We start from the raw sequence: 55925 nt of genomic DNA, 5'->3' as shown, positions 1-55925 counted from the left end.
CCATGTCTCGCGGTACGCGGCCGTCTGCCGCCCCCCGGCCAGGACCGCCGCCGACATCCGGGCCGCGGCCAAGGAGGCGACGAAGCTCGCGGTGCGGCACGAACCGGTGGACGGCGGCCCGTTCACGGTGGCCGTGGAGTTCGACGCCGAGCACCTGGCGGACGCCGCGACCGTCGTACCGGGCGTGGCCCGCGTCGGCGAGCGCAAGGTGGCCTACACCCACGACACCATGTTCGAGACGATCCGTACCTTCAAGGCGGTCACCACGATCGCCTCGGCCGCCGTGGAGGAGCAGTATGGCTGAGCACCCCGCGAGCGGGCCCGAGGGCACGGACGCGCAGGCACTGGACGAGGTCGTCCGGTTCACCTCCGACCTCATCCGCATCGACACCACCAACCGCGGAGGCGGCGACTGCCAGGAGCGCCCGGCCGCCGAGTACGCCGCAGAGAGGCTCGCCGAGGCCGGGCTCGAGCCCACCCTGCTGGAGCGCACCCCGGGCCGCACCAACGTCGTCGCCCGGATCGCGGGCACCGACCCGTCCGCCGACGCGCTGCTCGTCCACGGTCACCTGGACGTGGTGCCCGCCGAGGCCGCCGACTGGACCGTGCACCCCTTCTCCGGGGAGATCCGCGACGGCGTCGTCTGGGGGCGCGGCGCGGTCGACATGAAGAACATGGACGCGATGATCCTCGCCGTCGCCCGCCTCTGGGCCCGGCAGGGCGTCCGGCCCCGGCGGGACGTGGTCATCGCGTTCACCGCGGACGAGGAGGCCAGCGCCGAGGACGGCTCCGGCTTCCTCGCCGACCGGCACGCCGCCCTGTTCGAGGGCTGCACCGAGGGCGTCAGCGAGTCCGGGGCGTTCACCTTCCACGACGGCGGCGGCCGGCAGATCTACCCGATCGCCGCGGGCGAGCGCGGCACCGGCTGGCTGAAGCTCACCGCGCGCGGCCGGGCCGGACACGGCTCCAAGGTGAACCGGGAGAACGCGGTCACCCGGCTTGCGGCGGCGATCACCCGCATCGGCGAGCACGAGTGGCCGCTGCGGCTGACCCCGACCGTCTCCGCCGCCCTGACCGAACTCGCCGCCCTGTACGGCGTCGACGCCGACCTGAACGACGTCGACACCCTGCTGGCCAAGCTGGGACCGGCCGCCAAGCTGGTCGAGGCCACCGTCCGCAACAGCAGCAACCCGACCATGCTGGACGCCGGGTACAAGCTCAACGTCATCCCGGGCCAGGCCGTCGCCCACGTCGACGGGCGCTTCCTGTACGGCTGCGAGGACGAGTTCCGCGACACCCTGGACCGGCTCACCGGGCCGGACGTGGACTGGGAGTTCGCCCACCGCGAGGTCGCCCTCCAGGCGCCGGTGGACTCGCCGGCGTTCGCGAGGATGCGCGCCGCCGTCGAGGAGTTCGCCCCCGAGGGGCACGTCGTGCCGTACTGCATGTCCGGCGGCACGGACGCCAAGCAGTTCTCGCGGCTCGGCATCACCGGCTACGGGTTCGCGCCGCTGAAGCTGCCCGAGGGCTTCGACTACCAGGCCCTCTTCCACGGCGTCGACGAACGCGTCCCCGTCGAGGCGCTGCACTTCGGTGTCCGCGTCCTCGACCGGTTCCTGCGCACCGCATAGCGCGACACGACACGGCCCGGCGCACGCTCGGCAAGGCCCTGGGGAGAAGGAGATGAGGGAGTCGGTGCAGACTCTGGCGTACGGTTCGTGGCCCTCGCCGATCGACGCGGCGCTCGCCGCCGCGCACGACGGGCGGCCCGACGACGTGGGCTTCGTCGGCGACGAGGTGTGGTGGACCGCGCCCAGGCCCGCCGAGGGCGGCCGGCGCACCCTGGTTCGGCGGCACCCGGACGGCACCGAGGAACCGGTGCTGCCCCCGCCGTGGAACGTGCGCAGCCGCGTCATCGAGTACGGCGGCCGGCCCTGGAGCGCGTTCACCACCCCCACCGGTCCGCTGGTGGTCTTCGTGAACTTCGCCGACCAGCGGCTCTACGCCTACGAGCCGGGCGGCGCCGAGCCGCGCCCGCTGACCCCCGTCTCCCCGGTGGGCGGCGGGCTGCGCTGGGCCGAGCCGCAGGCACGTCCCGAACGGGGCGAGGTGTGGTGCGTGCTGGAGGAGTTCACCGGCGACGGACCGACCGATGTGCGCCGGGTCCTGGCGGCGGTCCCGCTGGACGGCTCGGCGGCCGACGACCGGTCGGCGGTGCGCGAGCTCACCGACGACCGGCACCGGTTCGTCACCGGGCCCCGCGTCTCGCCCGACGGGCGCCGCGCCGCCTGGCTCGCCTGGGACCATCCGCGCATGCCCTGGGACGGCACCGAGCTGCTCGTCGCCGGCATCGGCGCCGACGGCACCTTCCACGACGCCGAGGCCGTCGCCGGCGGCCCCGAGGAGTCCGTCGCCCAGGCCGACTGGGCCCCCGACGGCTCCCTGCTGTACGCCTCGGACCGCACCGGCTGGTGGAACCTGTACCGCGACGGACGCCCCCTGTGCACCCGCGAGGAGGAGTTCGGCGGGCCGCTGTGGAAGCTCGGGCAGCGCTGGTTCGCCCCGCTCGACAACGGCCTGATCGCCGTCGTGCACGGCCGTGGCGCCACCGCCCTCGGCATACTCGACCCGGAGACCGGCGAGGTCGTCGACGCGGCGGGCCCCTGGACCGAGTTCGCGGCCACCCTCGCCGCCCACGGCGAACGCGTGGTGTCCGTCGGTGCCGGCCCGCACAGCGCCTACGAGGTGGTGGAGCTGGACACCCGCACCGGCCGGGCCCGCGTCGTCGGCGCCCCGCACCACGACGCCGTGGACCCCGCCCACTACCCCGAACCGCAGGTCCGCACCTTCACCGGACCCGGTGGACGCGACATCCACGCCCAGGTCCACCCGCCGCACCACCCCGCCCACACCGGCCCCGAGGGCGAGCTGCCGCCGTACGTGATCTGGGCGCACGGCGGACCCACCAGCCGGTCGCCCCTGGTGCTCGACCTGGAGATCGCCTACTTCACCTCGCGGGGCATCGGCGTCGCGGAGGTCAACTACGGCGGCTCGACGGGACACGGCCGGGAGTACCGCAACCGGCTGCGCGAACAGTGGGGCGTCGTCGACGTCGAGGACTGCGCGGCCGTCGCCCTGGCCCTCGCCGACGAGGGCACCGCCGACCCCGCCCGGCTCGCCGTCCGCGGTGGCAGCGCGGGCGGCTGGACCTCCGCCGCGTCGCTCGCCGCCACCGACGTCTACGCCTGCGGCACCGTCATCTACCCGATCCTCGACCTGACCGGCTGGGGCACGGGGGAGACCCACGATTTCGAGTCGCAGTACCTGGAAAGCCTCATCGGCCCCCTCGCCGAGGTGCCGGACCGGTACGCCGAGCGGTCGCCCGCCGAGCACGCCGACCGCGTCACCGCGCCGTTCCTGCTGCTCCAGGGCCTGGACGACCCGATCTGCCCGCCCGTCCAGTGCGAGCGGTTCCTCGACCGCATGGCCGGTCGTGGCGTACCGCACGCCTACATCGCCTTCGAGGGCGAGGGCCACGGCTTCCGCCGGGCGGAGACCATGGTGCGCGCCCTGGAGGCCGAACTCTCCCTCTACGCCCAGGTCTTCGGCTTCGAAGCACCCGGCGTCCCGACCCTGGAGCTGACCGAGTGAAGCCCCTGCTGCGTCCCTCCCGGCTCGGGCCGGGCGCCCGCGTCGCCGTCGTCGCGCCCAGCGGACCGGTGCCCGAGGAGCGCCTCCAGGCCGGCCTCGACGTGCTGCGCGGCTGGAACCTCGACCCCGTCGTCGCCCCGCACGTCCTGGACCGGCATCCCGCCTTCGACTATCTCGCAGGCACCGACGCCGACCGCGCCGCCGACCTCCAGAACGCCTGGTGCGACCCGTCCGTGGACGCCGTCCTGTGCGCCCGCGGCGGGTACGGCGTCCAGCGCATGGCCGACCTGCTCGACTGGGAGGCGATGCGCGCGGCCGGGCCGAAGGTGTTCGTCGGCTTCAGCGACATCACCGCACTGCACGAGGCGTTCGCCCGGCGGCTGGGCCTGGTCACCCTGCACGGCCCGATGGCCGCGGGCGTCGACTTCCTCAAGAACGCGCGGGCCCAGGACCACCTGAAGGCCACCCTGTTCGCCCCGGAGACGGTCCGGGTCATCGCCTCCGGCAGCAGCACGCCCATGGTGCCCGGCCGCGCCCGGGGCGTCACCCTCGGCGGCTGCCTCGCCCTCCTCGCCGCCGAGCTGGGCACCCCGCACGCCCGCCCCCGCGCACGCGGCGGGCTGCTGTGCCTCGAGGACGTGGGGGAGGAGCCGTACCGTATCGACCGCTACCTCACCCAGCTGCTGCGCGCCGGCTGGCTCGACGGCGTCGCCGGGGTGCTGCTCGGGTCCTGGGAGCAGTGCGAGCCCGCCGAGCAGCTGCGCCCGCTGCTGGCCGACCGGCTGGCCGGCCTCGGCGTGCCGGTCGCCCAGGACTTCGGCTTCGGCCACTGCGCGGGCGCCCTCACCGTCCCCTTCGGGGTGAGCGCGGAACTCGACGCCGACGCGGGCACCTTGACGCTGGACGAACCGGCGCTGCGCTGACCGGGCACCCCGTACGGCCGCGTCGTAGAGTGGCGGGATGCCGCACACCGCGTCCCGCCACCTCGCCGAGGGCCCCCGCGTGGGCATACGCCCCTTCACCTACGAGGACGGCGCGGAATTCACCGCCAGGGTCCGCGAGAGCAAGGACCTGCACCACCCGTGGCTCTTCCCGCCGGACAGCGCCCAGGCGTACACCGCCTACGCGTCCCGGCTGATCGAGGACCCGACCAAGGCCGGGTTCCTGGTGTGCGAGAAGGACGGCGGGGCCATCGCCGGCTTCGTCAACATCAACAACATCGTCGGCGGCGGCTTCCTCAGCGGCGCCCTCGGCTACGGCGCCTTCGCACGCGCCGCGGGCCGCGGCCTGATGCGCGAGGGACTGGGCCTCGTCGTGCGGTACGCCTTCGGGCCGCTGCGGCTGCACCGCCTGGAGATCAACGTGCAGCCCGGCAACGCCGCCTCGATCGCGCTGGCCCGCGCCTGCGGTTTCCACCTGGAGGGCTTCTCCCCGAAGATGCTCTACATCGACGGGGCCTGGCGCGACCACCAGCGCTGGGCGATCACCGCCGAGAGCGTGACCTGCGGTTGATCTTCATGGTGTCCAGATCGGTCACCGTCGACTTCAGCTCACCGAAGCCGTAGCCGAGCCCGCGCAGCACCGTCTCCGCCCGGTCCTCGGCGATCGCACCCGCCATCTCCTCGCCGTCCGCCGCGTCCGACACCACGACGAACCGCATCGAGAAGTGCTTCAGCGGCGACGGCTCGTACGACAGCGACCCCTCCTCGGTGAACCGCATGCTCGCCATGCCGTGGTCACCGGCCTCGGCCAGCAGCCGGGCGCGTGCCTCCTCCGTCAGTCCCTCCCAGGTGCCCCGGACGATCACCCGGTAGGTGTGCTGCTCACTCATGTGCCACTCCTTCGTACGGAACGCCGACCGCACGACTCTAGGCGGCCGCCGGCACGGCACCCAGCGAATTGGACGTGAGCCACGTCGCGCGAACGTGACCGGGGAAGCCCCTGTTCACCGCGTCGGTCAGCGGCTTCCATGGGGAACCGTGACGACGATCCGACGTGAGGTACTGACGCTGCCCGCCGCGCCGCTGGGACCCGACAACCCGCTGCCGCCGCTGCGCCCGCTGGACGAGGCCCACCGCATCGACGACCGGGACCGGGCCGGTCTGCCGCGCGACATGGCCCGCCAGGTCGACCACGAGCCGCTGCGCAGCCTGCTCCCGGTACGGGTCAGGGACGGATACGGCCGCGACCGCGCGCCCCGCGCCCTGGAGGCGCTCGTGATCGAGAACGACCGGCTGCGGGCCACCGTCCTGCCGGGACTCGGCGGCCGGATCGCCTCGGCGGGACATGCTGGAGACGGCGCCCGCCACCCCGGACACCGAGTACCACCTCGGCCTCGCCCAGTGGCACGCCGGCGATCTGGCGCAGGCGGTGCGCAGCTGGGAGCGCGGCCTGGAGGGCGCCGTCGAACGCTGGCCGCTGCTGCGCTGCCTCGCGCTGGCCGACCGGGAGGGCGGCCACCCCGAACGGGCCGCCGACCGGTACGCCGACGCCTTCGACGACCTGTGCGCGCGGCGGGACGCCGGGGACTGCCGCGGGACCGACGCCGAGCCGTGGCGGGCGGCGACGGCCGCGCTCGGACGCGAGGCGATCGAGGCGCTGCTCGCGGCCGGACGCACCGGGGACGCCCGTGCCGTGTGGGAGCGGCTGCCCGAAGTCGTCCGCGCCCGCGGCCGGTTCCGGCTGACCGAGGCGCAGCTGCTCTTCGCCGAGGGCCGGCACGCCGAGGCACGGGCCGTCTACGACGAGGACTTCGAGGTCGCCGACCTGCGGGAGGGCGACGAGAGCATCAACCGGCTCTGGGCCCGGCTCACCGACGAGCCGCTGCCGGCCCGCTACGACTTCCGGATGCGGCCGGACGCAGGGTGAGCCGCCCCGGCAGGCCGGGGGTCACTGGGCCCGCCGGTCCACGTACTCGTAGACCACGCCGTCCGGATGACGGGCGATCAGGTTGCGGCCGGCGGGCGTGTGCACCGGGCCCGCGATGATGTCCGCGCCCAGCCCGGCCAGGGCCCGGTGGGCCTCCTCTACGTCCGTCACCGCGATCGTCGCCGCCACCTTGCGCAACACCTCGAGCTCGGACTCGGGTCCGCTCATCAGCAGGAAGCAGCCGACCGCGGCGACCTCGACGCCCCCGCGCTCGAACCGCAGCGCCGGGCCGCCGGCCAGACCCTCGTAGAAGGGGACCGCCTTGTCCAGGTCGTCGACACAGATACGCAGTGTGGCTCCCAGAATGTCCATGCGGAGCAGCCTAGTTGGCCGCCGCCGAGCACGCGGTCCCCATGGACCGCCCGCCCGCGGGTACCCGCAACGGCATGAACCGCATGGATCACTTGGAACACCTGGACAAGCATCTGGTCGACGAACTGGCGCAGGTGGCACGCGAGACCGTGCGCGACGAACTGCGCGAGCAGACGCGGAAGCAGCGCCGCAAGGCCGCGTTCTACGCCGCCTCGGGCGCCGCCGCGCTGTACGCGGGCGCGGCCCTCGCGCTCACCGTGGGCCTGGCCCTCGCCACCGTCCTGCCCGGCTGGGCCGCCGCGCTGATCACGGCCGCCCTCCTGGGCGTCGCAGCCCACCTGCTGCGCGGCGCGGCCCGGCCGCACACCTCCGGGCCGGGCGCGGGAGCGGGTTCCGGCCACCACCACACCGCGGGCGGTCACGCGCCGGCCGCGCCGCCGAACGGACTCGGCGTGCCGTATCCGCCCATGCCGCCGCAGGACCCGCCCGGCCGTGACGCCTGACGGCCCCCGGACCCACGTGGCGCAGCCCCCGGAAACGCGTCCGGGGGCTGCGCCACGTGCGCCGGCGGGGCGGCTCAGGTGCTCTGCTGGAGCTGCGGCAGCACCTTGGTGCGGTAGAAGTCGAAGAAGCCCCGCAGGTCGGGGCCGATCTGGTTGACGTAGACGCGGTCGAACCCGGCGTCGGCGAACTGCTTCAGCTCCGCGACGTGCTCGTCCACGTCGTCCCCGCACACCCGGTTCTCCCGCACCATGTCCTCGGTGACCAGCGTCTGCGCCTGCTCGAAGTGCTTGGGCGAGGGCAGTACCTGGCCCAGCTCGCCCGGCAGCAGTTCGTTGGCCCACAGCCGGTGCACGGTGCGCACGGCCTCGTCCCGGTCGGTGTCGTAGCAGACCTTCGTCCCCCCGCTGACCAGCTTCCCGCCGCCCCCGCCCTTGCGGTACTGCTCCACCATGGAGGCGTCCGGCATCATCGTGATGTAGCCGTCGCCCACCCGGGCCGCCAGCTTGGTCGCCGCCGGGCCGAAGCCGGAGATGTCGATCGGCACCGGCTCCTCGGGGACCGTGTAGAGGCGGGCGTTCTCCACGGTGTAGTGCGTGCCGTGGTGATTGACCTCCTCGCCGGTCAGCAGCCGGCGCATGACGAGGATGGCCTCCTCGAGCATCTCCAGCCGCACGTGCGCGGCCGGCCACGCGTCACCGAAGATGTGCTCGTTGAGCGCCTCACCGGTGCCGACGCCCAGCCGGAAGCGGCCCTGGGTCATCACCGCGCTGGTCGCCGCGGCCTGGGCCACCACCGCCGGGTGGATGCGCAGGGTCGGGCAGGTCACCGCCGTCTCCACGGGCAGGGACACCGCGTCGGACAGCGCGCCGATCACCGACCACACGAAGGGACTCTGTCCCTGCTCGTCGTTCCACGGGTGGTAGTGGTCCGAGATCCACAGCGCCTGGAAGCCGGCCTGCTCCGCCATCCGCGCCTGCTCGATCAGCTGCGCGGGACCGTACTGCTCGGACGAGAGGAAGTATCCGTACTCGGGCATGGGCTGCCTCCAGGACGCGGTGGCGGGTGGGTCCCGGGCCGGGTACCCGGGCACCGGTCCGGAAACCGGCGGGCGGGGCGCCCCGGCCGGACGTTTGGCGGCCCTGCTCAAGGGGACGCGGAAAGCTCGCACGAGGTACGCGACAGCCCGGAGGCGAACCGTGAGCCGACCCCGCATCGTGATCGTCGGTGCAGGCTTCGCCGGGTACCGGACGGCCCGCACCCTGTCCCGGCTCACCCGGCGCCAGGCCGACATCACCCTGCTCAACCCGACCGACTACTTCCTCTACCTGCCCCTCCTGCCCCAGGTCGCCGCCGGTGTCCTGGAGCCGCGCCGGGTCACCGTGTCCCTGTCGGGCACGCTGCCGCACGTGCGCCTGGTCCTCGGTGAGGCCCACGGCATCGACCTCGACGGGCACACCGTGCGCTACACCGGCCCTGAGGGCGAGGAGGGCACGCTGCCCTTCGACCGGCTGGTGCTCGCCGCGGGCAGCGTCAACAAGCTGCTGCCGATCCCCGGCGTCGCCGAGCACGCCCACGGCTTCCGCGGGCTGCCGGAGGCGCTCTACCTGCGCGACCACGTGACCCGGCAGGTGGAGCTGGCCGCCGCGGCCCGAGACCGCGCGGAGTGCGCCGCCCGCTGCACCTTCGTCGTGGTCGGCGCCGGATACACGGGCACCGAGGTCGCCGCGCACGGCCAGATGTACACCGACGCGCAGGTCCGCAAGCACCCGATGCGCACCGGCATGCGGCCGCGCTGGATGCTGCTGGACGTGGCGCCGCGGGTCCTGCCCGAGATGGACGAACGGCTCTCCCGCACCGCCGAGCGGGTGCTGCGGCAGCGGGGCGTCGACGTGCGGATGGGCACCTCCGTGCGGGAGGCCACGCACGACGGGGTCGTGCTGACCGACGGCACGACCGTCGACACCCGCACGCTGGTGTGGTGCGTGGGCGTACGGCCCGACCCGCTCGTGGAGTCCCTGGAGCTGCCCATGGAACGCGGGCGGCTGCTGGTCGACACCCACCTCCAGGTGCCGGGGCGCCCCGAACTGTTCGCGTGCGGCGACGTGGCGGCGGTGCCGGACCTCGACAGGCCCGGCGAGTACACGCCGATGACCGCGCAGCACGCCTGGCGGCACGGCAAGGTCTGCGCCGAGAACGTCGCCGCGTCCCTCGGCCTCGGCGGCGAGCGGCGGCCCTACCGCCATCGTGACCTGGGCTTCGTCGTGGACCTGGGCGGCGCAAAGGCCGCGGCCAACCCGTTCGGCGTCCCGCTGTCCGGCCCGGCGGCGGGCGCGGTGACCCGCGGCTACCACCTCGCGGCGATGCCGGGCAACCGGGTGCGGGTCGCGGCGGACTGGCTGCTGGACGCGGTGCTGCCCCGGCAGGCCGTGCAGCTGGGCCTCGTACGCTCCTGGGCGGTCCCGTTGGAATCGGCCTCCCCCGAACTGGCCCGCGTCCCGGCGGGCGTGGCACCCCGGCAGCAGGAGGACACGACGGCCGGCCCGGGACGCCGCGAGACGCAGGCCCGACCGGCCGCCCCCGACCCCGATCCCGCCAGGAACCGGCCCGGCGGCGAGCCGGCCAAGGACCAGCCCGGCGGCGAGCCGGCGAAGAGTCGTCCCGGCGGTGAGCCTGCGGGGAACCGGTCTGGCGGTGAGCCGGCGAAGGCCCGGCCCGGCGGTGAGCCGGCGAAGAACCAGCCCGGCGGTGAGCCGGCGAAGAACCAGGCCGGCGACGGCCCCGCCACGAGCCGTCCCGAGCCCGCGCGGCCCGAGCCCACGCGGCCCGAACCCGGTCCGCCGCCCAAGCCCGGCCCCAAGGGCGCCCGGGGCAAGCCCGGCGCGGGCGGAGGCCGGGCGAAGCCGGGACCGTCCGGCGTCCGGGCCGAGCCGGGCACGTCGGGCGCCCGCGCCAAGCCGGGACCTTCGGGTGCCCGGGCCAGGCCCCGTCCCGCCGCCGGTGCGTCCGTCCCGAGCCGTTCCGCCCGCGGCCCCGCCGACCCGGGACCCGAACCGCCCGCCGACCAGCCGCCGCCCGGCCCCGGCGTCGCCCCCGGCCCCGTCCGGCGTACCGACGGACCCTTCGAAGGAGACTCATGAACACCGGTGAACTGGTCGAACTCGCACAGCAGTTGCGCGTGGACAGCGTGCGTGCCTCCGCCGCCGCGGGCTCCGGGCACCCGACGTCCTCGATGTCCGCCGCGGACCTGATGGCCGTACTGCTCGCCAACCACCTCCGCTACGACTTCCAGCGCCCCGCCCACCCCGGCAACGACCGCTTCGTCCTCTCCAAGGGACACGCCTCGCCCCTGCTGTACTCCGCCTTCAAGGCGGCCGGCGCCATCGACGACGAGGAGCTGCTCACCTTCCGCAAGCTGGGCAGCCGCCTGGAGGGCCACCCCACGCCGCAGCGCCTGCCGTGGGTCGAGACGGCCACCGGCTCGCTCGGCCAGGGCCTGCCCGTCGGCGTCGGCATCGCCCTGTGCGGCAAGCGGCTGGACCACGCCGACTACCGGGTGTGGGTGCTGTGCGGCGACAGCGAGATGGCCGAGGGCTCGGTGTGGGAGGCCGCCGAGCACGCCGGGCACGAACGCCTCGACAACCTCGTCGTGATCGTGGACGTCAACCGGCTCGGCCAGCGCGGACCCACCCGGCACGGCCACGACCTCGACGCCTACGCCCGCCGCTTCCGGGCCTTCGACTGGCACACCGTCGAGATCGACGGCCACGACGTCGACGCCGTCGACCGCGCCTACGGCGAGGCCCTTTCCACCCGGGGCCAGCCCACCGCGATCATCGCCCGCACCCTCAAGGGCAAGGGCGTCAAGGCCGTCGAGGACCGCGAGGGCAAGCACGGCAAGCCGCTGCCGGACGCCGACGAGGCGATCGCCGAACTCGGCGGCCCGCGCGACCTCACCGTCCAGGTGCACGAGCCGCCGTCCGCGCGCGCCCTGCACCTCGCCGGCTCCGGACAGCTCGAACTGCCCCGGTACGAGACCGGCGACGAGCTGGCCACCCGCAACGCCTTCGGCGAGGCGCTGGCCGCGCTCGGCACCGCCCGCGGCGACGTCGTCGCCCTCGACGGCGAGGTCGGCGACTCCACCCGCGCCGAGTTCTTCGCCGAGCAGCACCCCGAGCGCTACTTCGAGTGCTACATCGCCGAGCAGCAGATGGTCGCCGCCGCGGTCGGCATGGCGGCGCGCGGCTGGGTGCCGTACGCCACGACGTTCGCGGCCTTCCTGACCCGCGCCTACGACTTCGTCCGCATGGCGGCGATCAGCGGCTCCGGACTCAATCTCGTCGGCTCCCACTCGGGCGTCGCCATCGGCCAGGACGGGCCCAGCCAGATGGGTCTCGAGGACCTCGCCATGATGCGGGCCGTGCACGGCTCCACCGTGCTCTGCCCGTGCGACGCCAACCAGACCGCCCGCCTCGTCGCCGAGATGGCCGGCCTGGAGGGCATCCGCTACCTGCGCACCTCCCGCGGCGAGACCAAGGTGATCTACGGGCCGGACGAGGAGTTCCCCGTGGGCGGCAGCAAGGTGCTGCGCTCCTCGGACCGGGACCGGCTGACCGTCGTCGCGGCGGGCGACACCGTGCACGAGGCGCTGGCCGCGGCCGACGCTCTCGCCGCCGAGGGCATCGCCGTCCGGGTCGTCGACCTGTACTCGGTCAAGCCCGTGGACCGCGACACGCTGCGGCGGGCCGCCGAGGAGACGGGCTGCCTGCTGTCCGTGGAGGATCACCGGGAGGAGGGCGGCATCGGCGACGCGATCCTCGACGCCTTCACCGACGGACGGCCCGTACCGCGCCTGGTGCGGCTCGCCGTGCGCACGATGCCCGGCTCGGCGTCGCCGGAGGAGCAGCTGCACGCCGCCGGCATCGACGCCGACTCCATCGCGGCGGCCGGCCGGCTGCTGGTGGGGGAGGCGGTCGTCGCGTGAGTCCCGACGCCGTACGGACCGTCCGGGCCGGCCGGCACACCGTGGAGGTGCACCGGCCCGACAAGGTGCTGTTCCCCGCCGGGAACGGACGGGACGGGAGCGGCGGCGCCGAGGAGTACACCAAGGCCGACCTCGTCGACCACTACCGGGCCGTCGCGCCGTTCATGCTGCCGCACCTGCGGGGCCGCCCGCTCATGCTGGAGCGGCACCCGGACGGCGTGGACGGCCCGCGGTTCATGCAGAAGAACACGCCGGACCACTATCCGGACTGGATCTCCCGCATCGAGGTGGCCAAGGAGGGCGGCACCGTCCGCCACACCGTCTGCGACGACACAGCCTCCCTCCTCTACCTCGCCGACCAGGCGGCCCTCACCCTGCACCGGTGGCTGTCACGGGCCGGGCGGGTGGACCGGCCGGACCTGCTGGTCTTCGACCTCGACCCGGCCGGAGACGACTTCCCCCGCGTCCGCGAGGCCGCCGTCCTGCTGGGCGGACTGCTCGACGAGATCAGCCTCCCCTCGGCCCTCATGACCACCGGCTCGCGCGGCCTGCACGTGCTCGTTCCCCTGAAGGGGCATCAGGACTTCGACGAGGTACGGGAGTTCGCCCGGGACGTCGCCGACACCCTGGCCGCGGCGCACCCGGACCGGCTCACCACCGCCGCCCGCAAGAAGGACCGCGGTGACCGGCTCTACCTCGACGTCCAGCGCAACGCCTACGCCCAGACGGCGGTGGCGCCCTACTCCGTGCGGGCCCTGCCCGGCGCACCCGTGGCGACCCCGCTGTCCTGGGACCAGCTGGACGACCCCTCACTGCACGCCCGGCGCTGGACCGTAGCGGACGCCGTCGACCAGGCACGCACCCGGCCCTGGGCGGGGCTCACGCGCCGCGCGCGGGCGCTGGGCCCCGCCCGGCGGCGGCTGGACGCCCTGCGCGGCTGATCTCCGGCCCGACCGGCCGCCGTCCGCTCCGGTTGCGCGGACGTGTGACACATGCATGGGCCCGTGGAGGTTTGGCGAACACGCTTGCGGCCACACGGAGGGGGAGGTGGCCATGTCGAACACGAACCATAAGTCCGCATCGCAGAGCCCACAACAGAGTTCACGTACATCACAGAGATCTCGAAAGACTCAGAACTCACCCGAACCGCAAGAACCACAAGAAGCACAAGAGTCACAGGAAGCGCAGCAGCCGTCCCCCTCGAAGACGAGCCGGCCCCGGCCGATGGAGATCCTGCGCGAGGCACGCGCCCAGCTCGCGGAGCTCACCGGGATGACCGCGGAGACCGTGTCGTCCTTCGAGCAGACGGAGGAGGGCTGGTCGCTGGAGGTCGAGGTCCTCGAACTCGAGCGGGTCCCCGACACGATGAGCCTGATGGGCAGCTACCAGGTGGAACTCGACCCCGAGGGGCAGCTCACCGGCTATCGGCGGGTCCGGCGCTACGAGCGCGGACGGGCCGACGCGCGAGGCGGAGGACGCTGAACCGCGCGGACGGACACACATTCACGGATCGGATGGAGGACATCCCACATGACTGTCGTACCGGCACAGCAGACCGGCGGCGGAGGAGGCAGCAGCGGCCTATACGACGTTCTCGAACTCGTACTGGACAGGGGGCTCGTCATCGACGCGTTCGTGCGCGTTTCCCTGGTCGGCATCGAGATCCTCAAGATCGACGTCCGCGTCGTCGTCGCCAGTGTCGACACCTATCTGCGCTTCGCCGAGGCGTGCAACCGGCTCGATCTCGAGGCCGGGCCGCGCAAGGACCCGGGCCTGCCCGACCTGGTCGGGGAGATGACCGAGTCCGGCGCCCGCGGCAAGTCCAAGGGGGCGCTGTCCGGCGCCGCCGAAACCATCTCGGACGCGTTCAAGCAGGCCCGTGACGACAGCGGCTCCGAGCGGGAGACCGCCTCGCGTCCGCGCAGCCGCAAGGCCGCGCCCTCGCGCCGTAAGGAGGAGCAGGAGTGAGCACGTACGTCTACGGCATCACCGCCGCATCCCACCCCTCGCTCCCGGAAGGGCTGACGGGGGTCGGCAACCCGCCGGGCGAGGTGAGGGTCCTCCGCGAGGGCGACCTGGCGGCGATCGTCAGCGACGCCCCCGAGGACCTGCGCCCCAAGCGCCGGGAACTGCTCGCCCACCAGAACGTGCTCAGCGAGGCGGGCGGGGAGGGCTGCGTGCTGCCCATGCGCTTCGGCAGCGTCGCACCGGACGACAGCGCGGTCACCGGCGTCCTCGCGGAGCGCGCCGAGCACTACCGGGAGCGCCTGCGGGCCCTGGACGACCGGGTCGAGTACAACATCAAGGCCAACCACGTCGAGGAAGCCGTCCTGCATCACGTGATGGCCGAGAATCCGGAGATCCGCGCCCTCGCGGAGTCCAACCGGAAGTCGGGCGGCGGGAGCTACGAGGACAAGATCCGGCTCGGCGAGATGGTCGCCTCCGCCGTCAAGGGCAAGGAGGCCGAGGACGGCACCGCGCTGGAGCGTGCCCTGGAACCGGCCGCCGACGCCGTCAGCGTGGGCCCCGAGTCCACCGGCTGGCTCGCCAACGTGTCGTTCCTGGTGAAGCGGGAGACGGCCGAGGAGTTCATGGCCGCCGTGGAGAGGGCCCGCGAGGAGATGCCGCACCTGGAGGTGCGGGTGAACGGGCCGCTGCCGCCGTACAGCTTCGTGGAGCCCGGCCCCGCGGAGCCCGCGGGCACCGCGGCCGGTGGTGCGGACGCCGGAGCGGGGTGACGACCGTGGGACTCTTCTCGGAGATCCTCCTGCTGCCGCTCGCCCCGGCGCGCGCCGGTGGCTGGGCCATCAGACAGGTGCTCGGCGAGGCCGAGCGCATCTACTACGACCCCTCCACGATCCGGGCCGAACTCGCCCGTCTGGAAGAGCGGTTGGACGCCGGGGAGATCACCGAGGAGGAGTTCGACCAGGAGGAGGACGCGCTCCTGGACCGGCTGGAGATCGCTACGCGCCACAGCGCGGGATTGGGCAACGGGACGGCACCATGAATCGAATGGGACTGGGCCTCGCCGTAGGGGCCGGCTATCTGCTCGGACGCACGAAGAAACTGAAGATGGCGGTCGCCGTGGGCACCATGGTGGCCGGCAAGAAGCTGAACCTGACGCCGAAGGGCATCGCGGAACTCGTCTCCACCCAGCTGCAGAACAACCCGCAGTTCAAGGAGATAGGGGACCAGCTGCGCACGGACCTGCAAGGGGTCGGCAAGGCCGCCTCGGGCGCTCTGGTCGAGCGGCATATCGACGCGCTCGCCGACCGCCTCCACGGGCGCACCGCGCAGGTGCGCGACCAGCTCTCCGGCGCGGCCCCGGCGGTGGACACGGACTCCGACGACTCCCGCGAATCCGAGGGCTCGGAGGACTCGGAGGCGGCAGAGGGCGCGGAGGACTCGCGGCACGAGGACGAGGAGCCGCGGGACGAGCGGGACGAGGAGCCGCGCCAGGAGCGGCGCCGCGAGCGCCCGGCGAAGAAGGCACCCGCCAAACGTCCGGCGAAGAAGGCCGCCGCGAAGGCGCCCGCGCGGAAGGCCGCCGCCAAGCGGGCCCAGCCCGCCAAGAAGGCGGCCGGCAAGAAGACGGCCGCCGCCCGCGGAACCGCATCCCGGCAGTCGAAGGGCGGTGGTGAGCGATGACCGACAGCATCGGATCCGCGGCCTCCACGGCAGGCAAGGCCGCCAGGAAGAACCCGCTCGCCGACGTGGCGCAGAGCGAGGCGGCCGACCGCCTGAAGGCGGAGGTGCAGGACTACCTCGCCGCCCAGGTCACCCGGCTGCTGACCGGCGTCGGGACCAAGCTCGGCGAGACCACCGGCAAGCTGAACGACATCGCCGAGGGCAACAGTCCCGGCTTCGCCAAGCTCGCCCTCGACGGCGGACGCAAGCTCGCCGAGGGCAAGAGCCCGATGCGGGCCGCGTTCGAGGTCGGCGCCGGCAAGGTGAAGGACAACGTGGTCGGCGCCTTCAAGAACCTCGGCGGCGGCAAGGGCAAGAAGAAGGGCGGCGGCGGCCAGAAGCCGACCGTCATCATCGAGTACGTCGACGTGGGCGTGCCGCTGCGCACCGCCTACGACCAGTGGACCCAGTACCAGGACTTCAGCACCTTCGCCAAGGGCGTCAAGAGCGCGAACCGCGCCGACGACACGACCTCCGACTGGCAGCTGAAGGTCTTCTGGTCCAACCGCAGCTGGAAGGCGACGACGACCGAGCAGGTGCCCGACGACCGGATCTCCTGGACGTCGGAGGGCGCCAAGGGCACCACCAAGGGCGTCGTCAGCTTCCACCGGCTCGCCGACAGCCTCACCCGTGTCGTCCTGGTCATCGAGTACTACCCCAGCGGGCTGTTCGAGAAGACCGGCAACATCTGGCGCGCCCAGGGCCGCCGCGCCCGGCTCGACCTCAAGAACTACGTCCGTCACATCACCTTCAAGGGCGAGGCCGAGGACGGCTGGCGCGGTGAGATCCGCGACGGCGAGGTCGTCCGCAGCCACGAGGACGCGGTCGCGGAGGAAGAGCGGGAGAGCGAGGAGGACCACGGGGGCGAGGAGGACCACGAGGGCGGGGAGCCCGACGAGGCGGAGGACGCCTACGAGGACGACGAGGACGCCCCGTACGCCGAGGACGAGGACGACTACGAGGACACGGACGAGGAAGAGGAAGAGGAGGAGGAACCGGAGGACGAGTACGACGAGGACGACGCCGCGGACGACGAGGCGGACGCCGAGGACGAGTACGCGTCCCGGGGTGAGTACGAGGACGAGGACGAGTACGCCGGCCGAGGGAGCCGTCGATGACCACTCCCAGCCGGCTGCCCGATCCCTACGGCCAGGGACAGAGCGCCAATCTCGCCGACATCCTGGAGCGGGTGCTCGACAAGGGCGTCGTCATCGCGGGCGACATCAAGATCAACCTGCTCGACATCGAGCTGCTCACGATCAAGCTGCGGCTCGTCGTCGCCTCCGTCGACAAGGCCAAGGAGATGGGCATCGACTGGTGGGAGAGCGACCCCGCGCTCTCCTCGCGCGCCCGGCGCGACGAACTGACCAGGGAGAACGCGGAACTGCGGGAACGCCTGAGAGAGCTGGAGTCCGGCCGCGTACCGAGGGAGGAACGATGACGGCACTGCGGTACGTCTACGCCGTCTGCCGGCCCTTCGACGTGCCCCTCCAGTCCCAGCTGACGGGGGTGGCGGGCGACCCGCCCAGGCTGCTGGTCCACCACGGGCTGGCCGCCGTGGTCAGCCACGTCCCCGAGGCCGACTTCTCGGAGGAGGCGCTGCGGGCCCGTCTGGAGAACCTGGAGTGGCTCGCCGGGACCGCCCGCGCCCACCAGCAGGTCGTCGACGCGCTCACCGTCGTCACCACGCCGCTGCCGCTGCGGCTGGCCACCGTCTTCCGGGACGACAGCGGCGTGCGCGTGATGATGGAGGAACGGGAGGACGACTTCCGGCACACCCTCGACCGGCTGGAGGGCCGGGTGGAGTGGGGCGTGAAGGTGTACGTCGAGACGGAGCCCGGGCAGCCGGAGCGCCCGGCGGAGCCCGAGGCCAAGCCTGCCACCGGCCGTGACTACCTGCGCCGGCGGCGCATGCGGGCGCGGGCGCACGAGGACCAGTGGTCCAGGGCCGAGGAGTTCGCGACGCGACTGCACGCGAACCTGTCCTCCCGGGCCGAGGACGCCCGGCTGCACGCGCCCCAGAACCCCACGCTCTCCGGCGCCGCCGGACGCAACGTCCTCAACGCCGCCTACCTGGTGCCGCGGGACGTCTCCGAGGAGTTCGTGGAGATGGTGGACCGCACCAAGGACGACACCCCCGGGATGCGCGTGGAACTCACCGGCCCGTGGGCCGCCTACTCCTTCGCCGGGGAGGAGTCGTGACCGTCGTCGAACGCCGTGAGATCGCCCTCGTGGACCTGCTCGACCGGCTGCTCGCCGGCGGGGTCGTCATCACCGGCGACATCACGCTGCGCATCGCGGACGTCGACCTGGTCCGCATCGACCTCAACGCGTTGATCAGCTCGGTCAACCGCAACGTGCCCTCACCGTTCGGGGACTGACGTGAGCGAAGAACCCGACCGCCGCAGGCACCTCGACCTGGACCCCGACACGGTCGAGCGCGACCTGGTCAAACTGGTGCTGACCGTCGTGGAGCTGCTCCGCCAGCTCATGGAGCGCCAGGCGCTGCGCCGCGTCGACGAGGGCGACCTGAGCGAGGAGCAGGAGGAGCGGATCGGGCTCACCCTGATGCTGCTCGACGACCGCATGACCGAGCTGCGCGACCGCTACGGACTGCGGCCCGAGGACCTGAATCTGGACCTCGGCCCGCTGGGACCGCTGCTGCCCCGGGAGTGAGCCCTCCCGGGGCGGCGGCCTCAGGCTCTCGTCACGACTCCTTGCGGCACAGGATCTCCCCATGCAGGACGCTGAACCACCCCTCCGGCCGCCGGCCCCACTCCCGCCAGGCATCCGACACGGCCCGCAGAACGTCCGCCGTCGCGTGGCCGCCCTGCACGGCCAGCTCGGCATAGCCCGAGGCCACGGTGCGGTCCGCCCACAGACCGCTCCACCACTCCCGCTCCTCGGGCGTCGAGAAGGTCCAGGTGGCCGAGGTCGCCGTGATGTCCGTGAACCCGGCCTCCATCGCCCAGGCCTTCAGCCGGCGTCCGGCGTCCGGCTCACCGCCGTTGGCGCGGGCCACCCGGCGGTACAGGTCCAGCCAGTCGTCCATGCCCGGGGAGGCGGGATACCACGTCATGGCGGCGTAGTCCGAGTCGCGCACGGCCACGAACCCGTTCGGCCTGGTCACCCGCCTCATCTCGCGCAGGGCCTGCACCGGGTCGCCCACGTGCTGGAGCACCTGGTGGGCGTGGACCACGCAGAACGTGTCGTCCGGGTAGTCCAGGGCGTGCACGTCCGCGACCGCGAAGTCCGCGTTGGACAGGCCCCGTTCGGCGGCGGTGGCGCGGGCCCGCGCCACGATCTCCGGCGCCCGGTCCACGCCGGTCACGTGCCCGTCGGGCACCCGTTCCGCCAGGTCCGCGGTGATGGTGCCGGGGCCGCAGCCGATGTCCAGGATCTTCATGTGCGGCTTCAGCGAGCCGAGCAGGTACCCGGCCGAGTTGGCGGCGGTGCGCCAGGTGTGCGAGCGCAGCACGGACTCGTGGTGTCCGTGCGTGTACACGGCGGTCTCTCGCTGTCCGGACATGGCGGATCCCCTCTTCGCGACGGCACGACGCACCGGTGCGCGGGGTACGGCGACCCCGCCCCGGCGGCAGGATCACCGTACGCCCGCGCACCGAATGGTGAGACCAGCGTTTCTCTATATGGACTGACGGGGCGTCAGCAGGTACCGCTCAGCGGCCGGTAGACGGTGAGCGCCTCGGGCAGCTTCTCCAGCGTCAGGTCGCCCTGCGTCTCGGTGATCTCGCCGTCGTACGCCAGCAGCGTGCCCGGCGCGACACCGGCCAGCCGGAGCCGGCTGACCTGCACCGCGGCATGCGCGGGGGAGCGGGTCAGCGGCCCGGCGAGGGCCGCGGAGAGCAGCCGCAGGGCCGGCCGGCGGCCACCGTGCACGACCCGGATGTCCAGCTGCCCGTCCGCCAGGTCCAGCCGGCGTCCGGGGGCCAGACCCATCCGGTGGTACGTGCCGTTGCCCGCGAACAGCATCCACAGCGGGCGCCTGCGCCCCCGCACCTCGGCCTCCAGCGGATGCCGGTCGGCGCGCAGCACCCGGACCGCCGCGAGCACCCCGGCCGGCCAGCCGCCGATCCGGGGCGACCAGTGCTCCCGCTCGCGCACCAGCTCCGGGTACACGCCGAGGCTGAAGGTGTTCAGGAAGATGCCGCGCTGCCCGCCGGAGGTGAACCGGCCGACGTCCACGCGCACGCCCTCACCGCCCTCCAGCGCCCGGGACAGATCCTTGGCGTCCTCCACCCCGAGGTCGTAGGCGAAGTGGTTGAGCGTGCCGCCCGGCAGCACCGCCAGCGGCACGCCGTGGCGCAGTGCGATCTCGGCCGCGGCGTTCACGGTGCCGTCACCGCCGCAGACGCCGAGCACCCGGGCGCGGACCGCCGCCTTCTCCAGTTCGGCGGTGACGTCCCCCGGCTCGCACTCGACGACCTCGGCCGCGGGCAGGGCGTCGCACAGCGCGCGCACCCGGTCCGCGGTGCCCGAGGCGATGTTGGCCACCATCACCAGGCCCTCGCCCTCAGGCAGCGCCGGGACCTCGGCGCGCGGCCTGGCCGGCGGTATGAGCTGGGCGCGCGTGGGCACCATGCCCCGTACGGCGAACGCGGCGCCCGCCCCCAGCGCCGCACCGGCGAGCACGTCGCTCGGGAAGTGCACCCCCGTGTAGACCCGGGAGAGGGCCACCGCGGCCGCCACCGGCGCCACCGCGGCGCCCCACGCCGGCGACTCCAGCGCGACACCGGTCGCGAACGCGGCGGCCGACGCGGCGTGCCCCGACGGGAAGGACGTGGTGATCGGCTGCCGCTTCAGCTGCCGGACCAGCGGCACCGGGTCGAGGACGGGCCGGGGGCGGCGGACCGAGCGCTTGCCGAGGGTGTTGATCGTCAAGGAGGCCAGACCCAGCGAGGCGAGGCCCCGGACGGCGGCGCGCCGGGACCGCGGGGTGCGGGCCGCGGCCAGTGCGGCGGCCGCCGCGAACCACAGCACGCCGTGGTTGGCGCCGCGGCTGAGCCGGGGCAGCAGGGGGTCGGCGCCGGGCCAGTGCCGGGCGGCGACCCCCTCGAACACGCGCTGGTCCAGCCGCAGCAGTCCGTCGCGGACCGGATGCGGGCCGGGCGTCGGGGCGGTGAGGTCTACATCGGGGCTCATCCCTCCCGCCTACCCGGCGAAGAGGGTTTCCTGCGGGTGGCGTGTCCCACGCGGCGCGGGACAAAGCATTTGCCCCGATGACGTCCGGCGCCGCAGAATCCGGCCCATGGGTCATCTCGAAGCCGCGCACCTGGAGTACTACCTCCCCGACGGGAGGGCGCTGCTCGGCGACGCCTCCTTCCGGGTCGGGGAGGGCGCCGTCGTGGCCCTCGTCGGACCCAACGGGGCGGGCAAGACCACCCTGCTGCGCCTGCTGTCCGGCGAGCTCAAGCCGCACGGCGGGAGCGTCACCGTCGGCGGCGGCCTCGGGGTGATGCGGCAGTTCGTGGGCTCCGTGCGCGACGAGACGACCGTCCGGGACCTGCTGGTGTCCGTCGCGCCGCCCCGCATCCGCGAGGCCGCGCGCGCCGTCGACGCCGCCGAGCACGCCATCATGACGTCCCCCAGTGCCTCAACGGCCTGGGAGGTGCCCCCAGACGACGAGGCCGCCCAGATGCGCTACGCGCAGGCCCTCGCCGACTGGGCCGAGGTCCAGGGCTACGAGGCCGAGACGCTGTGGGACATCTGCACCACGGCCGCGCTCGGCGTCCCCTACGACAAAGCCCAGTGGCGGCAGGTGCGCACGCTCTCCGGCGGTGAGCAGAAACGCCTCGTCCTGGAGGCCCTGCTGCGCGGCACCGACGAGGTGCTGCTGCTCGACGAGCCGGACAACTACCTCGACGTGCCCGGCAAGCGCTGGCTCGAGGAGCGCCTGAAGGAGACCCGCAAGACGGTCCTCTTCGTCTCCCACGACCGCGAACTCCTCGCCCGCGCCGCCCAGAAGATCATCTCCCTCGAACCGGGACCCGCCGGCGCCGACGCCTGGGTGCACGGCGGCGGCTTCGCCACCTTCCACGAGGCCCGCCGCGAGCGTTTCGCCCGCTTCGAGGAGCTGCGCCGCCGCTGGAACGAGAAACACGCCCAGCTCAAGAAGCTCGTCCTGACCCTGCGTCAGGCCGCCGCCGTCAGCCACGAGATGGCCTCCCGCTACGCGGCGGCCCAGACCCGGCTGCGCAAGTTCGAGGAGGCCGGACCGCCGCCCGAGCCGCCCCGCGAGCAGGACATCAGGATGCGCCTCAAGGGCGGCCGCACCGGCGTGCGCGCCGTCACCTGCGAGGGCCTCGAGCTCACCGGCCTGATGAAGCCGTTCGACCTGGAGGTCTTCTACGGCGAACGGGTCGCCGTCCTCGGCTCCAACGGCTCCGGCAAGTCCCACTTCCTGCGGCTGCTCGCGGGCGAGGACGTGGCGCACACCGGGAACTGGAAGCTCGGCGCGCGCGTCGTGCCGGGGCACTTCGCCCAGACCCACGCCCACCCCGAGCTGGTGGGACGCACCCTGCTGGACATCCTGTGGAGAGAGCACTCCCAGGACCGCGGTGCCGCCATGTCCCGGCTGCGCCGCTACGAGCTGACCCAGCAGGCCGAGCAGACCTTCGAGCGGCTCTCCGGCGGCCAGCAGGCCCGCTTCCAGATCCTCCTGCTGGAACTGGAGGGCGTCACCGCGCTGCTGCTCGACGAGCCCACCGACAACCTCGACCTGGAGTCGGCCGAAGCCCTCCAGGAGGGCCTGGAGGGCTTCGAGGGCACGGTCCTCGCGGTCACCCACGACCGCTGGTTCGCCCGCTCCTTCGACCGCTACCTCGTCTTCGGCGGCGACGGCCGCGTCCGCGAGACGCCGGAGCCGGTCTGGGACGAACGGCGGGTGGAGCGGGCCCGCTAGCGGGCCACCGGAGGTCCCCGGGAGGGGGCGGGCCCGGGGCGGCCGGGCTCAGCGCCAGCGCAGCAGGGCGCCGAGGCCGCCCACCGGCGCGTCCGCCTCCTCCTGCGGCAGCGCCGGCGTCACCGAGATCGCCGGGGCACCGGTCATCACCGCCGAGCGCAGCAGCGCGTCGTCCGCGCGGGCCGACCACGAGTTCTGCTCGCCGAGCGTCTTCAGCTCCGTACGGCGCATCGCCAGCTGGTCGGGGTCCTCGCCGATCCACACCTCGCGGTGGGTGTCCGGCCCGTCCGGGATGATCAGCAGCTCGTCGATGCGGTGCTCGCGGGCGGCCTCGACCAGCGCCGGCACACCCTCCGCCGCGGCGGCCCGGCCCTCGTCGTCGGGTGCGCGGGCGGCCAGGAACCGGTCCAGGTCGTCCCGCGCCCGCGCGCGCACGTGCTCGTCGCGCAGCCGCTCCACGTCGGCGTCCAGCAGCCGGCTGCCCGCACCGTGCGCGGCCTCCACGATCCGGCCCTGCAGCCGCTTCGGCAGCCGCTCGTGCACGGCCCGCCGCTCACGGTCGTCACCAACGAGGATCAGCAGGTCGGCGCGGGTCTCCTCCTGGCACACGGCGAGCGCGTCCGCGATCTCCGCCGCGTTGTGCTCCCAGGTGTTCTCCACCCGCAGCTGGAAGTGGCGCTCCGACCAGTCGACGGTGCTCGTGCGGTGCACCGGCCACTGCCTGCCGGTCACCGAGCCCGCGTCCTTGCTGCCCAGCGCGCTGCGCAGCTCGAAGTCGGCACCCTTGCGGTCGATGTACGCCACGACGCACACCGGGTCCTCGCCCGCCAGCTCCAGCAGCGGCGCCACGTGCGGCAACGGCGCCCAGCGGGCCTCGGTGCCGCCCTGCGGGGCCCGCGCCAGCGGCGGGTCCAGGACCACCTCCCCGCCCCGGGCGAACAGGGCCCGCCCGTGCGGGTCGGTGGAGTGGCGCAGCCCGTCCACGGCCTCCCGCACGGCCCGGCACGTCGCGTCGTCCGCGCCCTGCGCGGCCAGCTCCCGGGCCACCGCGGCGGCCGTCAGCTCCCGTTCGTGGGGGGTGTCCTCCGTGTGCCGGGAGAGGTCGACGTAGACGGAGGCCCAGGGCCCCGGATCTTCGTAGAGTGGGTGCAGAAAGGCGAGTTCCATGGCTCCCTCCCGGATGCCGCTCGGGGGTGGTAGTGCTTCCGGGGCGGGTACCCGGACCGCATGAACGAACACGACACGCGGGACGGCACCACGACCGGGGTGGACCCGGGCCGTCTGGACGACCAGCAGCTCATGAAGGAGCTGGAGAACATCCACCGCACGCGCCACGACACCCTGCTCTACGGGTCGAACGACGCGCTGCGGGCCCACAACGGGCGCATGGCGCAGCTCGAGGGCGAGTGGCTGCGCCGCAACCCCCGCCGCGCGGTCGCCGCGGGCCGCACCCGCGAGGGCGCCCGGGAACGGACCTCAGGGGAGGACGCCGCTCCGGGCGCCTGAGTCGGCGCGTCCGGCGTCAGGACAGGGGTCCGGCCGGACCACGCGTCCGTGACGCGCGTCCGGCCGGATCGCGCCGGGGGCTCAGCCGGCCTTGGCGAACTCCGCCAGGAAGGTCTCGCAGAACGCCTCCAGGTCGTCCGGCTTGCGGCTGGTGACCAGCGTGCTGTCACCGTGGTCGCAGACCTTGACCTGCTCGTCCACCCACGTGGCCCCCGCGTTCTCCAGATCGGTCCGCAGACTCGGCCAGGAGGTCAGCACGCGCCCCCGTACGACGTCCGCCTCGACGAGCGTCCACGGGGCGTGGCAGATCGCGGCCACCGGCCGGCCCTGGTCGAAGAAGTCCTTCACGAACGCCACGGCCCCGGCGTCCGTGCGCAGGAAGTCCGGATTGGCCACGCCGCCCGGCAGGACCAGCCCGCCGAACGAGTCGGCCGACGTCTCGCCGACCACCTCGTCCACGGGGAAGGTGTCCGCCTTGTCGAGGTGGTTGAAGCCCTGGATCTTCCCGGCCTGCGTGGAGACCAGCACGGGCTCGTGGCCCGCGTCCTTCGCCGCCTGCCACGGCTCGGTCAGCTCGACCTGCTCCACGCCTTCGGGTGCGGTCAGAAATGCGATGCGCATGTGGTTCGGGTTCCTTTCCGGCGCGCCGGCGGGTGCCACCGCCCGGCGCACGTGTCGTTCGGCGCTGTCAGGTGCCGTCCCGGCCGTCCGGTGCCGCGCGGCTGATGCCGGCCAGCGCGGAGGCGGGGTCCCGGGCCTCGGCCAGATCGCCGAGGCTCACCATCCCCACCGGCAGCCCGTCCTCCACGACCGGCAGCCGGCGCACCGCGTGCTCACGCATCAGCGTCACCGCGTCCGAAACCGGATCACCGGGGGAGACCGTCAGCGGATCGGGGGTGCAGACCGTGCGGACGCTCACCGACAGGGGGTCGATGCCGTCCGCCACGGCCCGCACCGTGATGTCCCGGTCGGTCAGCACGCCCACGACGTCCTGGCCGTCCGCGACCACCACATCACCGATGTTCTGGATGCGCATCAGCTGCGCCGCCTCGACGAGGGAGGAGTCGGGTCGGACGGCGACCACACCCGCGGTCATCACGTCCCTCACGTACTCGGCCATCACGGTCCGCCCTTCCGGCGCCTACGCGCCCCGCGGTCCCGTACCGCCGCTCTCGGTCAGGGCGACGGCCAGCTCCTGGACATTGTCGTAGCGCGCCTTGCCGGGCAGCCGTTCCAGCCCTTCGACGAGCGCGTCGGGCGCGTTGCCGCGGCGCAGGGCACGGCCCAGTTCCCGGGGACTCGCGGGGAAGCTGCCCCGGGTCAGGTTCCGGGCCAGCTCCAGCCGGAGCGCCTCCAGGTACGTGGGCCCGCGGCCCGGGGTCACCGGCCCGTACATGACGTCCGGATCGTCCTCGGCGATCGGCTCCGGGTCGTTCCACTCCTCGCTGCGGGTGGGATGCCCGGACCTGAGCAGACCCTGCAGTTCGTGCTTCATCTCGTCGTCGCGGTGGACGCTCATCCGGTCACTGCCTCGCTGCATGTCTCCCTCCACATCATCAGGGGGTGCGGACCGCGTACCCGGCCACCGACGGCCGACACGGATTCACCCGGACGGGTCCGGCCCGATTGCGCGGACACCCTGCGTACGGCCGCACGCACCGTGGGTTTGCCCGCCGCACGGGGGGAACCCGTCCGGCGCCACCACCCCCCACGCCCCCCTTCTCGGGAAGGACGGACCATGGCGGTGCTGCTCGCTGTGTTCATCCCGGTCCTCATGCTCGGCGTGGTGCTGGCCATGGGCAGGTACGAGGATCTGATGCTGCCGGGCACCCCACCGCCGTCCGCCGATCCCGAACCGGCCGCCACGGCGGAGCTGCCGCGGACGCCGTGACGGGAACCGCGTGCCGCCCCAGGGGTTTGACGCGGACGCGCGGGGGCAGGCGCAGTTCCAGTGCTTCGGACAGGAGGCACGTCCGTGGGAGCGGCGCGACGCCGCCACGGATGCGTCCGTCCGGCTCCCGGACGCCCTCCCGCGGTGACCGCCCGAACCCAGGGCCGTGTCGCGTCGCACCGCCGGCGCCCGTCCCGTGCCTCGTGCCGCGACAGGACCCCGCACTCCGAGGGAGTTGCGACGCACCATGCCGATCCACACCGGAACCAGGCACCCGCACGACGACGCCCCCGACACCGCCGACGCCTTCCGCCGCCTCGCCGGCCTCCCCGAAGGCCCGGAACGCGAAGCACTCCGGGACCGGATCGTCGAGGCGTGGCTGCCCATGGCCGAACGGCTCGCGGGACGCTTCCGCAGCCGCGGCGAGAGCTACGAGGACCTGCGCCAGGTCGCGGCCCTCGGCCTCGTCAAGGCCGTCGACCGGTACGACCCGGCGAGGGGGAGCGCGTTCGAGAGCTACGCCGTGCCCACCGTCACCGGAGAGATCAAGCGCCACTTCCGCGACCACATGTGGACCCTGCACGTGCCGCGCCGGGTCCAGGAACTCCGCAACCGGGTCCGCTTCGCCGGCCAGGACCTGGCCCGGACGACCCCCGGCCGCAGGCCCACCGTCGCCGAGATCGCGGAGCACGCCGACCTGAGCGAGGACGACGTCCGGGAGGGAATGGAGGCCCTGGAGAGCTTCACGGCGCTGTCCCTGGACGCCGAGGTCCCCGGCAGTGACGACGGCTACTCGCTCGTCGACGGCCTCGGCGCCCCCGACCCGGCGCTGGACACCGTCGTCGACCGCGAGGCCGTCCGGGAACGGCTGGCCGCGCTGCCCGAGCGGGAGCGGGCCATCCTCTACATGCGGTTCTTCGACGACATGACCCAGAGCCGCATCGCCGAGCAGCTCGGCATCTCCCAGATGCACGTCTCCCGGCTGATCAGCCGGTGCTGCGACCGGGTGCGGGAACAGGTGCTGCGGGACCCGGCGGCCTGAACCGGCGGCGCGGCCGGCGCTGCGAAACCCCTCCCTCACCCACACGGGCGTCCCGGTCCCGCGAACGGCGCAGGGCGGCGCGCGCCGCCGGGCCGGGCGGGCTGTGATGGCCGAGGGCGCGAGTGCCGTGCCCCCGCAGCCGTCGCTCGAAGGAGCCCGAACCCATGCGCCGCACCCCCCGTGTCCTGTCCGCCGCCGTACTGGCCGGTGCCGCCCTGGGCGTCTTCGCCGGGTCGGGCGTGGCGGACCCGGGCGGTACCCCACGGCCGGCGGGGGCCGGCGAACCCGCCGCCGAGGTCGGTCCGACCGGGTCGCAGGTGGCCGGTCCGGGCGACACCGTCACCGTCCCGGTCAGCTGCGACCCGGCCGGCGAGCAGGCGCCCGACGCCCTCGACGCGGTCTCGGAGGCCTTCGAGGGCGGCACCGTCGCCCTCGTGAAGACGCCGGGCGAGGCCGCCGGCGAGACCCCCGGCGCGGCCTACCGCGGCACCGCGCGCATAGCTTCCGCCGCGAGCCCGGAGACCGCCCCGGACGCGGCGGGGCCCGCCTTCCCGTGGGCCGTCGACGGCACCTGCCCGGGGGCGTCCGGTGGCTCGGCCGCGCCGTGGAGCACGGCGATGACGGTGTCCGGGGCGAGCGACACGGCCGCTCCCGGACGGTCCTGGGGCACCCCGGCCCCCGATGCGTCCTGCCGCCCGTCCGCCTCCCCGCGCGACTACCCCGCCGTGCCGCGTGAGGAGCCCGTCGTCCCCGGTGACGAGCCCGTGCCGTACGCCGAGCCCGCCGCACCGGGCGAGGAGGGGGTGCCGGACGAGGCGCCCGCCGCACCCGACGAGGCGCCTGCCGTCCCCGACGAGGAGCCCGTCGTCCCCGGCGAGGAGCCCGTCGTCCCCGACGAGGAGCTCGTCCCGTACGACGAGTCGGCCCCCGGCGAACGGCCCGCCCTCCCCAGCCGGCCCGCCCCCTCCGGCAAGACCTCTCCCTCCGGCCACTCCGGCACGCACGGCCTGCCCTGCACGACCAAGCCGCCGTGCCCCGAGCCCACCGCATGGGGGGCGTCCTGCGGCGGTGGGAAGGCGGAACACGGCGTGCAGGCCGGCACGGGCGGGACGTTCACCGACTCCGCGCCCGCCCTGGCCGCCGGCGGCGTCCTGATCGCGGGGGCGTTCGGCGGGGCCGCGTACCGGCTGCGGCTGCGGCTGCGCGGGGAGACCCGGGACCACTGATCGCGGCGGACAGCGGGCCGGAGCCATGGCCGGGCGGCCCGGTGGGTACTTGGTGCACGACCGGGGCGGGAGCGAGGAAGAGGACCAGGGCCCGGCGGCGACAGGACCCGCCACCACGGACTGCGCGGAGGCACCCATGCGGCGAACGGACCCCGAGGACGAAGCCACCGGTGCACCACACCCCGGCGCCCACCTCCCCGAAGGGCACGGTGCCGTCCGGCGCGGGCCGGATCTGCCCGGGGACGGGCTGCCGGTGCTGGGCGAGTTGTCGGCCGTGCTCGCCGCCGCCGCGGGGCGTGGCCATGAGGAAGCCGTCGGCGGCGCCCCGGCGCTGCTCGACGCCGCCTGCGGGTACTGGGACCGGCGCGGGCTGCCCACCGGCCCGGACCACGTGGCCGCCGCCCCCGGAGCCAACGCTCTGCTGCTCGCACTGACCGCCGCGCTCGGCGGCGACGTCCTGGTGCCGCGCCCCTGCGCCGCCTGGTGGGCGCCGTACGCCCGGCTGCTGGGCCGGCCCGTCTTCCACGTCCCCACCCCCGCCGAGTCCGGCGGCGTCCCCGACCCGTACGCCCTCCTGGAGACCGTGCGCCGCATCCGCGCCGAGGGCGGCGACCCGCGGCTCCTCGTGCTGTCCGTCGCCGACGACCCCACCGGCACCGTCGCGCCGCCCGAGCTGCTGCACGAGACCGCCGAGGCCGCCGTCGGCGAGGGACTGCACCTGGTCAGCGACGAGACCTGGCGCGACACCCTGCACGACCCGCACGCCACCGTGCTGCTCAGCCCCGCCGAGATGCTGCACGAGCAGGTCACCGTCGTCACCGACCTGGCCGGCGCGCTGCTGCCGCCGGGCTGGCCGGCCGCGGTCGCGCGCTTCCCCGCATCCGCCGCCGGCGACGGCCTGCACGCGCGTGTGCTCGACGTCCTCACCGCCCTGGGTGCCCGCGTCGCCGCACCCCTGTCCGCCGCGGCCGGGTACGCGCTCGCCGAACCCGAGCCGGTCACCGCCCGCCGGTCGGCCGCCGTACGCCTGCACGCGCGCGTGGCCGCCGCCGTGCACGCCGCCGTCGTCGCCGAGGGCGCCACCGCCCGGCCCCCGCAGGCCGGCCGGCACCTGTACGCCGACCTCGGCCCGCTGCGTGAAGCGCTCGCCGCCCAAGGCGTCGGCGACGCCCAGGAACTGGAGGACGTCCTCACCGCCCGGCTCGGCATGCCCGCCCCCGGCGGCCACCGTTTCGGCGACGACCTCCTCGCCCTGCGCGTCCGGCTGTCCACCGGCCCCCTGCTGGGGGACACCGACGAGCGGCGCGCGGAATGCCTCACCTCCCCGGACCCGTTGGAACTGCCGCACGTGCACGGCGCGCTGACCGCCCTGAAGACGGTCTTCGGCGATCTCCGCGACGCTCAGCGATGGGAGCCCCTCCGATGACGCAGCAGCCCCGGTCGGCCACGAGCACCCGCACCTCCGTCCAGGACCAGGACGCCGGCGCCGAGCGGGACACAGCCGCCCCCTTCCCGCCGCTCGCCGAGCCCCGGCCGCTGGCCGAACGCCGGGTGTGGCCGCGCACCTTCCACGACCGGCTGACCGCACCGCTGCCCGGCCTGAGGGCCTTCGCCAGGTTCGCCCGCGAGGGCGCGGTCAGACCCGGCCCCGAGGGCCTCGCCGACATCGGCAGACTGCCCTACGCCCCCGCCCCGCTTCCCCGCGTGGACGCCCGCACCGTCGCCGTCGCCTGGGCGGGACACGCCAGCTGGGTGGTGAGCATCGGCGGGCTCACCGTGCTCACCGACCCGGTCTGGTCCCGCCGCATCCTCGGCACCCCGGCCCGCATCACCCCCGTCGGCGTCGCCTGGAACGACCTGCCGCCGGTCGACGCGGTCGTCATCAGCCACAACCACTACGACCACCTGGACGCCCCGACCCTGCGCCGGCTCCCGCGCGACACCCCGGTCTTCGTGCCGGCCGGGCTCGGCCGCTGGTTCCACCGGCGCCGCTTCACCCGCGTCACCGAGCTGGACTGGTGGGAGGGCGCCCGGCTGGGCGGGGTCCGCTTCGACTTCGTACCGGCCCACCACTGGTCCAAGCGCACCCTCACCGACACCTGCCGCACCCTGTGGGGCGGCTGGGTCCTCACCGACGGCGACGGCCGGCGCGTCTACTTCGCCGGCGACACCGGTTACGGCCACTGGTTCTCCCGCATCGGCCGCCGCTACCCCGGCATCGATCTCGCGCTGCTCCCCATCGGCGCCTACGACCCGCGCTGGTGGCTCAGCGACGTGCACTGCGACCCGGAGGAGGCGGTCCGCGCCGCACAGGACGTCGGGGCCCGGCGGATGGCACCGATGCACTGGGGCACCTTCGTGCTGTCGGCCGAACCGGTACGGGAACCGCTCGTCCGCGTCCGCGCCGCCTGGCAGCGGGCGGGCCTGCCCCGGGAGGACCTGTGGGACCTGCCGGTCGGCGGCTCCCGCGTGCTGGACGACGAGTGAACGGGCTTCAGGGGGCCCGGCTCCGGCGCCCTACGCCTTCGCCGGCCCCCGCAGCCGCCGCCAGACGCTCGGGGCCGCGCTCACCAGCACCGTCAGCGTGATCGCCGCGGCCACACCCTCCCACGGCTCGCTGAAGAGCGAGCCGCTCAGGATCCCGATCAGCTGGTACGTCACCGCCCAGGCCACGCAGGCCGGCAGATTGCCCCGGGCGAAGCGGCGCGAGGGCCACTCGGCCAGCAGGCAGGCCAGCATCACCGGGATCCGCCCGGCCGGCACCAGCCGGGACAGCACGAGCACCGCGACATCGTGGTCGGCGAGCTTCTCCTGCGCCTGCTCCAGCCGGTCCTCCGGTGCCCGGGACCGGATCACCTCCAGCCAGCGCGAGCCGTTCTTCGAGCCGACCCCGCGCCGCCCCAGCCAGTACAGCGTCATGTCCCCGCAGAACGCGGCCAGCGACGCCGTCGCGAACACCATCAGCAGCGAGAACGGCAGGGTCTGGTGCATCGCCACCACGGCCGCCGAACTCACCAGCACACCCGTCGGCACCACCGGCACCAGCGCCCCGATCAGCACCAGCAGAAACAGCGACGGATAGCCCAGCGCCTGCTGCGTCGGCTCGGTCGGGATGCTCGTCACGGCGGCGCCCAGCCAGGTCACCTCGCGACCCCCACCCGCACGCTCTCGCCGTGCCCCAGCCGGTGCACCGCGACGTCCGGCGCACGCAGCGCCGACAGGCGCACGAACTCGTCGCCCGGCGTGTGGAACTCATGGGGGCGCACGGCGTCCATCCCGATCGGCCAGTACGTGCCGTAGTGCACCGGCACCGCCGTGGCCGGCGCCAGCCGGGCCAGCGCCTCGGCCGCCCGCCCGGCGTCCAGGTGGTCGGGCCCCAGGTACGGCCCCCAGCCGCCGACCGGCAGCAGTGCCGCGTCGACCGGCCCGACCTCCTTCTCCATGCCGTCGAACAGGCCGGTGTCACCGGCGAAGTACGTACGGCCCTCGCCCTCCACGACATAGCCGAGCGCGGGGGAGCGGTGCGGGCCGAACGGCAGCCGCCGCCCGTCGTGCCGCGCGGGCACCGCCCGTATCAGCAGGTCGCCGACGGCCGTCTCGTCGCCGGGCGCGACCTCGGTCAGCTTCAGGTGCCCGAGCCGGCGCAGCCCCGGCACCGCCCGTCGTGCGCCCCGGGGCACGAGCAGGCGCGTGCCCGGCGCGAGCCGCGCGAGCGACGGCACGTGCAGATGGTCGGCGTGCAGATGGGACACCAGCGCCACGTCCGCGCGCCAGGCGTCCGGCGGCGGCACCGGCCCCCGCCTGCGGCGCAGATGGGCCAGCCTGCGGACGAACAACGGGTCGGTGAGCACACGTACGTCCGAGTCCTCGACCGTGCAGGTGGCGTGACCCCACCACGTGAGCTCCACCGGCACCCCTTCGCCTCCTTCGCGCGACTCCCCGAAGCCTACGTCCAGGAGTAGGGTCGGCGGCGAAAACGGGAGGTGAGGGGGCGCCATGGGGCCGCTACGGGTGACGGCGATCGCGAGTCTGACGCCGCTGGAGCAGCTGGACGACGATCCGTTCCTCGTCGACTCCCGCAGCCAGCACGCCATGTGCGCGCGCTGGGCCGCCGAACAGGGTTACGTCGTCACCCGGGAACTGCTGGTCCGCGGCCTGCGTCCCGACCACGACGCACTGTGGGACGGCGTGCGCCCCGGGCAGGACCTGTTCGTGGCGCCCAGCCACCGGGTGCTGGCCAGCGCGCTGTCGTCCGTGGCGGAGTTCACCGCGGAGTGCGCGCGGCGCGGGGTGCGGGTGGAGACCGTCGGGCACGAGGAACCGGCGTACGACGCCCGGATGAAGGCGTGCGTGCACCGCCGGCTGTCGATGCCGACGGCCGGGTACGACGGTCGCTGACCCCCGGCCCGCCGGGGGACCGGGCGTGTCCTGGGCGAAAGGGGCAGGGGGGACGAACAGGCGTTCCGGAGCGTTGTGGCAGGGTGGGGAGGGCCCGCGCGGACGACGGGCCGGGACGTGAGGTGTGCGGAGCGTGGGTGGAGGGCGTTGGCGCCGGGGCGCCGGTCAGATCGGGCGGAGCATCGCCGTGTGGGCCGTCTCCACGGTGACCATGCTGGTGCTCGCCGGAATCCTCCCGGACTTCCGGCTCCAGTCCCCCGACGGTGACAGCGCGACCGACATCGCCGTCACCGCCGCGGTCGGCGCCGGTGCCTTCGGTCTCCTGTCGGCCCTGGTGTGGCCGCTCCTGGTCCGGCTGCTGCTGCTGGTGCCCGCGCTGGTCCTCGGACTGCTGGTCTTCTTCCTCAACGGCGGACTGCTGCTGCTCGCCCTCGACGTGAACCCGGCCGCGCGCGGCGGCGTCGCCCCGGAGACCGCGGTGCTGGTGGCCGCCGCGATGTCCGCCGTGGCCTCGGCCACCGGCGGTGCCCTGGCCGTGCGCGACGACGACGCCTACCGGCGCCGTCTCTACCGGCTCGCCGACCGCCGCCGCAGATCCGCCCCGCCCTGCCCGCCCGGTCCCGGCACCGTCTTCCTGCAACTGGACGGCGTCGGCCACGACGTCCTGAGGGACGCGGTCGACGAGGGCGTGATGCCCACCGTCGCCCGCTGGCTCGGTCGCGACGGCTCCTCCGCCACCCACCGGCTCGCCCCGTGGCGCACCGACTGGTCCAGCCAGACCGGAGCCAGCCAGCTCGGCATCCTGCACGGCAGCAACCACGACGTCCCGGCCTTCCGCTGGTACGAGAAGGACACCGGCGAGGTCGTCGTCTGCAACCGCCCCACCAGCGCCGCCGACCTCCAGCGCCGGGCCATCGAGCACACCGGCGACGGCGGACTGCTCACCTTCGACGGCGCCAGCCGCGGCAACCTGTTCAGCGGCGGCGCCGGCGAACAGGCCCTCGTGCTGTCCATCGCCACCCGCCGCCGCGGCCCGGAGAACCGCTCCCGGTCCGGCTACTTCGCCTACTTCTCCGACCCGGCCAACGCGGTCCGCACCGCCATGTCCTTCGTCGCCGAGGTGTGCCGCGAGATCGGCCAGTCCACGCGTGCCCGTGTCCGCAAGGTCCGCCCGCGCGTCTCCCGCGGCGGCCTCTACCCCTTCGTCCGGGCCTTCGCGACCGTCGTCGAACGGGACGTCGTCGTCGCCGCCGTCATGGGCGACATGCTCGCCGGCCGCACCGCCGTCTACGCCGACCTGGTCGCCTACGACGAGGTCGCACACCACTCCGGGCCGCGCAGCCGCGACGCCGCGAGGGTCCTCCAGCGGCTCGACCGGTCGCTCGCCCTGCTCGAGAAGGTCGCCGAGCACGCCCCCCGCCGGTACCGGATCGTCGTCCTGTCCGACCACGGCCAGAGCCCCGGCGAGACCTTCCGCTCCCGCTACGGCCTCACCCTCGCCGACCTGGTGCGGGCCGGCTGCGGACTGCCCGTGCCCCGCCGGGCGCGGCGCACCCGCAGCGGCGCCGAGGCGCGCACCGCCGTACGGGCGGCGCTGCACCGGCCCGTCGAGGAGGGCGAGGACCGGCGCCGGCCCGCCGTCCACCGCTCGGAGCCGGTCGTGCTGGCCTCCGGCAATCTCGGCCTCGTCTCCTTCCCGGACGTCCCGCACCGGATGACCCGCGAGGAGATCGACGCCCGCCATCCGGCGCTGCTGCCCACCCTCGCCAACCACCCCGGCGTCGGCTTCCTGCTGGTGCGCAGCGAGGCACACGGCGGCCTCGTCCTCGGCGCGCGCGGCGCCGAGACACCCCTGGACCGGCTCGACGAGGACCCGGGCCCGCTGGCCCCGTTCGGTCCCGGCGCCGCCGACGCCGTGCGCCGCACGCACTCCTTCCCGCACACCGCCGACGTCATGGTCAACTCCTTCCACGACCCGGCCGACGGCGAGGTCCTCGCCTTCGAGGAGCAGATCGGCTCCCACGGCGGACTCGGCGGCGCCCAGTCGCGGGCCTTCCTCCTGTCGCCCGTCGTCCTGTCCGCGCCGGCCGCCGAAGGGACGGACATCGTCGGCGCCGAGCACGTCCACCGGATCCTGCGCCGCTGGCTGCGCGAGGCCAACGGCCCGCAGGTGCCCCTGGACGATTCCCGGCCGCAGGGACACGACGGCGCACCATTTGCGGTCCCGGACGGGCTCGCACAGGACAAAACCGCCTGATTTGGCGCCGTGAGCGGCGGTGCCGGACCATGGACGCCGTCCGGCGATCCCGGGCACCAGTTCCAAGGAAGGCGTACCACCCCATGCACGTCCCCGGGACCGTCCCCCCACCGGCTCCGGCTCCGCAGGAGACCTCCGCCGCGCCCACCCCCGCCCCGGCGCCCACCGGCAGCAAGCACGCCCGCCGCTTCGGGCTGCCCGTCGCCACCGCCCTCGTCATGGGCAACATCATCGGCGGCGGCATCTTCCTGCTCCCCGCCTCCGTCGCCCCGTTCGGCACGATCAGCCTGCTCGCCTTCGGCGTGCTCACCGTCGGCGCCATCGCCCTCGCCCTGGTCTTCGGCCGGCTCGCCGCCCGCGACCCGCGCACCGGCGGCCCCTACGTCTACGCCCGCGAGGCCTTCGGCGACTTCGCCGGCTTCCTCGCCGCCTGGGCGTACTGGATCACCACCTGGGTCTCCAACGCCGCGCTCGCCGTCGCCGCCGTCGGCTACCTCGACGTCCTGATCCCGGTGAACGACCACCGCTGGACCGCGTGCCTCGCGGCGCTCGTCATCCAGTGGCTGCCGGCGCTCGCCAACTTCGCCGGCACCCGCTACGTGGGCGCCGTCCAGTTGGTGTCCACGGTGCTGAAGTTCGCGCCGCTGCTGCTGGTCGCGATCGGCGGACTGTTCTTCTTCGACCCCGGCAACCTGGGCCCGTTCAACGCGAGCGGCGGCAGCGGCATCGGAGCGGTCTCCGCCGCCGCCGCGATCCTGCTCTTCTCCTACCTCGGCGTCGAGTCCGCGGCCGTCAGCGCCGGCGAGGTCAAGGACCCGCGCCGCACCGTCGGCCGGGCCACGGTCATCGGCACCGCCGGCGCCGCGCTCGTCTACCTGCTCGGCACCCTCTCCGTCTTCGGCACCGTCGCCCACGACCGCCTGGTCGACTCCACCGCCCCCTTCTCCGACGCCGTGAACGCCATGTTCGGCGGCGCCTGGGGCGGCTGGGCCGTCGCGCTCGCCGCGCTGGTGTCGATGACCGGCTGCCTCAACGGCTGGACCCTGCTCAGCGCGCAGACCCCGTACGCCGCGGCCCGCGACGGACTGTTCCCCGCGGCCTTCGCCCGCAAGCGGCGCGGTGTCCCCACGGTCGGCGTCGGCGTCACCGTCGTCCTGGCCTCCCTGCTCACCGTCTACAACTACACGTCCGGCTCGGCGAAGGTCTTCGAGGTCCTCGTCCTCGTCACCACCTTCACCGCGACCGTCCCCTATCTGCTGGCCACCGCCGCACAGCTCTTCCACCTGGTCTCCGGGCGGGGCGAGCGCGTCGACCGCGCCCGGCTGGTGCGCGACGCCGTCATCGCCTGCGTCGCGGCCGCGTTCTCCCTGTGGCTGGTCGCGGGCGCCGGCTACGCGGCGGTCTACCAGGGCGTCCTGTTCCTGTTCGCGGGCGTCCTGGTCTACGCGGTGATGGCGGCCCGGCGGCAGCGCACCCCGCAGGGCGAGCGGACTTCCGGGTGAGCCCGGCCGGAGTGTGATCGGATGGGGGTGAGGACCCGGGCCCGGGTCCTCACCACCCCAGTACCGCAAGGCAATCCGGAAAGGACTCGTCGTGGCAACCACGCGCTCCGCACACACCGTCTGGGAAGGCAACCTGCTCGAGGGCAGCGGCGTCGTCACCTTCGACTCGTCCGGCATCGGCGAGCAGCCGGTGTCGTGGCCGTCGCGCGCCGAGCAGGCGAACGGCAGGACCAGCCCCGAAGAGCTGATCGCCGCCGCCCACTCCAGCTGCTTCTCCATGGCGCTGTCGCACGGCCTGGCCGGCGCCGGCACCCCGCCCACCAAGCTCACCACCTCGGCCGACGTCACCTTCCAGCCGGGTGAGGGCATCACGGGCATCCACCTCACCGTCGAGGGCACCGTCCCCGGCATCGACAACGACGCGTTCGTCGCCGCCGCCGAGGACGCCAAGAAGAACTGCCCGGTCAGCCAGGCCCTGACCGGCACGACCATCACCCTGTCGGCCAAGCTGGCCTAGTCGGACGGCCGTCAGGAGCCCGCACGCTCCCAGCCCCGCCGGTCCGGGCGCGGCCCCAGCTGCCTGGGGTCGCGCGACCGGTACACCACGTACGGCCGGAACAGGTACTGCACCGGGGCGCTGAACATGTGCACCAGCCGGGTGTACGGCACCAGCGCGATCAGCACCATCCCGACCACCGCGTGCACGTGGTACAGCACCGGCACCCCCTCCATCAGCCCCGTCTTCGGGCGCAGCGTGAACAGACTGCGCGCCCAGGGCGCGATGGTGCTGCGGTAGTCGTAGCCGTTGCCGGAGGTGTCGGACAGCTTGGCGACCATGCCGAGCACGATGGCGCCGAGCAGGAAGACGTACATCACCTTGTCGTTGGCCGTGGTGGCGCGGAAGACCGGTGCGTTGGTGCGGCGCCGGTAGACCAGCAGCCCGATCCCGGCGACCGTCAGCACCCCGGCGAGGGTGCCGCCGTACAGCGAGAACAGGTGGTACGCGTGCTCGCTGACGCCGATCGACTCCGTCCACGACGCGGGGACGAACAGCCCGATGAGGTGGCCGACGAGCACGAACAGGATGCCGTAGTGGAACACCGGTGAGGCGATGTTCAGCAGCTTCGACTCGTAGACCTGGGAGGAGCGGGTGGTCCAGCCGAACCGGTCGTAGCGGTGCCGCCAGAACAGGCCGGCGACGAGCAGGGCGAACGCGGCGTAGGGCAGGACGCCCCAGAGGAAGACGGTCATCGGCGTGCTCCGGTCGGTGCGGGCGGCAGGGTGGCGCACACGGCGTCCAGGACGCACGCGTACGGGGTGCCGGCGGCGGTGAGCCGGGTGCGGAGTTCGCCGAGGGCGTCGCGGTGCTCGACCAGCAGGCCCATGTCGCCGGTGCGCGACGTGAACTCCAGGACGGCCGGCAGGAAGTCGGGCAGCTCCTCGCCGGTGAACTCCAGGCCGTGGCGGCGGTACAGCTCCTTGAAGCGCACCAGCGACATCCCCCGGTTGCGGGTGTCGCCGTCGGTCCACCAGCTCAGATACAGGCTGTGCCGGTTCTTGAAGTCGAAGACCTCCACGTAGTGCGCCTGGAGTTCGCCCTGCGGGGTCACCGCCGCGTGGTCGGTGAAGGCGCGCAGCTGGGGCGCGGCCTCGCGCAGCAGGGGCAGCCGGGCGCGGAAGTCGTCGTCGGGGTAGGTCAGGCAGAGCGCCGCCGCCTGGTACAGGACCTCGAAGCCGGGCATCACACCTCCCTCTCGTCGTCCGCGGTCTGCCGCCGGCGCAGGATGTGGAAGTTCTCCACCGGCACCAGCGGCAGCCGCCTGCGTCCCGAGTCCTGGCCGAACGGGCCGTCGCCGCCCATGCCGGGGCCGCCGTCGGCGTCCAGGCTGCACGTGTCCGGCAGCGCGGACTCCTCCAGCCGCCGCGCGTCCCCGACGGCGGCGGTCGGGATGACGTACCGCTCCTCGTACTTGGCGATCGCCAGCAGCCGGTACATGTCCTCGATGCCGGCCGGCGTCATCCCGGCGGCGGCCGCGACCGACGGGTCCGTCTCCTCGCCGAGGTTGACCGCCCGCATGTGGGCGCGCATCGCGGCCAGCTTCTCGAGGGACGCCCGCACCGGGCCGACGTCGCCCGCGGTGAACAGCTCGGCCAGGTACTCCAGCGGGATGCGCAGCGTGTCGATGGCGCCGAACAGATTGTCCGCGTCCTCCCCGTCGTGCCCCGTCCCGGTGAGCGCGTCCACGACCGGCGACAGCGGCGGGATGTACCAGACCATCGGCATGGTGCGGTACTCGGGATGCAGCGGCAGCGCCACCCGGTACCGGCTCACCAGCGCGTGCACGGGGGAGCGCCGGGCCGCCTCGATCCAGTCGAACGGGATCCCCGCCTCCTCGGCCGCCCGGCGCACGCCCGGGTCCTCCGGGTCCAGGAAGACACCCAGCTGCGCCTCGTACAGGTCGCGTTCGTTCGGCGTCTCGGCGGCCTCGGTCACCTTGTCGGCGTCGTAGAGGACGACCCCGAGGTACCTCAGCCGCCCCACGCAGGTCTCCGAGCAGACCGTGGGCTGGCCCACCTCGATGCGCGGGTAGCAGAAGGTGCACTTCTCCGCCTTGCCGGTGCGGTGGTTGAAGTACACCTTCTTGTACGGGCATCCGGTCACGCACATCCGCCAGCCCCGGCAGCGGTCCTGGTCGACCAGGACGATGCCGTCCTCCGACCGCTTGTACATCGCGCCGGACGGACAGGACGCCACGCACGACGGATTGAGGCAGTGCTCGCAGATCCGCGGCAGATAGAACATGAAGGTCTGCTCGTAGGCGAACCGCACCTTGTCCGAGGCCTCCCGGCGGGTACGCTCCACCATCGGGTCCAGGTCGCCGTAGGCGGGGGCGCCGCCCAGGTCGTCGTCCCAGTTGGACGACCAGGCGATCTTCATGGGCTTGCCGTCGAGCTGGGAGACGGGCCGCGCCACCGGGTAGTCGTCGCCGAGCGGGGCCTCGGTGAGGTTCTTGTAGTCGTACGTCCAGGGCTCGTAGTAGTCCTTGATCTCCGGCAGCTTCGGGTTGGAGAAGATGCCGGCGAGCTTCTTGATCCGGCCGCCCGCCCTCAGCTTCAGCGCGCCCCGCCGGTTCAGCTCCCAGCCGCCCCGCCACTTCTCCTGGTCCTCGTAGCGGCGCGGGTAGCCCTGGCCGGGGCGGGTCTCGACGTTGTTGAACCAGACGTACTCCATGCCCCGCCGGTTGGTCCACGCCTGCTTGCAGGTGACCGAGCAGGTGTGGCAGCCGATGCACTTGTCGAGGTTCATGACCATCGCGATCTGGGCCATCGGGCGCATCAGTACTCGACCTCCTGGGCGCGGCGCCGGATCACCGTCACCTCGTCGCGCTGGTTGCCCGTCGGCCCCAGGTAGTTGAACGCCCACGACAACTGGGCGTAGCCGCCGATGAGATGGGTCGGCTTGAGGAGCAGACGGGTGAGCGAGTTGTGGATGCCGCCGCGCTTGCCGGTGGTCTCCGTGAGCGGCACGTTGACGGTGCGTTCCTGCGCGTGGTGCATGTAGACCGTGCCGGGCGGCATGCGGTGCGAGACGATCGCGCGGGCCACGACCACGCCGTTGCGGTTGACCGCCTCGATCCAGTCGTCGTCGGCCACGCCGATGGCGTCCGCGTCCTCGGTGGCCATCCAGACGGTCTGCCCGCCCCGGGACAGCGCCAGCATGAACAGGTTGTCCTGGTACTCCGAGTGGATGGACCACTTGTTGTGCGGGGTGAGATAGCGGACCGTCACCTCGCGGTGCCCGTCCGGGCCGAGCCGCGGCTCGCCGAACAGCCGGTTCATGTCCAGCGGCGGCCGGTACACGGGCAGCGCCTCGCCCAGCTCGTGCATCCAGTCGTGGTCGAGGAAGAAGTGCTGGCGGCCGGTGAGGGTGTGCCAGGGCTTGAGGTGCTCGGTGTTGAGCGTGAACGCCGTGTACCGCCGCCCGCCGGCCTCGCTGCCCGACCACTCCGGCGAGGTGATCACCGGCACGGGCGCCGCCTGGGTGTCGGCGTAGGTGACCCGCTTGCCCTCGTGCTCGGCGGCCAGGTGGGCCATCTCCTGGCCCGTCTTCGCCTCCAGGGTGCGGAAACCCTGCACGGCCAGGCGCCCGTTGGTCGTGCCGGACAGGGCCAGGACGGTGTCGGCCGCCTTCACCGCCGTGTCCAGCGCCGGGCGGCCGTCGGCCGGGCCGCCGCGCACCGCGCCGTTCATGTGCCGCAGCCGCTCGACCTCCTCGTCCGGCGTGAGGGTGATGCCCTTGGCCGGCAGCCCCTTGGCCTCCACGAGCGGCCCCAGCGCCGCGAACTTGGCGCCGATCGCCGTGTAGTCCCGCTCCACGACGGTCAGGTTCGGCAGCGTCTTCCCCGGCACCGGCTCGCACTCGCCGCGCTTCCAGTCCCGTACGACCCCGCCCGGCTGGGCGATCTCGCCCGGGGTGTCGTGCTGGAGCGGCGCCGCCACCAGGTCCCTGTGGACGCCCAGGTGGCCGGCGGCCAGCTCGCTCAGCTTCTCGGCGAGCGCCTTGAACGTGTCGAAGTCGGTGCGCGCCTGCCACGGCGGGTCCACGGCCGGCGAGAACGCGTGCACGTAGGGGTGCATGTCGGTGCTGGACAGGTCGTGCTTCTCGTACCAGGTCGCGGCGGGCAGCACCACGTCGGACAGCAGCGTGGAGGAGGTGTGCCGGAAGTCCAGCGACAGCAGCAGGTCGACCTTCCCCTCGGGCGCCTCCTCGTGCCACACCACGTCCCTCGGCCGCTCCCCGGGCGCCGCCTCCTCGGCACGCAGCGAGGAGTGCGTGCCCAGCAGGTGCTTGGTGAAGTACTCGGCGCCCTTCGCCGACGAGCCCAGCAGATTGGCCCGCCACAGCGTCACGATCCGCGGCCAGTTCTCCGGCGCGTCCGGGTCCTCGCAGGCGAACTTCAGGGTCCCGGCGCGCAGTTCGGCCACCGCGTTCGCCACCGGGTCGTCGGAGGCATCGCCCAGCTCCAGCGGGTTGCGGTCGAAGGTCGGGTACGACGGCATCCACCCCGTGCGCGCCGAGAGCGCCAGACAGTCCGCGGCGGTCATCCCCGCGAGCCGCCCCTCGCCGAGCGGCGAGGCCAGGACGTCCGCGCCGAACCGGTCGTAGCGGAACTGGTCGGTGTTCAGGTACCAGTACGCCGTGCCGATCATCTGGCGCGGCGGCCGGGACCAGTCGTTCGCGGAGGCCAGCGACGCCCAGCCGGTCACCGGGCGGCACTTCTCCTGGCCCACGTAGTGCGCCCAGCCGCCGCCGTTGCGGCCCTGGCAGCCGGTCAGCTGGAGCAGTGCGAGGAAGGCCCGGTAGATCGTCTCCGAGTGGAACCAGTGGTTGGTGCCCGCGCCCATGAGGATCATGCAGCGGCCCTCGGACCGCTCGGCGGTCCGCGCGAACTCGCGGGCGATGCGCACACAGGCCGCCGCCGGGACCGAGGTCAGCGTCTGCTGCCAGGCCGGCGTGCCCGGCGCCTGAGCGTCCTCGTACGACGCCGGCCAGTCGCCCGGCAGCCCGGCCCGCGCCACGCCGTACTGCGCCAGCAGCAGGTCGAACACGGTCGTCACCAGCGGCCCGTCCGCCCCGCCCAGCCGGGTGGCGGGCACGCCCCGCCGGAGCACGTCGCCGCGGCCCTGGCCGTGTGCGCCGCCCTCGGTGTCGAAGCGGGGCAGCAGCACCTCCACGCCCGTCGCCGCCTCGTGGCCGTGCAGCCCGAGCCGGGGGCGCACGTCGCCGAGGTCCAGGTTCCACCGGCCCCGGTCCGCCTCGTTCCAGCGGAAGCCCAGCGAGCCGTTCGGGACGACCGCACGGCCCGTCGCCTCGTCCAGCACGACCGTCTTCCAGCCCGCGTCCTCGCCCTCCTGGCCCAGATCCGCCGCGCGCAGGAACTTCCCCGGCACGTACGCACCGTCCCGCTCGGTCAGCGTCACCAGGAACGGCAGGTCGGTGAAGCGCCGCACGTAGTCGTCGAAGAAGGGCGTGACCCGGTCGACGAAGAACTCCTTGAGCACCACGTGCCCCATCGCCAGCGCCAGCGCCGCGTCCGTGCCCGGGTGCGGATGCAGCCACTGGTCGGCGAACTTGGCGTTGTCCGCGTAGTCGGGCGCGACCACGACCACCTTCTGGCCCCGGTAACGGGCCTCCGCCATCCAGTGCGCGTCCGGCGTACGGGTCACCGGCACGTTCGTGCCCCACATGATCAGATACGCCGCGTCCCACCAGTCGCCCGACTCCGGCACGTCCGTCTGGTCGCCGAAGACCTGCGGGGACGCCACCGGCAGGTCGGCGTACCAGTCGTAGAACGACAGCATCGGGGCGCCGATCAGGGAGTGGAAGCGGGCCCCGGCCGCGTGCGACACCATCGACATCGCCGGGATGGGGGAGAACCCGGCGATCCGGTCAGGCCCCTGGTGCCCGATGGTGTGGACGTGGGCCGCCGCGACCATCTCCACCGCGTCGTCCCAGCTCGCCCGGACCAGCCCGCCCTTGCCGCGCGCCCGCTGGTAGCGCCGCCGCCGCTCCGGGTCGCCCTGGATGTCGGCCCAGGCCAGCACCGGGTCCCCGAGCCGGGCCCGCGCCTCGCGGTACATCTCGAGCAGCACCCCGCGCACGTACGGGTAGCGCACGCGGGTCGGCGAGTACGTGTACCAGGAGAAGGCGGCGCCCCGGGGACAGCCGCGCGGCTCGTACTCGGGGCGGTCCGGGCCGACCGACGGATAGTCCGTCGCCTGGGTCTCCCAGGTGATGATGCCGTCCTTCACGAACACGTTCCAGCGGCAGGAGCCGGTGCAGTTCACGCCGTGCGTGGAGGTCACGACCTTGTCGTGGCTCCACCGGTCCCGGTAGAACGCGTCCGACTCCCGGCCGCCGACCAGACCGATGCTGTGCAGATCGGGAGCGGCGGTGCCGGGCCGGAAGAACCGGCCCGCACGCAGCAGTGCCGCGCCCGGTTCGGTGGGCGGTGTCCGCGTGTCGGTCACGTGCACTCCCTTGCTCGCCTGGGTCCGAACCTAGGGGCGGCGGGGAGCACCCACCCGTCCGCGGCGCCCGTACGGGTTGGGCGCGCGGCACGGAGGACGGCTCAGGACGTGCGCGCCACCCCCGCGTACACCGGGACGATGCCCTCCGTCTGGGCCGCCACGTCCTCGGGGTCCGGCCGCCATCCGGTCACCGGGATGATGCCGGGGCCCAGCAGCTCCAGGCCGTCGAAGAACCGTGCGAAGGCGGCGAGGGAGCGCGGGTGGAAGGGTGTGCCGCCGCGGGCGAACAGCGCCGCGGCCCGGCCCACCGCCTCCGGGTTCAGGTCCGGTGTGACCTGCGAGAGGATCAGGAAGCTGCCCGGCGCGAGGGCGTCGACGTACCGCTTCAGCAGGCCGTACACGTCGTCGCCGTCCACCGCGTCGTCCAGGTAGTGCGTCAGCGCCACCAGCGACAGGGCGACGGGCCGCTCGAGGTCCAGGCACTCGCCGGCCAGCCGCAGGATGGTGTCCGGGTCCCGGACGTCCGCGTGGACGTACTCGGTGCCGCCCTCCGCCGAGCCGTGCAGCAGCGCCTCGGCGTGCCGGAGCACGATCGGGTCGTTGTCGGCGTACACCACCCGCGCCTCGGGCGCGACGCCCTGGGCCACCTGGTGCAGGTTCGGCTCGGTGGGGATGCCCGTGCCGATGTCCAGGAACTGGCGGATCCCGGCCTCGGCGACCGTACGGACCGCCCGCTGCATGAACCGGCGGTTGGCCCGCGCCCCGCGCACCGCCGTGTCGTCCACGGCAAGGATCTTGCGGGCCAGCTCCTCGTCCACGGGGTAGTTGTCCTTGCCGCCCAGCCACCAGTCGTAGACCCGGGCCGGATGCGGCCGGCTGGTGTCGATCGGGGTGGACGCGGCCTCGGATCCGGTGGTCATGCGGTGTCTTCTCCCTCGGGGCGGTGCCGGCGGTGCTCTCGGTCGCGGGGGTCAGTGGTACTCGCGGTACTCCCGCAGGATCTTCTCGGTGCGCTGGGTGGAGGCGGCGCGGGCGGTCATGTGGTCCAGGACCTCCAGGTGCGTGGAGACCTCCGCGCGCGAGTCGAGGTACAGCGCGCCGGTCAGGTACTCGGTGAAGACCATGTCGGGCAGCTCCGGCTCGGCGAACCGGAACAGGGTGAACGGCGCGTACGTCCCCGGGTGCGGACCGTCCTCGAACTCGGCGACCTGGAGCGTCACCCGGTCCCGGGCGGCGAACTCCAGCAGCCGGTCGAGCTGTTCGCGCATCACCCGGCCGTGGACGCTCACCGGTCGCCGCAGCACCGTCTCGTCCATGATCACCCACAGGTGCGGCGGGTCCGGCCGGTCCAGCAGCCGCTGCCGCTCCATGCGCAGCGCCACATGCCGCTCGACGGCCTCCTGTCCCGCGTTCCCTATCGTCCCCGCGTCCAGGACCGCACGGGCGTACTCCTCGGTCTGGAGCAGGCCCGGCACGAAGTGCGGCTCGTAGGAGCGGACGATGCGCGCCGCGCCCTCCAGGCTCACGTACAGGCTGAACCAGTCCGGCAGCACGTCGGTGTAGCGCTGCCACCAGCCCGGCCGGTTCGCCTCCTCGGCCAGTGTGATGAACGCCGTGACCTCGTCCTCGGGCACCCCGTACGCCGCCAGCAGGATCTGGACGTACGGGATCTTCAGCGTGACCTCGGCCATCTCCATGCGCCGCACGGTGGCCGGGGCCACCCGGAGCACCTTGGCGGCCTCCTCGCGCTTCAGGCCCGCCCGCTCCCGCAGTTCCTGGAGGCGCTTGCCCAGCACCACCTGGCCCACGGTGGGTGCCACCCGCCGCTCGCTCACGCCACGCCTCCCCAACGCGCCCAAGTCTGCCCGCAGTCTGCCACGTCCTGCGGCGGGCCTCACAGGGGCGTCGGCGAGAAAGTGACGGCGACGGGGTGTCAGGACACGAGGGTGTGCAGGTACTTGACCGTCGCCGGGTCGGCCGGGAGCAGCGTCTCGATGGCCAGCTCGGCGACCGTCACGTCCATCGGCGTGTTGAAGGTGGAGATGGACGAGATGAACGACAGCGTCCGGCCCTCGTGCTCGATCCGCAGCGGAAGCGCGAAGTACGGCACCGCCTCGTCCGGTTCCCCGCCGCGAGTGTCCTCCGGGACCGGGTAGGCCGCGACCTCCTCGTACAGCGCCCGCAGCTCCTGGGAGCGGTCCAGCGCGATCTGCCGGCGCATCTGCTCCAGCAGGTGTCCGCGCCACTCGCGCAGATTGCGGATGCGCGGGGCGAGGCCCTCCGGGTGCAGGGCCAGCCGCATCGCGTTGGGCCTCGGCGCGAGCAGGTGCTCCGGAAGGCCGTCCGTCAGCATCGCGATGCCCCGGTTGGCGGCCAGCACCTCGTACCGCGCGTCGACGACCAGCGCGGGATAGGGCTCGTAGCCCCTGATCAGCCGCTCCATGCCCGCGCGCAGCGCGTCCAGCGCCGGGTCGTCCAGCGGGGTCTCCGGGTAGTGCGGGGCGTAGCCCGCCGCGAGGAGCAGCGCGTTGCGCTCCCGCATGGGGACGTCGAGCCGGTCGGCGAGGCGCAGCACCATCTCCTCGCTCGGCCGGGAGCGTCCCGTCTCGATGAAGCTGATGTGCCGGGCGGAGGAGCCGGCGCGCAGCGACAGTTCCAGCTGGCTGATCCGCCGCCGTTCCCGCCAGGCCCGCAGCAGCGGGCCCACGCCCTGGGCGGTGGGGGTGGTACCGGACATGAGTGCGGTCATACGCGGAACGGTAGTCGACCGCGGGACCGGGCCGGCCGGCGCAGCGGAGCAGGGCCGGGGCGCCCCCGCTGTGGCAGGCTGGAAAGGGAACCGGGCCGTACGGCGCCGTGCCCGTACCCAGCAGACGAGGAGGGCAGCCCATGCCCGTGGAACCGCTGTCGCACAAGGAGATCGAGGAGCGGCTGGCCGAGCTGCCGGGCTGGTCCCTCGACGGGGACCGCCTCACCCGCGCCTACCGGCTCGACTCGCACTTCGCGGCCGCCGCCATGGTCGTGCACGTCGCGCAGGTGCAGGAGGAGCTGAACCACCACTCCGACCTGACCCTCGGCTACAACACGGTGACCCTGGCGGTCAGCACCCACAGCGCGGGCGGCGCCGTCACCGAGAAGGACCTCGAGCTCGCCCGCAGGGTGGAGGACCTGGCCGGGAGCCACGGGGCACACTGACGGTGTGCTCGACTACGACGAAGAGGCGGAACGCTACGACGCCCTGCGCGGCGGCGAACCCCGCGCCGAAGCCGCCGCACGGGCGGTCCTGAGCCTGGTGCCCCCGCACGCCGGGGGCCTGCTCGACGTCGGCTGCGGCACCGGCCTGGTCACCGGACGCCTCGCGGCCGGACGGGCGGGGCTGCGGGTGACCGGCGCCGACCTCGCCCCCGCGATGGCCCGCCGGGCCGCCGCCCGGCTGCCCGGCGCCGTCGTGCTGGCCGACAGCCGCCGGCTGCCCTTCGGGGACGGCGCGTTCGACGCCGTGAGCAGCGTCTGGCTGCTGCACCTGGCCGCCGGCGCCGAGGACGTGCGCACCGTCGTCGGCGAGTGCGCCCGCGTGCTGCGGCCCGGCGGGGTGTACGTGACGACGGTCGACAAGGGCGCCGCGCACAACGTGGGCAGCGACATCGACGCCGTGCTCGCCGCCCGCCCGCCCAGCACGGCCCGCGACGCCGCCGAGCGCGTCGAGTCGTACGCCCGCGCCCACGGCCTCGCCCCGGCCGGTGAGGCCCGCTTCACCGGCCACGGTCAGGGCCGCAGCCCCCGCAGCACCGTGGCCGACCTGCGCCGCGGCTGGTTCGTCACGCTGCCCCCGGGCAGTGAGCTCGCCGCCCGCTTCACCGCCCGCCTCGAGGCCCTGCCGGACCAGGAACTCGCCCGCCCCGACCCGGTGTTCACCCTGAGGGCGTTCGTGAAGCGCTAGGGGGGTCGATACACCTGGGCCGTGTCCGCAAAGTCCCTCGGCAGGCCCGCCATTGGGCGGCAACCCCGGGGCGTCCGGCGGCGACCGAGAGGCGGAATGCATCCGTCCTCCAGGAGGTACGCCCCGTGAGGCACCCCCGCAAGCACCGCCGACGCCCGGTCGTCCTGGCCGCCGCGCTCGCCGCCGCCGGCCTGGTCGGCGCCGGTCTGACGACCCTCGCCCCGGACAGCGCCGAGGCCGCCACCGCACGCCAGGTCGAGGCCCTCGACCGGGGCGTGGTCAGCGTCCACACCGACGACGGCAACCTGGTCGGCTGGCGCTGGCTGGGCACCGACCCGGACGGCGTCGCCTTCAACGTCTACCGGGCCGGCGCCAAGGTCAACTCCAGCCCCGTCACCGGCTCCACCACCTTCTTCCACGCCGGAGCCCCCGCCCAGGCCGACTACACGGTCCGCGCGGTCGTGAACGGCACCGAGCAGGGCGACTCGGTCCACGCCATCCAGTTCCGGGCCGGCTACAAGGACGTGCCCCTCAGCCCGCCCGCCGGCGGCACGACCCCCGACGGCGTCGCCTACACCTACGAGGCCAACGACGGCTCCGTCGGCGACCTCGACGGCGACGGCGCGCTCGATCTCGTCCTCAAGTGGCAGCCCACCAACGCCAAGGACAACTCCCAGTCCGGCTACACCGGCAACACGATCGTCGACGGCATCAGGCTCGACGGCACCCGCCTGTGGCGCGTCGACCTGGGCCGCAACATCCGCTCCGGCGCCCACTACACCCAGTTCCAGGTGTACGACTACGACGGCGACGGCAGGGCCGAGGTCGCCATGAAGACCGCCGACGGCACCAGGGACGGCACCGGCGCGGTCATCGGCAGTTCCTCCGCCGACCACCGCAACTCCTCCGGCTACGTGCTGTCCGGACCGGAGTACCTGACGATGTTCGACGGCCGCACCGGCAAGGCCCTGGGCACCGTCGACCACGTCCCCGCCCGGGGCACCGTCTCCTCCTGGGGCGACTCCTACGGCAACCGCGTCGACCGCTTCCTGGCCGCAACGGCCTACCTGGACGGCTCCCGCCCCTCCCTGATCATGGCCCGCGGCTACTACACGCGCACGGTCATCGCCGCCTGGGACTGGCGCGGCGGCGCGTTCACCCGCCGCTGGACCTTCGACACCAACTCCTCCACCAACAGCGGCAAGGGCTACGACGGCCAGGGCAACCACCAGCTGTCCGTCGCGGACGTCGACGGCGACGGCAGGGACGAGATCGTGTACGGCGCCATGGCCGTCGACGACAACGGCAACGCCCTGTGGACCACGAAGAACGGCCACGGCGACGCCATGCACGTGGGCGACCTCGACCCCTCCCGCGCGGGCCTGGAGGAGTTCAAGGTGGACGAGGACGGTTCGAAGCCCTCGTCCTGGATGGCGGACGCGCGCACGGGCCGGATCCTCTGGTCCACCGGTGCGAACGGCGACAACGGCCGGGGCGTCTCGGCCGACATCTGGTCCGGCAGCGCGGGTGCCGAGTCCTGGTCGTCCGCCGAGAGCGGCATCCGCGACCCCAAGGGCACCGTGGTGAGCAGCCGCAAGCCCTCCAGCACCAACTTCCTCGCCTGGTGGGACGGCGACACCGTCCGCGAACTCCTCGACGGCACGCACGTCGACAAGTACGGCACCTCCGGCGACACCCGCCTGCTCACCGGCTCCGGCGTCGCGTCGAACAACGGCACCAAGGCCACCCCGGTCCTCTCCGGCGACATCCTCGGCGACTGGCGCGAGGAGGTCGTCTGGCGGACCGCCGACAACAAGGCCCTGCGCATCTACTCCACGCCCTACGACACGGACACCCGCGTCACGACCCTGCTCCACGACACCCAGTACCGCACCGCCCTGGCCTGGCAGAACACCGCTTACAACCAGCCGCCCCACCCGAGCTTCTTCCTCGGCTCCGGCATGGCGACGGCCCCGCGCCCGGCGGTCTTCACCCCCTGACGCACGGCTGCCGCGGCCTGTTGACCGAGGCCCCACCCGTGCCGTCGACACGATTTCGTCACGGGATCTTCACAGGGGGCGATTCCGGGGGATGATGGGGCACGCAACCGCACCGCCTCCGGGGGAAGTACCTTGAGCAACCACATCACGCCGCCGCCCGCGCCGCCCTACTGGCCGCCGGTGCCTCCGCAGCCCCCGAAGCGGAATCTCACCGCGCTGATCGCGGTCGCCTCGGCCGTCGTCGCCGCGGCGGTCGCGGTCGCGGTCACCGTCGGCGTCACCGGCGACGGAGAGGCGGCGCCGGCGCCCACGGTCACCGTGACGGAGACCGTGGGCGCCGACGAGGCCGCTGCCGCAGACGAGGAGACCGAGCCCGCCGCCGAGGAGCCCGACGACGGGGTGTACGCCCTCGGCGACACCGTCACCTACGACAACGACGTGCGGGTCGGCCTCTCCGGCTTCGAGCGGGCGGTGTCCACCGACACCGCCATGCCCGAGACCACGCCGTACGTGAGGTTCACCGTCAAGGTCGACAACGGCGGCGGTACGACGCTCGACGCCACCGGGCTCACCGTCAACTGCTCCTACGGCAAGGACGGCCACAGCAGCGAGGCGATCTTCGACAGCGCCGCCGGACTCGACGGCGGCCCCCAGACGCAGCTTCTCGCCGGACGGTCGATCAGCGTGCCGTGGGGCTGCGAACTCCCCAAGGGCGAGAAGCTGGTCCAGATCGAGGTGGCCCCCGACTACGAGTCGGACACCGCCATCTTCACGGGCGACGTCAAGTGAGGCGCGGCCCGGCCGGCTACTCGAGCAGCTCCGCGTAGGAACCCATGGCGAGGGCGATGTCCGCCTGGGCCCAGAAGCGGTGGTACGTGAACGTGGGCGCAGCGCCGCCCGCGAGATAGCTCTCGATCTTCGACCAGGCCGGGTCGTCCTGGTAGAAGGAGCGGATCGAGGCGAAGGTCGACGACGCGTCGATCGTGTCGCCGTTCGGCATGGTGCCGCTCCAGCCGCTCGGGACGTAGACGGCGTCGTCGAAGCGGTTGTAGTCGGCGCGGGTCTCCGGGACGGCGATGCCGAGCGCGTCCTGGTTGTGCTCCCACATGCCGTCCAGCAGCGCCTTGGCGGTCGTGGCCGCCTCGGCGTCGCCGGATCGGTCGGCGTAGTACGTCAGGGTCTTGGCGTACGCCGCCGCCACACCGACGTCGTTCGTGTAGTCGGCGACCGTGACGTGCAGGCCCGCGTTGGCGCCGGGCGACGCGGCGTTCCAGGTGTCGGGCTTGCCCGACCACTGGAGCGTCGACGGGATCCGGAAGCTGCCGTCGGGGTTCACCGTCGTCTCCGACAGCGCCCAGTCGACCCACTTGTCCAGGACCGTCTTCGCCTCCGTGTCACCGGTCTGCTGGTAGTACTCGGCGACCCGCTCCATGGACCATGCCTGGAAGCCGAACCACTGGTTCGACGGCGGGTCGTGGTACACCGGCTTCTCGTCGTAGTACATGCCGTAGAAGGTCGGCGTACCGGCCGGCGGCGTCGCGTACCGGCCCGCCCAGCTGTTGGTCGCGCCACCCGCGATCGCGCCCTCGTCGGACTGCAGCCAGCGGTAGAACTCCAGCTGCCGGTCCAGGGACTTGGCCCAGTCCGCGGCGCCCGAGGCCGACTTGGGCTTCAGGTCGGCGTAGCTGCTCAGGGCGTACGCGGCCAGCGGGTTCTGGTAGCCGCCGTGGGCATGGCTGGAGCCGATGCGCCAGGCCCAGCCCGCCGAGGTGTCGGTGGCCCCGCCCCAGGCGTAGTACCAGGACAGCAGATAGTGCGAGGAGTCCTTGCCGGTGCCGGCCGGGCAGCTCGCCGGACCCACGCAGTCGCCGACCTTCTTGAAGTACTTGTCGTACATCGCGTAGCGCAGGTAGTCGCCCATCTTGGCGGCCTTGGCGACGGTCGCGGAGACCTCCGCGCCCTTGCCCTGGTCCTTCGCCCAGATGTCCGCCCAGTACGCGGCCTGCACGGCCCGCGCGTCGGCGTCCGGGGCATTGGTGAACTTCCACTGCCTGGCGTAGGACGCGTCGCCCGTGAACAGGTCCAGGTAGCCGTTCCTGCCGCCGTACGTGAAGGCGTCGCAGGTCGGCTGCGGCACCGTCTCCCACACCGACTCCTGCGCGCCGCGCTGGAAGGTGTTGATGTAGGAGGGGCCGGTGTCGGAGGGGCCCGCCTCGCACTTGCCGGGCGAGTTGCCGTAGCCGTAGGTGTTGTCGACGTCCTGGAGCCAGTGCATGCCGTACACGTCGTCCGTGCCGTACGCCGACTTCAGTTCACCGGCGATCGGGTCCACGCCGGCCGGCACCGCGCCGTCGAGCTTCGCCGGATACTCCTGCGGAGTGTCCAGCTCGGGGGCGTAGGTGGCCGGCTTGGACGCGTTGTAGAAGGAGTTGGTCGGCTGGTCGGCGTGGGTGGGGATCATGTACTTCTCCATGATCCCCCAGGCGTTGTTGAACTTGGACCAGTCGCCGGTCACCTTGCCGTACATCGCCTGGAGCCACAGCAGATAGCTGTACGCCTCGGACGTGGTCTCGTGGCCGTGGTCCGGCGCCTCGACGATCAGCGTCTCCACCGAGTGGTACGGGATGCCCTCCGGCGAGAAGTAGCCGCTCGCCGGGTCGGTGATCTTCCCGTAGAGCTCCAGGAAGCGGGCGTCGTAGTCCTTCGCCGCGGCCAGCTGGGTCACCGTCACCGCGGCCTTGCCGTGTCCCGGGGCCGTCGACTCGAAGACCGCCGAGCCGGTACCGGAGGCGTCGGCGGCCACGGTCACCTTCTGCGCCGTGTTCCAGTTCGACGGAGTGAAGGTGAGGCTCGCCCCGCCGGTGACGGACAGGCCGGTGTTGCCGCTCGCCCGCGCCGTCGTCACCGTCACGTTCGCGGCCGGCTGCTTGGACAGCCTGATCTCGTACGTGCCCGACTCGCCTTGCTGGACGCCGAGTTGACCGGGCGTGGCGACCACGGCCGGACCCGAGGCGACGGTGATGCCGACCGGGGTGGAGTCCGCGGAGGCGCCCTCGCTGTCGTAGGCCTTCGCCACCAGGGAATGACTGCCCACGGTCAAGCCGGAGGCGGAGTACGTGTAGGGCTCGCTGGTGTCCGTGCCCAGCAGGGTGGTGTCGTCGTAGAACTCCACCTTGCTGACGGTGGCGCCGTCCGCGGCGGCGGCCGTGGCCGCCAGGGGCACGGCCTCGCCCTGCGAGTACACCGCGCCCGCCTCGGGGCTGGTCAGCACGGTGATCGGCGGCTGGTGCGCGCCGGTGCACGGGGTGCCGTCGACCGCGAAGTCCGTCGGCGCGGTGTTGGTGCCGCTGTAGGTGAACTGCCCGCCCGTGGTCACGGCGGCGCCGGCCGCGACGTGCGCGTTGTACGAGGCGCTCTTGACCGTGACCGCCTTGCCGGACTGGGACCAGGTGCCGTTCCAGCCGTTCGTGAGCTTCTGGTCGCCGGCGTAGGAGTAGGTCAGGGTCCAGCCGTCGAGGGCCTCGGTACCGCGGTTGGTGAGGGTCAGCTCGGCGGTGAAGCCGGAGCCCCAGTCGTTGGTCCGGTAGTCCACACTGCACCGAAGTGCCGCCGCGTGGGCGGGAGTCGTACCGGTGCCGACCGTCGTGAGGGGGAGCGCGAGGGCCGCCGCCGCGGCCGTCCACAGTCGCCGTGCGCCGGGGCGTCTGTGTCTGAGTCGGGGATGCATGGTGCTGGTTCCTCCTGCGGCTCGAAGAGGGTGTGGGGGAGGAGCGACAAGCCTTGAACCAGTGGGAGCGCTCCCATAGTGAGGAGGGGGTCCCGGGCGGTCAAGGTGTGTGAAGAGTCGAAAAGATTCGACGGCCGATGTGGGCCGAAAGTCGGTGACTCCTCTGTTCTTCGCCGTCACTTGGCGCTACCTTCGCTGCACCAGTGGGAGCGGTTCCATCAGTCGGCGCGTCCGTCACGGCGCGCCCGGACTGCAAGGAGTCGCTCGTGCGACACCCCCCGCTCCACCTCCCGCGTTCAGGACTTCCGGCCGCCGGTGCGGCCGGTCCGACGCGTGATCGTCCGACGTACCGGTGCACAGCTCCCCCCGCGGGCCGCTCGCCCCTGCCCGCGGCCCGTTCCCGGCCCGAGGTCACGGCGGCACCCCCATGCCGCCCGGGAACGGCCCGCGCCAGGCAGGCGTGCGACCCCGCACGACCGCACCCGCACCCCGACGAAAGAAGGAACCCGCACTCATGACCCGGACCAGAACCGCGATGCTCGCCGCCCTGACACTGGTGGCCGGCGCCTCCGGCACGGCCCTGGCCGCGCACTCCGCGAGCGCCGGCGCCGCGGCCGCCGCCTGTACCGTCGACTACCAGGTGCAGAACGACTGGGGCAGCGGCTTCACCGCCGCCGTGACCGTCACCAACAATGGTGCGGCCACCTCCGGTTGGTCGCTGAACTGGACGTACGCCGGCAGCCAGAAGGTGACCAACAGCTGGAACGCGAAGGTCACCCAGAGCGGCGCCGCCGTCACCGCGGCCAACGAGTCCTACAACGGCGCGCTGCCCACGGGCGGTTCGGCCAGCTTCGGATTCCAGGGCACCTACAGCGGCAGCAATGCGATCCCGGCCGGCTTCACCCTCAACGGCGTGACCTGCAACGTCGACGGCGGACCGACCGACCCCACCGACCCGACCGATCCCACGGACCCGACCGACCCCACCGGGCCGTCCGACCGGGTGGACAACCCGTACGCCGGCGCCAAGGGTTACGTGAACCCGGAGTGGTCCGAGAAGGCGGCGGCCGAGCCCGGCGGCAGCCGGATCGCCGACCAGCCCACCGGTGTCTGGCTGGACCGGATCGCGGCCATCGAGGGCGCGAACGGCGGCATGGGTCTGCGCGACCACCTCGACGAGGCGCTCCGGCAGAAGGGCGACGGCGAGCTGTACATCCAGCTCGTCATCTACAACCTGCCCGGACGTGACTGCTCGGCCCTGGCCTCCAACGGCGAGCTGGGCCCGACGGAGATCGACAAGTACAAGACGCAGTACATCGACCCGATCGCCGCGATCCTCGCCGACCCGAAGTACGCCTCCCTGCGGATCGTCACCACCGTCGAGATCGACTCGCTGCCCAACCTCGTCACCAACGTCTCGGGCCGGCCGACCGCCACGCCCAACTGCGACGTGATGAAGGCCAACGGCAACTACCAGAAGGGCGTCGGCTACGCCCTGAACAAGCTGGGCGACATCGGCAACGTCTACAACTACATCGACGCCGGCCACCACGGCTGGCTCGGCTGGGACGACAACTTCGGCGCCTCGGCCGACATGTTCAAGACGGCCGCCACCACCGAGGGCGCGACCGTGAACGACGTCCACGGCTTCATCGTCAACACCGCCAACTACAGCGCGCTGAAGGAGGACAACTTCAAGATCACGGACAGTGTGAACGGCACGTCCGTGCGCCAGTCCAAGTGGGTCGACTGGAACCGCTACACCGACGAGCTGTCCTACGCCCAGGCGATGCGCGACAAGCTGGTCTCGATCGGCTTCGACTCGAAGATCGGCATGCTCATCGACACCTCCCGCAACGGCTGGGGCGGCACCCAGCGGCCCACCGGGCCCGGCGCGACGACCAGCGTCGACACGTACGTCGACGGTGGCCGCTACGACCGCCGCATCCACCTCGGCAACTGGTGCAACCAGTCCGGAGCCGGCCTCGGCGAACGGCCGCAGGCCGACCCCGAGCCGGGCATCGACGCCTACGTGTGGATGAAGCCGCCGGGCGAGTCGGACGGCGCGAGCAAGGAGATCCCGAACGACGAGGGCAAGGGCTTCGACCGGATGTGCGACCCCACGTACACCGGCAACGCCCGCAACGGCAACAACATGTCCGGTGCCCTCCCGGACGCCCCGATCTCGGGCAAGTGGTTCTCCGCGCAGTTCCAGGAGCTGATGAAGAACGCCTACCCGCCGCTGTCGTGACCGGACCCGCGCACCGGTAGTCACCGTCGGGGTCCGGCCTCCCGGGGCCGGACCCCCGCACGGCCTTTTTGCGATTGCGGCAAGAGAACTTGCCCCGGCGCGGTGAGTCGTCGCACCCTGACGGCCCCGCGAACGGAAGGCTGACCGGCATGGCGCACGACCACGACCACC

Annotated in this window: 55 protein-coding genes and 1 pseudogene (2 of these 56 running past the window's edge); 37 read left to right on the top strand and 19 right to left on the bottom strand. The window is 73.4% G+C overall.

Translation table 11 applies throughout. The features are described from left to right. The 5 genes in view from AB0E77_RS09385 to AB0E77_RS09365 are tightly spaced (at most 52 nt apart) and all read left to right on the top strand, a layout consistent with a single transcriptional unit that may run on beyond the window. Nucleotides 1-304, top strand: partial view of a M55 family metallopeptidase gene (locus AB0E77_RS09385; protein ID WP_361567874.1) — the final stretch only. 530 nt of this gene lie to the left of the window's left edge; the window shows 304 of its 834 coding nt (coding positions 531-834); the start codon falls outside the window, past its left edge; the stop codon is at nt 302-304. Next, nucleotides 297-1631 carry a M20/M25/M40 family metallo-hydrolase gene (locus AB0E77_RS09380; protein WP_361567872.1) on the top strand — a complete coding sequence of 445 codons (1335 nt, stop codon included), beginning with the start codon at nt 297-299 and terminating at the stop codon, nt 1629-1631. The genes AB0E77_RS09385 and AB0E77_RS09380 overlap by 8 nt, the downstream gene beginning before the upstream one ends. 52 nt (nt 1632-1683) lie before the next feature. After that, nucleotides 1684-3651, top strand: a complete 1968-nt coding sequence (locus tag AB0E77_RS09375) for a prolyl oligopeptidase family serine peptidase (RefSeq protein WP_361567869.1) — start codon at nt 1684-1686, stop codon at nt 3649-3651. After that, complete coding sequence (locus AB0E77_RS09370; protein ID WP_361567867.1) at nt 3648-4574, top strand: LD-carboxypeptidase; 927 nt, start codon at nt 3648-3650, stop codon at nt 4572-4574. Before AB0E77_RS09375 ends, AB0E77_RS09370 begins: the two co-directional genes overlap by 4 nt. A gap of 37 nt (nt 4575-4611) precedes the next feature. Beyond that, a complete protein-coding gene (locus AB0E77_RS09365; protein ID WP_361567865.1) occupies nt 4612-5163 on the top strand; it encodes a GNAT family protein in 552 nt (183 codons plus the stop codon). Here AB0E77_RS09365 and AB0E77_RS09360 read toward each other — a convergent pair. After that, a complete protein-coding gene (locus tag AB0E77_RS09360; protein WP_361567863.1) occupies nt 5135-5482 on the bottom strand; it encodes a DUF6204 family protein in 348 nt (115 codons plus the stop codon). The genes AB0E77_RS09365 and AB0E77_RS09360 overlap by 29 nt on opposite strands. 148 nt (nt 5483-5630) lie before the next feature. On the opposite strand from AB0E77_RS09360, the pseudogene AB0E77_RS09355 reads away from it, so the two are divergent. Further along, nucleotides 5631-6519 (top strand): annotated as a pseudogene (locus AB0E77_RS09355) (hypothetical protein). Between the two features lie 21 nt (nt 6520-6540). Here AB0E77_RS09355 and AB0E77_RS09350 read toward each other — a convergent pair. Beyond that, nucleotides 6541-6891, bottom strand: coding sequence for a VOC family protein (locus AB0E77_RS09350; protein ID WP_361567861.1), 351 nt, complete (start codon nt 6889-6891; stop codon nt 6541-6543). Between the two features lie 74 nt (nt 6892-6965). On the opposite strand from AB0E77_RS09350, the gene AB0E77_RS09345 reads away from it, so the two are divergent. Then, on the top strand, nt 6966-7394 hold the full coding sequence (locus tag AB0E77_RS09345) for a phage holin family protein (protein WP_361567858.1): 429 nt from the start codon (nt 6966-6968) through the stop codon (nt 7392-7394). A gap of 74 nt (nt 7395-7468) precedes the next feature. On the opposite strand, the gene AB0E77_RS09340 is transcribed toward AB0E77_RS09345, so the two are convergent. Continuing rightward, nucleotides 7469-8431, bottom strand: coding sequence for an LLM class F420-dependent oxidoreductase (locus tag AB0E77_RS09340; protein WP_361567856.1), 963 nt, complete (start codon nt 8429-8431; stop codon nt 7469-7471). A 160-nt stretch (nt 8432-8591) separates the two neighbouring features. Here AB0E77_RS09340 and AB0E77_RS09335 point away from each other — a divergent pair, with 160 nt between their 5' ends. The 13 genes from AB0E77_RS09335 to AB0E77_RS09275 all read left to right on the top strand — a co-directional run bounded on the left by AB0E77_RS09335 (nt 8592) and on the right by AB0E77_RS09275 (nt 18739). Next, nucleotides 8592-10532 carry an FAD-dependent oxidoreductase gene (locus tag AB0E77_RS09335; RefSeq protein WP_361567854.1) on the top strand — a complete coding sequence of 647 codons (1941 nt, stop codon included), beginning with the start codon at nt 8592-8594 and terminating at the stop codon, nt 10530-10532. Next, on the top strand, nt 10529-12376 hold the full coding sequence (locus tag AB0E77_RS09330; protein ID WP_361567851.1) for a transketolase: 1848 nt from the start codon (nt 10529-10531) through the stop codon (nt 12374-12376). The genes AB0E77_RS09335 and AB0E77_RS09330 overlap by 4 nt, the downstream gene beginning before the upstream one ends. Further along, nucleotides 12373-13317 (top strand): non-homologous end-joining DNA ligase, encoded by a 945-nt coding sequence (ligD, locus tag AB0E77_RS09325; protein ID WP_361567849.1) that lies wholly within the window; start codon nt 12373-12375, stop codon nt 13315-13317. Before AB0E77_RS09330 ends, ligD begins: the two co-directional genes overlap by 4 nt. A gap of 112 nt (nt 13318-13429) precedes the next feature. After that, nucleotides 13430-13858, top strand: a complete 429-nt coding sequence (locus AB0E77_RS09320; protein WP_361567845.1) for a gas vesicle protein — start codon at nt 13430-13432, stop codon at nt 13856-13858. A 48-nt stretch (nt 13859-13906) separates the two neighbouring features. Then, nucleotides 13907-14344, top strand: a complete 438-nt coding sequence (locus AB0E77_RS09315) for a gas vesicle structural protein GvpA (RefSeq protein WP_361567843.1) — start codon at nt 13907-13909, stop codon at nt 14342-14344. After that, the gene (locus tag AB0E77_RS09310; protein ID WP_361567841.1) at nt 14341-15114 is read left to right on the top strand and encodes a GvpL/GvpF family gas vesicle protein; all 774 of its coding nucleotides are present in this window, start codon (nt 14341-14343) and stop codon (nt 15112-15114) included. The genes AB0E77_RS09315 and AB0E77_RS09310 overlap by 4 nt, the downstream gene beginning before the upstream one ends. Nucleotides 15115-15119: 5 nt before the next feature. Then, entirely contained in the window at nt 15120-15383 is a 264-nt protein-coding gene (locus AB0E77_RS09305) for a gas vesicle protein GvpG (protein ID WP_361567838.1), read from the top strand. Continuing rightward, nucleotides 15380-16024, top strand: coding sequence for a DNA primase (locus AB0E77_RS09300; RefSeq protein WP_361567835.1), 645 nt, complete (start codon nt 15380-15382; stop codon nt 16022-16024). Before AB0E77_RS09305 ends, AB0E77_RS09300 begins: the two co-directional genes overlap by 4 nt. After that, nucleotides 16021-17181, top strand: coding sequence for an SRPBCC family protein (locus AB0E77_RS09295; protein ID WP_361567832.1), 1161 nt, complete (start codon nt 16021-16023; stop codon nt 17179-17181). Before AB0E77_RS09300 ends, AB0E77_RS09295 begins: the two co-directional genes overlap by 4 nt. Continuing rightward, complete coding sequence (locus tag AB0E77_RS09290; RefSeq protein WP_361567830.1) at nt 17178-17504, top strand: gas vesicle protein; 327 nt, start codon at nt 17178-17180, stop codon at nt 17502-17504. The genes AB0E77_RS09295 and AB0E77_RS09290 overlap by 4 nt, the downstream gene beginning before the upstream one ends. Next, complete coding sequence (locus AB0E77_RS09285; RefSeq protein ID WP_361567828.1) at nt 17501-18265, top strand: GvpL/GvpF family gas vesicle protein; 765 nt, start codon at nt 17501-17503, stop codon at nt 18263-18265. Before AB0E77_RS09290 ends, AB0E77_RS09285 begins: the two co-directional genes overlap by 4 nt. Then, nucleotides 18262-18444: a gas vesicle protein gene (locus AB0E77_RS09280; RefSeq protein WP_077799359.1), complete on the top strand. Its 183-nt coding sequence runs from the start codon at nt 18262-18264 to the stop codon at nt 18442-18444. The genes AB0E77_RS09285 and AB0E77_RS09280 overlap by 4 nt, the downstream gene beginning before the upstream one ends. 1 nt (nt 18445) lies before the next feature. After that, the gene (locus tag AB0E77_RS09275; protein WP_361567825.1) at nt 18446-18739 is read left to right on the top strand and encodes a gas vesicle protein K; all 294 of its coding nucleotides are present in this window, start codon (nt 18446-18448) and stop codon (nt 18737-18739) included. Between the two features lie 31 nt (nt 18740-18770). Here the strand turns inward: AB0E77_RS09275 and AB0E77_RS09270 are convergent, their stop codons facing one another. Continuing rightward, nucleotides 18771-19592, bottom strand: a complete 822-nt coding sequence (locus tag AB0E77_RS09270) for a methyltransferase domain-containing protein (RefSeq protein ID WP_361567822.1) — start codon at nt 19590-19592, stop codon at nt 18771-18773. 134 nt (nt 19593-19726) lie between these two features. Then, nucleotides 19727-21223, bottom strand: a complete 1497-nt coding sequence (locus AB0E77_RS09265; protein WP_361567819.1) for a phosphatase PAP2 family protein — start codon at nt 21221-21223, stop codon at nt 19727-19729. Nucleotides 21224-21329: 106 nt separating this feature from the next. Between AB0E77_RS09265 and AB0E77_RS09260 the strand changes: the two genes are divergently transcribed. Further along, nucleotides 21330-22982: an ATP-binding cassette domain-containing protein gene (locus tag AB0E77_RS09260; protein ID WP_361567817.1), complete on the top strand. Its 1653-nt coding sequence runs from the start codon at nt 21330-21332 to the stop codon at nt 22980-22982. Nucleotides 22983-23030: 48 nt separating this feature from the next. On the opposite strand, the gene AB0E77_RS09255 is transcribed toward AB0E77_RS09260, so the two are convergent. Further along, a complete protein-coding gene (locus AB0E77_RS09255) occupies nt 23031-24149 on the bottom strand; it encodes a Vms1/Ankzf1 family peptidyl-tRNA hydrolase (protein WP_361567815.1) in 1119 nt (372 codons plus the stop codon). Nucleotides 24150-24209: 60 nt separating this feature from the next. On the opposite strand from AB0E77_RS09255, the gene AB0E77_RS09250 reads away from it, so the two are divergent. Further along, nucleotides 24210-24488 (top strand): DUF6158 family protein, encoded by a 279-nt coding sequence (locus tag AB0E77_RS09250; protein ID WP_361567813.1) that lies wholly within the window; start codon nt 24210-24212, stop codon nt 24486-24488. An 81-nt stretch (nt 24489-24569) separates the two neighbouring features. On the opposite strand, the gene AB0E77_RS09245 is transcribed toward AB0E77_RS09250, so the two are convergent. From AB0E77_RS09245 to AB0E77_RS09235, 3 genes are all read right to left on the bottom strand, one after another. Beyond that, nucleotides 24570-25109 carry a type 1 glutamine amidotransferase domain-containing protein gene (locus tag AB0E77_RS09245; RefSeq protein ID WP_361567811.1) on the bottom strand — a complete coding sequence of 180 codons (540 nt, stop codon included), beginning with the start codon at nt 25107-25109 and terminating at the stop codon, nt 24570-24572. Nucleotides 25110-25176: 67 nt separating this feature from the next. Further along, nucleotides 25177-25608 carry a CBS domain-containing protein gene (locus tag AB0E77_RS09240; protein ID WP_361567809.1) on the bottom strand — a complete coding sequence of 144 codons (432 nt, stop codon included), beginning with the start codon at nt 25606-25608 and terminating at the stop codon, nt 25177-25179. A 21-nt stretch (nt 25609-25629) separates the two neighbouring features. Continuing rightward, nucleotides 25630-26028, bottom strand: a complete 399-nt coding sequence (locus AB0E77_RS09235; protein ID WP_361567806.1) for a DUF2795 domain-containing protein — start codon at nt 26026-26028, stop codon at nt 25630-25632. Nucleotides 26029-26226: 198 nt separating this feature from the next. Between AB0E77_RS09235 and AB0E77_RS09230 the strand changes: the two genes are divergently transcribed. From AB0E77_RS09230 to AB0E77_RS09210, 5 genes are all read left to right on the top strand, one after another. After that, on the top strand, nt 26227-26379 hold the full coding sequence (locus AB0E77_RS09230) for a hypothetical protein (protein ID WP_361567803.1): 153 nt from the start codon (nt 26227-26229) through the stop codon (nt 26377-26379). Nucleotides 26380-26626: 247 nt separating this feature from the next. Beyond that, nucleotides 26627-27421, top strand: coding sequence for an RNA polymerase sigma factor SigF (locus AB0E77_RS09225; RefSeq protein WP_361567801.1), 795 nt, complete (start codon nt 26627-26629; stop codon nt 27419-27421). A gap of 164 nt (nt 27422-27585) precedes the next feature. After that, nucleotides 27586-28647, top strand: a complete 1062-nt coding sequence (locus AB0E77_RS09220; protein WP_361567798.1) for a hypothetical protein — start codon at nt 27586-27588, stop codon at nt 28645-28647. A gap of 136 nt (nt 28648-28783) precedes the next feature. Then, entirely contained in the window at nt 28784-30073 is a 1290-nt protein-coding gene (locus AB0E77_RS09215; protein WP_361567795.1) for an aminotransferase class I/II-fold pyridoxal phosphate-dependent enzyme, read from the top strand. Beyond that, a complete protein-coding gene (locus AB0E77_RS09210) occupies nt 30070-31134 on the top strand; it encodes an MBL fold metallo-hydrolase (RefSeq protein WP_361567792.1) in 1065 nt (354 codons plus the stop codon). Before AB0E77_RS09215 ends, AB0E77_RS09210 begins: the two co-directional genes overlap by 4 nt. Before the next feature lie 30 nt (nt 31135-31164). On the opposite strand, the gene AB0E77_RS09205 is transcribed toward AB0E77_RS09210, so the two are convergent. After that, nucleotides 31165-31791, bottom strand: a complete 627-nt coding sequence (locus tag AB0E77_RS09205; RefSeq protein ID WP_361567789.1) for a VTT domain-containing protein — start codon at nt 31789-31791, stop codon at nt 31165-31167. Next, nucleotides 31788-32561 carry an MBL fold metallo-hydrolase gene (locus tag AB0E77_RS09200; protein ID WP_361567786.1) on the bottom strand — a complete coding sequence of 258 codons (774 nt, stop codon included), beginning with the start codon at nt 32559-32561 and terminating at the stop codon, nt 31788-31790. Before AB0E77_RS09200 ends, AB0E77_RS09205 begins: the two co-directional genes overlap by 4 nt. Nucleotides 32562-32643: 82 nt before the next feature. Here AB0E77_RS09200 and AB0E77_RS09195 point away from each other — a divergent pair, with 82 nt between their 5' ends. The 4 genes from AB0E77_RS09195 (at nt 32644) to AB0E77_RS09180 (ending at nt 37321) form a co-directional block, all read left to right on the top strand. After that, nucleotides 32644-33045, top strand: coding sequence for a hypothetical protein (locus AB0E77_RS09195; RefSeq protein ID WP_361567783.1), 402 nt, complete (start codon nt 32644-32646; stop codon nt 33043-33045). Nucleotides 33046-33178: 133 nt separating this feature from the next. Further along, nucleotides 33179-35302, top strand: a complete 2124-nt coding sequence (locus AB0E77_RS09190) for an alkaline phosphatase family protein (RefSeq protein ID WP_361567781.1) — start codon at nt 33179-33181, stop codon at nt 35300-35302. 83 nt (nt 35303-35385) lie between these two features. Continuing rightward, nucleotides 35386-36804, top strand: a complete 1419-nt coding sequence (locus AB0E77_RS09185) for an amino acid permease (RefSeq protein ID WP_361567779.1) — start codon at nt 35386-35388, stop codon at nt 36802-36804. A 91-nt stretch (nt 36805-36895) separates the two neighbouring features. After that, a complete protein-coding gene (locus AB0E77_RS09180; RefSeq protein WP_361567776.1) occupies nt 36896-37321 on the top strand; it encodes an OsmC family protein in 426 nt (141 codons plus the stop codon). A gap of 11 nt (nt 37322-37332) precedes the next feature. On the opposite strand, the gene narI is transcribed toward AB0E77_RS09180, so the two are convergent. The 7 genes from narI to AB0E77_RS09145 all read right to left on the bottom strand — a co-directional run bounded on the left by narI (nt 37333) and on the right by AB0E77_RS09145 (nt 46585). Beyond that, nucleotides 37333-38055: a respiratory nitrate reductase subunit gamma gene (gene narI / locus AB0E77_RS09175; protein WP_361567773.1), complete on the bottom strand. Its 723-nt coding sequence runs from the start codon at nt 38053-38055 to the stop codon at nt 37333-37335. Beyond that, complete coding sequence (narJ, locus tag AB0E77_RS09170; protein WP_361567770.1) at nt 38052-38546, bottom strand: nitrate reductase molybdenum cofactor assembly chaperone; 495 nt, start codon at nt 38544-38546, stop codon at nt 38052-38054. Before narJ ends, narI begins: the two co-directional genes overlap by 4 nt. Then, nucleotides 38546-40141: a nitrate reductase subunit beta gene (gene narH / locus AB0E77_RS09165; protein WP_361567767.1), complete on the bottom strand. Its 1596-nt coding sequence runs from the start codon at nt 40139-40141 to the stop codon at nt 38546-38548. Before narH ends, narJ begins: the two co-directional genes overlap by 1 nt. Next, complete coding sequence (locus tag AB0E77_RS09160; protein WP_361567765.1) at nt 40141-43836, bottom strand: nitrate reductase subunit alpha; 3696 nt, start codon at nt 43834-43836, stop codon at nt 40141-40143. Before AB0E77_RS09160 ends, narH begins: the two co-directional genes overlap by 1 nt. A 101-nt stretch (nt 43837-43937) precedes the next feature. Next, complete coding sequence (locus tag AB0E77_RS09155; RefSeq protein WP_361567762.1) at nt 43938-44756, bottom strand: SAM-dependent methyltransferase; 819 nt, start codon at nt 44754-44756, stop codon at nt 43938-43940. A 51-nt stretch (nt 44757-44807) separates the two neighbouring features. After that, on the bottom strand, nt 44808-45671 hold the full coding sequence (locus tag AB0E77_RS09150; protein ID WP_361567759.1) for a helix-turn-helix transcriptional regulator: 864 nt from the start codon (nt 45669-45671) through the stop codon (nt 44808-44810). 98 nt (nt 45672-45769) lie between these two features. Further along, nucleotides 45770-46585 carry a helix-turn-helix transcriptional regulator gene (locus tag AB0E77_RS09145; RefSeq protein ID WP_361567756.1) on the bottom strand — a complete coding sequence of 272 codons (816 nt, stop codon included), beginning with the start codon at nt 46583-46585 and terminating at the stop codon, nt 45770-45772. A gap of 140 nt (nt 46586-46725) precedes the next feature. On the opposite strand from AB0E77_RS09145, the gene AB0E77_RS09140 reads away from it, so the two are divergent. From AB0E77_RS09140 to AB0E77_RS09125, 4 genes are all read left to right on the top strand, one after another. Continuing rightward, on the top strand, nt 46726-47031 hold the full coding sequence (locus tag AB0E77_RS09140) for a 4a-hydroxytetrahydrobiopterin dehydratase (protein ID WP_361567753.1): 306 nt from the start codon (nt 46726-46728) through the stop codon (nt 47029-47031). A 4-nt stretch (nt 47032-47035) separates the two neighbouring features. After that, nucleotides 47036-47776 carry a methyltransferase domain-containing protein gene (locus AB0E77_RS09135; protein ID WP_361567750.1) on the top strand — a complete coding sequence of 247 codons (741 nt, stop codon included), beginning with the start codon at nt 47036-47038 and terminating at the stop codon, nt 47774-47776. A 125-nt stretch (nt 47777-47901) separates the two neighbouring features. Then, a complete protein-coding gene (locus tag AB0E77_RS09130; protein ID WP_361567748.1) occupies nt 47902-49776 on the top strand; it encodes a rhamnogalacturonan lyase in 1875 nt (624 codons plus the stop codon). A 132-nt stretch (nt 49777-49908) separates the two neighbouring features. Further along, nucleotides 49909-50565 carry a hypothetical protein gene (locus AB0E77_RS09125; RefSeq protein ID WP_361567746.1) on the top strand — a complete coding sequence of 219 codons (657 nt, stop codon included), beginning with the start codon at nt 49909-49911 and terminating at the stop codon, nt 50563-50565. Between the two features lie 16 nt (nt 50566-50581). Here AB0E77_RS09125 and AB0E77_RS09120 read toward each other — a convergent pair whose 3' ends face one another. Continuing rightward, the gene (locus tag AB0E77_RS09120; RefSeq protein ID WP_361567743.1) at nt 50582-53503 is read right to left on the bottom strand and encodes a glycoside hydrolase family 48 protein; all 2922 of its coding nucleotides are present in this window, start codon (nt 53501-53503) and stop codon (nt 50582-50584) included. A gap of 514 nt (nt 53504-54017) precedes the next feature. Here AB0E77_RS09120 and AB0E77_RS09115 point away from each other — a divergent pair. Further along, complete coding sequence (locus AB0E77_RS09115) at nt 54018-55754, top strand: glycoside hydrolase family 6 protein (protein ID WP_361567740.1); 1737 nt, start codon at nt 54018-54020, stop codon at nt 55752-55754. 149 nt (nt 55755-55903) lie between these two features. Beyond that, on the top strand, nt 55904-55925 hold the 5' end (the start) of the coding sequence (locus AB0E77_RS09110) for a class I SAM-dependent methyltransferase (protein ID WP_361567738.1). 890 nt of this gene lie beyond the right edge of the window; the window shows 22 of its 912 coding nt (coding positions 1-22); it begins with the start codon at nt 55904-55906; its stop codon lies beyond the right edge, outside the window.

Origin of the sequence: Streptomyces sp. NPDC032940 (assembly GCF_040636935.1) — a bacterium.
In the GTDB taxonomy this organism is placed as follows: Bacteria; Actinomycetota; Actinomycetes; order Streptomycetales; family Streptomycetaceae; genus Streptomyces.
The sequence above is the reverse complement of the archived record's forward strand: the minus strand, read 5'-3'. Positions and strand labels throughout refer to the sequence as shown.

Coding starts and splice junctions, on each gene's coding strand:
- AB0E77_RS09380 (WP_361567872.1), top strand. CDS start 297: ATGGCTGAGCACCCCGCGAGCGGGCCCGAGGGCACGGACGCGCAGGCA.
- AB0E77_RS09375 (WP_361567869.1), top strand. CDS start 1,684: ATGAGGGAGTCGGTGCAGACTCTGGCGTACGGTTCGTGGCCCTCGCCG.
- AB0E77_RS09365 (WP_361567865.1), top strand. CDS start 4,612: ATGCCGCACACCGCGTCCCGCCACCTCGCCGAGGGCCCCCGCGTGGGC.
- AB0E77_RS09360 (WP_361567863.1), bottom strand. CDS start 5,482: ATGAGTGAGCAGCACACCTACCGGGTGATCGTCCGGGGCACCTGGGAG.
- AB0E77_RS09350 (WP_361567861.1), bottom strand. CDS start 6,891: ATGGACATTCTGGGAGCCACACTGCGTATCTGTGTCGACGACCTGGAC.
- AB0E77_RS09345 (WP_361567858.1), top strand. CDS start 6,966: ATGAACCGCATGGATCACTTGGAACACCTGGACAAGCATCTGGTCGAC.
- AB0E77_RS09340 (WP_361567856.1), bottom strand. CDS start 8,431: ATGCCCGAGTACGGATACTTCCTCTCGTCCGAGCAGTACGGTCCCGCG.
- AB0E77_RS09330 (WP_361567851.1), top strand. CDS start 10,529: ATGAACACCGGTGAACTGGTCGAACTCGCACAGCAGTTGCGCGTGGAC.
- AB0E77_RS09320 (WP_361567845.1), top strand. CDS start 13,430: ATGTCGAACACGAACCATAAGTCCGCATCGCAGAGCCCACAACAGAGT.
- AB0E77_RS09315 (WP_361567843.1), top strand. CDS start 13,907: ATGACTGTCGTACCGGCACAGCAGACCGGCGGCGGAGGAGGCAGCAGC.
- AB0E77_RS09300 (WP_361567835.1), top strand. CDS start 15,380: ATGAATCGAATGGGACTGGGCCTCGCCGTAGGGGCCGGCTATCTGCTC.
- AB0E77_RS09295 (WP_361567832.1), top strand. CDS start 16,021: ATGACCGACAGCATCGGATCCGCGGCCTCCACGGCAGGCAAGGCCGCC.
- AB0E77_RS09290 (WP_361567830.1), top strand. CDS start 17,178: ATGACCACTCCCAGCCGGCTGCCCGATCCCTACGGCCAGGGACAGAGC.
- AB0E77_RS09285 (WP_361567828.1), top strand. CDS start 17,501: ATGACGGCACTGCGGTACGTCTACGCCGTCTGCCGGCCCTTCGACGTG.
- AB0E77_RS09270 (WP_361567822.1), bottom strand. CDS start 19,592: ATGTCCGGACAGCGAGAGACCGCCGTGTACACGCACGGACACCACGAG.
- AB0E77_RS09265 (WP_361567819.1), bottom strand. CDS start 21,223: ATGAGCCCCGATGTAGACCTCACCGCCCCGACGCCCGGCCCGCATCCG.
- AB0E77_RS09260 (WP_361567817.1), top strand. CDS start 21,330: ATGGGTCATCTCGAAGCCGCGCACCTGGAGTACTACCTCCCCGACGGG.
- AB0E77_RS09255 (WP_361567815.1), bottom strand. CDS start 24,149: ATGGAACTCGCCTTTCTGCACCCACTCTACGAAGATCCGGGGCCCTGG.
- AB0E77_RS09250 (WP_361567813.1), top strand. CDS start 24,210: ATGAACGAACACGACACGCGGGACGGCACCACGACCGGGGTGGACCCG.
- AB0E77_RS09245 (WP_361567811.1), bottom strand. CDS start 25,109: ATGCGCATCGCATTTCTGACCGCACCCGAAGGCGTGGAGCAGGTCGAG.
- AB0E77_RS09240 (WP_361567809.1), bottom strand. CDS start 25,608: ATGGCCGAGTACGTGAGGGACGTGATGACCGCGGGTGTGGTCGCCGTC.
- AB0E77_RS09235 (WP_361567806.1), bottom strand. CDS start 26,028: ATGCAGCGAGGCAGTGACCGGATGAGCGTCCACCGCGACGACGAGATG.
- AB0E77_RS09230 (WP_361567803.1), top strand. CDS start 26,227: ATGGCGGTGCTGCTCGCTGTGTTCATCCCGGTCCTCATGCTCGGCGTG.
- AB0E77_RS09225 (WP_361567801.1), top strand. CDS start 26,627: ATGCCGATCCACACCGGAACCAGGCACCCGCACGACGACGCCCCCGAC.
- AB0E77_RS09220 (WP_361567798.1), top strand. CDS start 27,586: ATGCGCCGCACCCCCCGTGTCCTGTCCGCCGCCGTACTGGCCGGTGCC.
- AB0E77_RS09215 (WP_361567795.1), top strand. CDS start 28,784: ATGCGGCGAACGGACCCCGAGGACGAAGCCACCGGTGCACCACACCCC.
- AB0E77_RS09210 (WP_361567792.1), top strand. CDS start 30,070: ATGACGCAGCAGCCCCGGTCGGCCACGAGCACCCGCACCTCCGTCCAG.
- AB0E77_RS09195 (WP_361567783.1), top strand. CDS start 32,644: ATGGGGCCGCTACGGGTGACGGCGATCGCGAGTCTGACGCCGCTGGAG.
- AB0E77_RS09185 (WP_361567779.1), top strand. CDS start 35,386: ATGCACGTCCCCGGGACCGTCCCCCCACCGGCTCCGGCTCCGCAGGAG.
- narI (WP_361567773.1), bottom strand. CDS start 38,055: ATGACCGTCTTCCTCTGGGGCGTCCTGCCCTACGCCGCGTTCGCCCTG.
- narJ (WP_361567770.1), bottom strand. CDS start 38,546: ATGCCCGGCTTCGAGGTCCTGTACCAGGCGGCGGCGCTCTGCCTGACC.
- narH (WP_361567767.1), bottom strand. CDS start 40,141: ATGCGCCCGATGGCCCAGATCGCGATGGTCATGAACCTCGACAAGTGC.
- AB0E77_RS09155 (WP_361567762.1), bottom strand. CDS start 44,756: ATGACCACCGGATCCGAGGCCGCGTCCACCCCGATCGACACCAGCCGG.
- AB0E77_RS09145 (WP_361567756.1), bottom strand. CDS start 46,585: ATGACCGCACTCATGTCCGGTACCACCCCCACCGCCCAGGGCGTGGGC.
- AB0E77_RS09140 (WP_361567753.1), top strand. CDS start 46,726: ATGCCCGTGGAACCGCTGTCGCACAAGGAGATCGAGGAGCGGCTGGCC.
- AB0E77_RS09120 (WP_361567743.1), bottom strand. CDS start 53,503: ATGCATCCCCGACTCAGACACAGACGCCCCGGCGCACGGCGACTGTGG.
- AB0E77_RS09115 (WP_361567740.1), top strand. CDS start 54,018: ATGACCCGGACCAGAACCGCGATGCTCGCCGCCCTGACACTGGTGGCC.